This is a genomic window from Prevotella ihumii (assembly GCF_900155655.1).
GTDB lineage: Bacteria > Bacteroidota > Bacteroidia > Bacteroidales > Bacteroidaceae > Prevotella > Prevotella ihumii.
The window spans coordinates 3,036,991-3,094,661 of the sequence record NZ_LT706987.1; the positions used below are offsets into that span (position 1 = coordinate 3,036,991).

Genomic DNA, 57,671 nt, shown 5'->3' on the forward strand with positions numbered 1-57,671 from the left:
ATTCTTAAGTATTTGGAGACCTATATGTTGGATGTACACAAACAGTACACCCCAGGCGAAGCTATGGAGAAGGCACTGCGTTATGCCTTCGCCGTATGGATACGCATTGGCAGGTATGTGCAGGACGGACGCTTCAACATAGACAACAACCTTATGGAACAGGCCATCAGACCCATCACGCTTGGAAGAAAGAACTACCTGTTCTGTGGTAACAATGAGGGAGCGGAGAACAACGCCATCTTCTATACCTTCATGGCGTGTTGCAGGGAAGCAGACATAGAGCCATACAAATGGATGAAGGAAGTTCTTTCAAGGTCCCTGCTAGATATGACGGAGGAGGAACTCACGAAAATGCTACCTTCAAACTTCAAATAACAAATAACCCTTATATGCTGCCAGACATATAAGGGTTATTTATTGGTGTGAAAGGCGGCTAATATTGGATGCTTACCCATTTTCCCAAGTTGGACGAACAGCCTTATCAAAGCCTAATCCACATAGAGTACCAAAATAGGGGATATAAGAAGGCGTTTTTAGAACTCCTTCTGTTAAATAATATGATTGATCTTGGATAGTATTAGAAGTGATACCCTTATAAATACTCCCTCCAATATCTATTGTTGTAAGTACCGCTGCAGCCCGTCCAAAAATGTTAGAATACCTTGTAAACACAGGGAGCTTCTTACTTAAAGTTTGATTGACAAGCCGAGAAGTATTTGCGTTTCTCCATATTTTACCTGTCTGATCTATTTGAGTCAATCTTCCATTATATAAATATTGAGTAAACATGGAATTATACATTTTAGAAAGATCCTTTGTCCTTTTATATGCTGCAATATCGGCAAAACCTGCTATGGGGGTTGAAAAATCATTAACTATCATATTGTCAGCTATTGGTAACTTCTTAGGCCCAAAATCCCTTGTTAACGTTCCACCTGTTGTATATGCCTTTGTTCTTGTCTCGTCCATAGCGACAAACCATTCCCCACTTTCGCTATCTTTGTGGTATTGTGCACCCCTTTCTGAGGCTACTTTCTTAGCAGTATCTTCATCATATAATCCAGTAGGATCTATAAGCCTAATCGGATTATCATGGCAATAGGTATAAGAACATATATTAGCATACTTCTCTGCCAACGGATCCACCCCATACCATAAACTTGTCATAGGATTCAAGTACCTTGCACCATAATAGTACAAGCCGGTTTCCTCATCAAACTGTTTGCCGTTGAACTTATAGGGTAGTTCTTCACTGCTACTGTGCTCGTCAGCTAATAGTTCGCCGTATGGCAAGTAAGCATCATATTGCGTGATGTTAGCTTTATCATCTGTGATGTAAGACGTTGAGCCGAGGTGGTCACTGTGATAGAAGAAGGTTTCTTCACGTGTAGTATCATTTGGAATATAGCCATATCCAGCCTGCGGGTCATCAGGGTTGCTCGGGTCATTCCATGAGATTGAGGCACCGGGGTTGGTATTCGGTGTGGTGTTGGGGTGTGGAGTCTGAACCCAACCCTGTGGCACATCGTGGTTACCGAGTGTGTCAATGATAGAGTTATATCCTCGTTTTGTATTCTCCGGATCACCATACGCACCCTTCATTGTAGGTACACCTGGGGCAATGCCCTGCTGTTTATAGTATGCCTCTTTCTGCTTCTGAATCTGATTCATACGCTCTGCATAGTCTTGCTGACCAGCGGTGACATAACTGCCGTTTCTTCCGTAAACGTTATTAAACAGACCCGTTCCTATCCTTGAAGCAACTCGTTTGTCACCAATAAAGTAATGCTTCGTAAAATGATTCTTGTTAATACTGATTATCGAAGTAGGATAAAGCACCTCATGCAGCCGTTCGAAGTCGTAGGTGTAAGAGATGTAACCCTTGTCAGATATCGACCTCCTAAGTTTCGCCGTAAGCTTCGTCAGGAGGTTACCTGCCGCATCATAAGTGTTCCTACCTTCGTGGTCAGGCAGTTGACACTTGCCTCATCGAAGTTCGATTGGAAGAAGGGGAAGGCTGAAAAGAGTACCTCGGTGTTATCAGTTCTGAATATAAATAGGTATTCTAGTTATATGATACATCACATCTTTATTGTATATATGATATTATGATTTAGTTCATATTGGACAAGCCCCAATGACTTATTCCAAACAATAGACTTTACTTCAAGATGAGGCTGATCACCTAAATTATTATTCATGTTGTTTGAATTAATCACAAGGCAACTATCTAATTTACATCCATGTATCTGATATTGAGAAAATTGGACATTTTCATATGAAGTGCTTTTTTCACCAAATATTATGCTATAACGTAGAGGATCTGTATTTTTATTTCTTCGAATATAAAATCCTACGACAAATGATGTACCGGAATGTCTTAATTTCATCTCAACATATGCATTCCCATGAAATTCATGGGAGCCATCATACCATCTAACACCTTCTGGGTCAAATACAAAGGTATTCCTTGGGTTTGAAACTCGCATTGAAATTAATGTTAACGTATCCACCCCCTTGTTTGATGTGAACACAAGTGTATCTGTATCATGGTAATGGTCAATCCATGATAAGTCATCTTTAGTTAGTTGAACCTTGTGTACATAAGGTAAACCACACGATGTTAACAGAACAAGAAAAGAAAATACAAATAGTTTATTCGTCACGATCCTTATAAAAATAGTTGTAGAAATCATCAATCGTATGAGTTGCACCAGTCCCAAGTTGAATGTAATTTATAGCACCTGGTATATCTACATTAGTATTTGACTGGAAATTATGTAACATATCCCCACCATAATAAACGTCTTTTCCAAAAATAGTAAATAATTTCGTTCCTAATGCGATATTATTGGTAATATGACTAGGATTCCCTAATAAATCATCACTTGTTACAGCTGCTGGATTGAATGTAATTGCATCAAAACCAGTTGCCATACTTGCTGCTGCCGCCTCTCCACCACCAAGAGAATGACCAACAAATGTAAAATCTACATTATTGCCATACTTTTCTTTCAATATACTTGATAATATCTCTGCGTTTGCAACTGCCATTTTGTACTGATTTGGGCTTCCTCCATAGTATTGGTCTATGTCGTCAACAACATCACTCCAATCGTCTGTACCAGCAAAAGCATAAACAAATTCTACATGTCCATGATTCGTTCTTTTATATAATTGAGCTTTATAACCATTATCAGATTCACTATTTAACAATACATCATTAATGTTTTTCGTAATTTTATCCACTCCCTTTACAATTTTCCACCCGGAAGCTCGTAGGTCTTTCCGAGTTGTAGTAGCATCATCGCCCCCATAAACATGTTTGGATATAAGAGCAGCTTCAGCAGTTGATGGACGTTTGCCTCTCTGATCTATTAATCTTATGGGATTATCCAACGTATAGACATATCCTCCCGTCGTTGCATATTTCTCAGCTAACGGATCTACCCCATACCAAATACTCGACATAGGGTTCATATACCTTGCACCATAATAGTACAAGCCTGTTTCCTCATCAAACTGCTTACCATTGAACTTATACGGTAAGTCTTCACTCGATGAGTGCTCGTCTACAAGGAGTTCACCGTATGGTAGGTAAGCATCATACTGGGTGATGTTGGCCTTATCATCTGTGATGTAAGATGTTGAGCCGAGGTGGTCACTGTGATAGAAGAAGGTTTCCTCTTTCGTAGTGTCGTTTGGAATATAGCCATATCCAGCCTGCGGGTCATCAGGGTTGCTCGGGTCGTTCCAGCTTACAGGTGGACCGGGGTTGGTATTCGGTGTGGTGTTGGGGCGTGGAGTCTGAATCCAACCCTGTGGCACATCATGGTTGCCGAGTTCTGTGAGGACGGCATTATAACCAACACCCGTGTTCTCCGGGTCACCATACGCACCCTTCTCTGTAGGTACACCAGGGGCAATGCCCTGCTGCTTATAGTACGCCTCTTTCTGTGTCTGTATCTGATTCATACGTTCAGCATAGTCCTGCTGACCAGCGGTTACATATGAGCCGTTGCGTCCATAGACGTTATTGAACAGACCTGTTCCTATCCTTGAAGCAACTCGTTTGTCGCCAATAAAGTAATGCTTCGTAAAGCGGTTCTTGTTGATGCTGATTATCGAAGCAGGATAGAGCGTGAAGTTATCCGTCTCATGGAAGGTGATGCCTTGCGGAGCACCGTTGATATACACACCTTCCATCGTACCATAACTCTTCATAATGCGTTCGCCGGCAGCGTTATACGTATAGCGTGAGGTTTTGCCATTATCAGAGAGTACCATCAGGCGGTTGTCCTCGTCCCAGTACATTTCACGGGTAGCGTTGGTCGAATCGTTCGTTACCAGCGTTGGATTACCGTTGGCATCATAGGTGTAATGGTCGTGACCAATCTGCGTTGGAGCCGTCGGGTGGTTACTGTCCTCATACTTATAAGCGAAGTTATAAGACTTAGCAGTTGTCGTTGAGTCCACCTTCTGCACCTTCGTCAGCGGCTCGCTCATCCGTCCGAACGACATCACCATATCATACGATGCACGCTTAGCCTTACCGCTGGCATGAACAAGACGGTTCAACTCATCATACTCATACGTATGCGAACTCCTTCCTCCTAACTTCGCCTCGTTGAGTTTCGTCAGCGACGTTGGGTTGGCAGCATTCGTAATACCAAGGATATTATCCACAGCATCATAGCGATACTTGTTCTCCATCACAGTCTGACCGTCCGCTGTAAGGTTCATCACCTGCAGACGCTCACGCTGCTTGTCGTAGGTATAGGTAGTCTCCATACCATTACCAAGCTTCGTATAGACCGTATGACCCTCCTTATCGTAACCTATCCTATCAACAATAACGCTCTGACGTCCCTGTTTATTGCTCGTCATACGCTCAACCTGTCCAGCAGCATTGTAGTGATAAGTCACCACTTCACCGTCAGGATAAGTCATCGTCTGCACACGGTTCCAACTATCATACGTAGCACCATAGACATAAGTCCTGATATCTGCCACGCTCGCCATGACTGTACGGATAGTCTTCGTCACCTCACCCTGTCCGCCATAGTAATAGGCTTCACCGCCACTCGCATCCTCTACGAGGGCAAGACGACCGGCACGGTTATACTTATCGCCAGCCTTACCATAGGTATAAGTAACACGGTTGAAGAGATTTTCTGGATAAAGTACCTCATGGAGTCGCTCGAAGTCGTAGGTGTAAGAGATGTAACCCTTGTCAGATATCGACTTTCTAAGCTCTGCCGTGAGCTTCGTCAGGAGGTTGCCTGCCGCATCATAGGTCATATCCGTCTCACCAGCATCAGGATGATTCACCATCAGTTTCCGACCAAGCAAGTCGTATGCATACTTCGTCTCCCTACCGTTAGGATGCTGAACCGTCAGCACCTGTCCGACAGGGTCATAGTTGTACTTCACCGTGATATCCTCACCACGAGCATGCTGCACTGTCTCACGGTTGCGTCCCTTGGCATCGGTATAGCTCTCCGCATGTCGTCCCAGTGCATCCGTGACTGTTGTCTGGAGCATCGGCTCACCGTCATGACTGCCGATAGAGTAAGCCGTACGTGTCACACTGCCGTCAGCAAGCGTCACACTCGTGGTACGGTCGTGTGTATCATACTCCGTCTTTGCCTGCAAATCACCTGTAGCATGATTGTAAGTGGCGATGTTACCATGACTCTCCGTCATTGGGTAATAAGCCGCAACATTACGTCCGAAGGCATCGATGACAGCCCTTCCACTGACGATAGAGACTTTCTGATTGCTGCCACCAGACCACACCACACCCGTCTGTTTCGTCTGGACGGCACGCATCAGCGAGTCGGCAAAGGTATAGGTATCTATGTTGCCTTCCTTAGAATAATGGATGGTATGTGCCTTGCGTTCTGCGGGGAAGTATTCAAAGCGGATAGTAAACGGCTGACCGCTCTCTATCTCATACGGAGCACGGACAGTCTGCTGTCTGCCCAGTGCATCGTAGGTGTATTCCATCTTCTGCCCGTTAAGGTCGGTCGTTACAGATGGAGCATTCCAAAGACCATCATAAGCCGTACTGGAGCTATAGCCGTATGCATCCTTGACATTTGTCACAAGACTATGATAGCGGTCGTCATACGTATAAGCATAGAACATACGCTGATGATTATAGTTCTCAGGCTTCGTCATGCGTGTGATGTTACCATAGCCATCGTAAGTCATGTTATAGACAGAAGGCTTGTCACCGTTATGAAGCATGATCTCCGTTATCTCACCGTTGCCATCCACCTTCGTTGAGCGTTCACGGTAAGTCTTACCGCCACTGCTGACAGTGATATGGCTCGGAACACTGACAATATACTTGTCGGCTATCTCATGATAGTTGATGTTTGCCTCTAAACTATAATCAGTTGTTGTCTCCTTATATCCCTGTAGGTTACCATAGTCATCGTAAATATTATTGACCGCAACCGCCAGACTGTCCCCACTATTTACATCAAAGTTACTCTGAACAAGCGTCTTTAGAGCAGGGAAGACAACAGCATCTGTCGTATTATTACCAACGGCGAGTGTCTTCAGGTCGTAGTCATAGACAGCACCCTGCAGTTTCTTTCCCTCAGCGGTATAGAGATATTCACTCGTAACAAGTCCATGAGTATAGTAATCCCTGTTCTTGCCATAGGTCTGTACGGAGTAACGATAAAGTCTATCACCATTCTCCGTGTCTATCTGATTGGTACGTACCTGCTTGAAACCATAGAAGTCACGCTCACGGCGGTCACGATAGCCACCGCTATATTCAAAGGTGTTCCTGCTTCGTATTGCTCCGTTCTCCTTGTATCCACCTGTCGTCTCAACCGATGACATCACCCAGCGACGTCCCGGCAAGTCGTAACTTGGAGTTGTCTGCTCATAGTTGATATTGATATGTCCACCGAAAGGAAGCGTCACAGAGCGCAGAATGTTCGTTCTGCCCGTAAGGTTGCGGTAGACAATAAGCTGCTTTCCTCCGTCAGCGACGACGATATCGGGATGTCCGTTACTGTCGATGTCCCTCATTGCGGCCTCGGTACAGCTGATGCCGTCGGACAAAGAGCCTACTCCCTTGAACGTAAGCCTGAATTTCAGTATGCCATCCAAGGGCATCGCATAAAGCATCGGCTGTAGTAGAGATATTGGCAATATTGTATCTAAAGTTTTCATTAGAACATTGTAGAGTTCTCTGTTTCAGGGGGTATTATGGCTTATAGGTCGTGTAAACCAACCAATTCCGAATAGCTTTGACATTATAAGCTTTATCATAGAAAATCGTTATTACGGGAACCTGCTTTATATCTATGTTGAATATTGAAGTTGAATACAAGTTTAAACTTTCTTTTTGTATCAGAATCCTATGCCGTCTAAATCTCCCTCCTGTATATATTGAATCAGATAACTGAGTTACTGACATGAGCAGTTCTTTATCTCCGCCGTAATCAGATGTGAAAACATTGTCGTGATCGCGATAATACTTTAAGACTTCTCTATAGTATAGTCCTTTTTTTTCGATAATTGTTGTTGTGTCATTATTAACATCAAGCATAAAATATATAACATTGTCTATCGGCAACAAAATATGCTGACTTTTCGATTTACAACAACCCAATATGCTGATACTTGTAAGTATCATACCGATTTTAATAATGTTTTTTGTAATATTTAGAAGCATCATTGAAAATGGATTTTAATTTTTTGTTTTGTCCGATTAACTCTGAAACCGTTTTATAGTACAACTTAGACCCTGGTAATTTCGGAGATCTTCTTATTAAATCATGATGTTCATCATTACCAGACAAATTCTTCCATATTTTTTCAGCAACCTTGTAATTATCGGTTTTCATATATGTATCCAGCACACCTGAATATCTAGACAGATGTACAGAAAACTCATGGGTAACGGTCTCTGTTAGTTCATCCGACGAATAGGATAAATCAAATATTATTGTAAATTGAGGCTTACCATCTTGATCTTTAGACATTTGCGTTTGGGCTGCAATCCAAGATCCATCATTGTCAAGAAATTTGGCTGTGCGAATTTGTTGATCAGTGAATGCCTCTTCATCCAAAACAAGATCAAATTTCGCGTATTTCCCATTTCCTTTCACCCCAAAAATAGTCTTACCTTTTTCCGTGAAGTCGGCCAGCACCTTCTTTCCATACGTTGTCTTTGCAAAAGCCTTCATCGCCTTACTAAAATTTTTCGGACTTCTATAATAACTTACAGGCTTTTTACTATCATTAACATACAACTTTGGAATTACTTTATTGCCATCAGGATCGACAAGATTAATTGGATTCTCTAATGTGTATATATATCCACCAGCAGTGACATATTTCTCCGCCAGCGGATCCACCCCATACCAAATACTTGCCACAGGATTCATGTACCTTGCACCATAGTAGTACAGACCAGTCTCTTCATCGAACTGTTTGCCGTTGAACTTATACGGCAGGTCTTCGGAGCTGCTATGCTCGTCAACTAACAGCTCACCATAAGGCAGGTAGGCATCATACTGAGTGATATTGGCTTTATCGTCTGTGATGTAAGACGTTGAGCCGAGGTGGTCACTGTGATAGAAGAAGGTTTCTTCTTTTGTAGTGTCATTAGGGATGTAGCCGTAACCAGCCTGTGGGTCATCAGGGTTGCTCGGGTCATTCCAGCTTACAGGTGGACCGGGGTTGGTATTCGGTGTGGTGTTGGGGCGTGGAGTCTGAATCCAACCCTGTGGCACATCATGGTTGCCGAGTTCTGTGAGGACGGCATTATAACCAACACCCGTGTTCTCCGGGTCACCATACGCACCCTTCTCTGTAGGTACACCAGGGGCAATGCCCTGCTGCTTATAGTACGCCTCTTTCTGTGTCTGTATCTGATTCATACGTTCAGCATAGTCCTGCTGACCAGCGGTTACATATGAGCCGTTGCGTCCATAGACGTTATTGAACAGACCTGTTCCTATCCTTGAAGCAACTCGTTTGTCGCCAATAAAGTAATGCTTCGTAAAGCGGTTCTTGTTGATGCTGATTATCGAAGCAGGATAGAGCGTGAAGTTATCCGTCTCATGGAAGGTGATGCCTTGCGGAGCACCGTTGATATACACACCTTCCATCGTACCATAACTCTTCATAATGCGTTCGCCGGCAGCGTTATACGTATAGCGTGAGGTTTTGCCATTATCAGAGAGTACCATCAGGCGGTTGTCCTCGTCCCAGTACATTTCACGGGTAGCGTTGGTCGAATCGTTCGTTACCAGCGTTGGATTACCGTTGGCATCATAGGTGTAATGGTCGTGACCAATCTGCGTTGGAGCCGTCGGGTGGTTACTGTCCTCATACTTATAAGCGAAGTTATAAGACTTAGCAGTTGTCGTTGAGTCCACCTTCTGCACCTTCGTCAGCGGCTCGCTCATCCGTCCGAACGACATCACCATATCATACGATGCACGCTTAGCCTTACCGCTGGCATGAACAAGACGGTTCAACTCATCATACTCATACGTATGCGAACTCCTTCCTCCTAACTTCGCCTCGTTGAGTTTCGTCAGCGACGTTGGGTTGGCAGCATTCGTAATACCAAGGATATTATCCACAGCATCATAGCGATACTTGTTCTCCATCACAGTCTGACCGTCCGCTGTAAGGTTCATCACCTGCAGACGCTCACGCTGCTTGTCGTAGGTATAGGTAGTCTCCATGCCATTACCAAGCTTCGTATAGACCGTATGACCCTCCTTATCGTAACCTATCCTATCAACAATAACGCTCTGACGTCCCTGTTTATTGCTCGTCATACGCTCAACCTGTCCAGCAGCATTGTAGTGATAAGTCACCACTTCACCGTCAGGATAAGTCATCGTCTGCACACGGTTCCAACTATCATACGTAGCACCATAGACATAAGTCCTGATATCTGCCACGCTCGCCATGACTGTACGGATAGTCTTCGTCACCTCACCCTGTCCGCCATAGTAATAGGCTTCACCGCCACTCGCATCCTCTACGAGGGCAAGACGACCGGCACGGTTATACTTATCGCCAGCCTTACCATAGGTATAAGTAACACGGTTGAAGAGATTTTCTGGATAAAGTACCTCATGGAGTCGCTCGAAGTCGTAGGTGTAAGAGATGTAACCCTTGTCAGATATCGACTTTCTAAGCTCTGCCGTGAGCTTCGTCAGGAGGTTGCCTGCCGCATCATAGGTCATATCCGTCTCACCAGCATCAGGATGATTCACCATCAGTTTCCGACCAAGCAAGTCGTATGCATACTTCGTCTCCCTACCGTTAGGATGCTGAACCGTCAGCACCTGTCCGACAGGGTCATAGTTGTACTTCACCGTGATATCCTCACCACGAGCATGCTGCACTGTCTCACGGTTGCGTCCCTTGGCATCGGTATAGCTCTCCGCATGTCGTCCCAGTGCATCCGTGACTGTTGTCTGGAGCATCGGCTCACCGTCATGACTGCCGATAGAGTAAGCCGTACGTGTCACACTGCCGTCAGCAAGCGTCACACTCGTGGTACGGTCGTGTGTATCATACTCCGTCTTTGCCTGCAAATCACCTGTAGCATGATTGTAAGTGGCGATGTTACCATGACTCTCCGTCATTGGGTAATAAGCCGCAACATTACGTCCGAAGGCATCGATGACAGCCCTTCCACTGACGATAGAGACTTTCTGATTGCTGCCACCAGACCACACCACACCCGTCTGTTTCGTCTGGACGGCACGCATCAGCGAGTCGGCAAAGGTATAGGTATCTATGTTGCCTTCCTTAGAATAATGGATGGTATGTGCCTTGCGTTCTGCGGGGAAGTATTCAAAGCGGATAGTAAACGGCTGACCGCTCTCTATCTCATACGGAGCACGGACAGTCTGCTGTCTGCCCAGTGCATCGTAGGTGTATTCCATCTTCTGCCCGTTAAGGTCGGTCGTTACAGATGGAGCATTCCAAAGACCATCATAAGCCGTACTGGAGCTATAGCCGTATGCATCCTTGACATTTGTCACAAGACTATGATAGCGGTCGTCATACGTATAAGCATAGAACATACGCTGATGATTATAGTTCTCAGGCTTCGTCATGCGTGTGATGTTACCATAGCCATCGTAAGTCATGTTATAGACAGAAGGCTTGTCACCGTTATGAAGCATGATCTCCGTTATCTCACCGTTGCCATCCACCTTCGTTGAGCGTTCACGGTAAGTCTTACCGCCACTGCTGACAGTGATATGGCTCGGAACACTGACAATATACTTGTCGGCTATCTCATGATAGTTGATGTTTGCCTCTAAACTATAATCAGTTGTTGTCTCCTTATATCCCTGTAGGTTACCATAGTCATCGTAAATATTATTGACCGCAACCGCCAGACTGTCCCCACTATTTACATCAAAGTTACTCTGAACAAGCGTCTTTAGAGCAGGGAAGACAACAGCATCTGTCGTATTATTACCAACGGCGAGTGTCTTCAGGTCGTAGTCATAGACAGCACCCTGCAGTTTCTTTCCATCAGCGGTATAGAGATACTCGCTCGTAACAAGTCCATGCGCATAGTAATCCCTGTTCTTACCATAAGTCTGTACGGAGTAACGATAGAGTCTGTCACCGTTCTCAGTGTCTATCTGATTGGTACGTACCTGCTTGAAACCATAGAAGTCACGCTCACGGCGGTCACGATAGCCACCACTATATTCAAAGGTGTTCCTGCTTCGTATTGCTCCGTTCTCTTTGTATCCACCCGTCGTCTCAACCGATGACATCACCCAGCGGCGTCCTGGCAAATCGTAACTTGGAGTTGTCTGCTCATACCCGATATTGATATGTCCGCCGAAAGGAAGTGTCACAGAGCGCAGCAGGTTCGTTCTGCCCGTAAGGTTGCGATAAACAACAAGCTGCTTTGCCCCATCAGATATGATAAGATCAGGTAGTCCGTCACCGTCAATATCTCTCAAGGCTGCGCTTGTAAAACTAACGCCACTTGACCAAGATTTGGTAACCTTAGCTGTAAACCTTAGTTTTAAAAACAAAATATGTATTGGGATGGAGACAGCAAAATTACCATATTGAGAAACGGACGTTGCCAATGACTCATTGAAACTACCTTGTTGCTCTTCGGAATAAGGAATAAATCCCGACCCAGTATTCAACATTATAGTGAACTTTTCACCACTACGAGTTACCATATCAGGTAAACCGTCGCCATTAACATCTATAAAAGACACATTGTACTTTGTTGTTGTCTTCGTTCCATTGACGCCAAAGGATATATCGGCATTACCAAGTACCTCGATGGATGTACCAAGTCCTGCACCCCATGTGCTATTTTCAGAAGACTCCAATGACGTAACACCGCTATTCTCTTCATTTGTAAAGTCATATCCAAGACCAAACTTCACTTTATCACCAAAGAGCATATCAGGAAGTCCGTCACCATTAAGGTCAGTCCAATCACTTTCTGTATGAGAGGTTCCAGAAGTAAAGTTCCCACTTGCACTCACAGACACACTGGAGATAGCATTACCATTGGATGAATTATGTCCATCACTACCGCCTGATGTTTCATCGTCTTGTGGTTTAGGGTTGATACTGATAGCTAAAGCACTCTTTGACGAAGCCCGTTTTGATAGACTAGCATCTGCTCCTATAGTAGAAGAACTTGCTTTAAATTTTGGTCGATTGACATTTAACTTCATGCGACCTTTCCCAAGTGTACCAGTTGCATTGGTATATTGAGTAACAATATTGCCATCTACCTCCTCTAACCAATCAGGATAACCATTACCATTGATATCCATTAGAGCCACCTTGCTATAAGAAGTCTGTGTATTCTTACTGCCACTGAGTCCTGCATAAGAAACTCCACCGCTTACACCATAGCCATTACTCTTTGACTCACTCATAAGTACAGGTGCAGACAATTCGCCCGCATTTTTAGCATAATGAACACTGTCAATTATAATAGCATCCTCGCCGATACGAGAACTACAGATTGTATCTAAAGAGATAAAGACATGCTCAGATCCACCAACATACATCCTCTTGTTTGCATCATATCCCATAACAAAGAAGCGCTGTTCGTTGACAGGAGTAAGACTCTTTGCAAGTTGATTGCCATCGTGTGTAGATTTATAATGCTCGGCTATATCCTTATATTTATCCCTGTCAATGGTCAGTGCTGATACTTCTATTGGCTGGGTGGCATAGGCTTTATTGCCATTATAGGCGAATTGTCCCCATCCTCGGTAGAGCCTTCCATAATCAACAGAGTTATACCCAGAAAAAACACAAGCCTCTAACGTATCCACAAGAACACGCTGTTCAGCAGTAACAACTGTAGATGTGGCACTTTGGTAAGAAAGACTATCGCGTAAGAAACTAACTTTGGCATGAGTAGATTTAGATAATTCGTTACTTACTGCAAAAGTAGCAGTCACCTTACTTGTATTTAATCGTTTGATAAGTGTTGTGTCTGTAACTATGATGGTATCTACCTTGAGCGTATTGGAAGTATTCAGACGACAGGTGTGGCGCAATACGGGAAGCCCGTTTTGATCATGTAAAGTGAGGTAAACTGTAGCAGTATCTGTGTCATTCTTTTTATCTTCACGCACAACGGATAGTGTTGGGACAATGAAAAGTTTAGGACGGTATTGCCTATTCAATACAGTAACACCCTGTTTCAACACTTTACTCTCTGCTATACTTACAGGCTTGTTGAACATCCTACGAGATGCTACAAAACGTACGTTTTCTTGGTCATCTTCATAATTATAGTTACCCGTCCATTGTACCTTTGTCCAATCAACTGGGGATGTGGTTGTGATTTCAAAGAAGAATGAAACAGAATCTTTCTCATTTATGTTATCAGTATAGTCATAGGAGCCATTGACAATACTATCAGCAGGAAGTTTAAGTCGTTTTACAATTGTTTCACCATTATGATCCAATCGTGTAACGATAAGTGTAACATCATCAGAAGTCTTCCCTTTCATATAAGGGGCGTGGAGCGTAACCTTACCAGTACGATTAAATATAGCTACATTGTTTTCACCCTCTATATAATCAGCCTTGCTATTATATGTTTTTAAGTCTTCTGACAGATACCGATCCTTGCCAACAGGTAAAGAGACATAAGTAATTATAGGATTCCAAAGAACCTTATCATCCTCACCATTATATCGGGACTGAAGACGGAAGAAAATTCTGTCTCCTACTTTTACATCACAATTAAGATTGTTGGTTTTGCTACCAGCTTGTAATAAAGAGTCGCGGACCATGAAGCCATCACTCTCATGTTGAATGCTGTAGATGATGCCATCACCTTGATTGCTAAGTTTTTTTATAGTACTTTGTATGTTGATCTTGCCAGCAAAAGGTGCGCACCACATCCGGACGGCATCATTCAGGGGATATTCTTTTTCCAAAGAGTCACGGATAACCTTATAGTCTGGAATAAAATGCTTATCAATAGGTGCTCCTTCGCCAATAATAGGATTAGCAGTCACATTACTTGCAGGACTAAATACAGGTTTACCGTCTACAATATGATTGAAATAGACCTGACCATTGACAGCTATGTCTGTAAGTCCATCACTGTTGAAATCATAAAGATAGGTGGTAGTCTTATCTTGGTCTTTTGAATGTGTATAAGAAATTCCAGCAGAGGCTTTAAGTTTACTTGAAATACCAAATTCAACAGCTGCATCAGCATTAAAAGAGTGAGTGGTACTATTTCCATCAGAGAAAGAGTTTACCCCTGATACCAATATAGTTTTTCCAAAGAGTAAATTCTTTCCATCTGCGCTCATGTTCTTACGATAGAAAAGTTGGTTACCTCGTTTGAAGAGTTTATCGGGTAGTCCGTCACCATCAATATCTACAAAAGCAACTTTACCTGAATTTGAACTCTTACTATTAGAGAAAGATGGACCAACATTTACTGTTCCAGCAGCGAAGCCAATACCTACCATTGTTCCCCAACCCGTAGTGTGGCTTTTTGAAGCTCCACCACCAAGAATACTAAGATTGTCATCACACCCACGAACCGAATGACTGAGGAATGCTTCGTAATCTTCTCCTTCGGCCTTCCATATCTCTGCCTTAGAAGAGAAAAGCCCATTTTTGAGGTCATTGTAATAGTCAAAGGATTGTGTAGCAACCTTACCATCCCTACTATCGTTCTGATCAATGCTCTTTAGCAGCATTTTGCCAAACTGTCCTTCTTCATAGTTTAAGCTATAGCTGCGGAGCTGCTGACCATTATTCTTCACTGTGACCTTACGGAGTAGCCCTTTGTCCTTTTGCATAATGCCAAGTCTTCCGCTACTCGTCACATCTTTTCGGTCTGTGGCTATAGAGTCAATATTGAATTCAATGCTATACAGTCCTTCCGTCTCTCCGAATCCTGTCCATGTATAACGTTCAGGATAAAGGTTATTGCCAGATTTCATGTAATGGAAAGCGGCAAAGTTTCCGTGAACATCGGTAACACGGTCAAGTGCCCATTTGATACGGTTCCCTTTGGTGTCGGTAAGAGAAGTAGCATCACTGACATGACCACCATGACCACCATAACTGTAGACTGTACCATCCTTACCAGTCACTTCCCAGTAATAGTTCTTCGGGCTGTTACCCTTTCGGATAATCCTACTGAACCCGCCTTCAGTCATTGGATAGAACTGCTTGTCAGTCTGACGTGACAAAGAGTCGGTCCTACGATAGAGTCGGTCATTGAGTTGCTGTCCCATGAGGAGATAGCTCTCACTTTCTGACTTATCATCGAAACGTGGTACACCCCATCGGGTCTCTACGTCAATGCTCTGTACAGGAAGGCTCCATCCATAGCCTACAAAGCTACTGCCTCCCTCACTGCTGTACTGTAAGCCGGCACTTACACCAATATCATTACGCCCTGAAGGAACTTCGAAAGGATAGGACAGTGTTGCCGTACCATTCTGATTAGCTGATGGGGCTTCTATCTGCTGAATACCTGCTGCTGGGTCAGCAGCCTTCAGCTCACTGATACCTGTAGGGACATAATTCTGTGTTTCGGGACTCTCTGGAACCTTGATGATACCGTTGATGACATCCGTAAAGTGTGATGTCTCTGCCATTGCCACCTCACGTTTAGTATCAATACCTTTTGACTGGAGCATTGTCCAGCGTTGGTGCAGTTCATCATAGTAATAGGTGTGAATATCATCTACAGTATAGCCTTTCGGAATCAACGTGCTGTCGTAAGGTACTGAGATACTTGCCAGATGATGGACGAAGTGATTACCATGAGGTAAGAAACGATAACCTGACACCGTATCGGTTCTTGCCATTAAGGTGTCACAGCCACCTGTAACATTCACCATACCCGTAGGCAAGGTTGGTAGTTCACCTTTTCTAAGTGGTGTAATACTAAGAACTTTACCCTTTGCCATAGCCTCACGTGGAACGGCAAGTTGGGCACGCCCAACATTGAGCGTATCGCTGTCAGAGTTGGCAAAGAACTTGCTGACAGTACGTTTGCCTAAGTCTGCAAAAAGTCTTGCAGATTTCCTGTTCGGCTTGTGAGTATCTACACGATTCCCCTTTTCTTTTCTTGCGATTTCTTCGGAGATTCTCTTCACAGGTGAGTTCTGTACACTGTCCTTAACTTGTTTTCGTAAGGAAGTAGCCTTTCGGAAAATGCTATCTTTTTGTACAGAAGAGATTGTATCAGTACATGTAGAATCACTGATTACCGTTTCTTTAGCAGAACGACTACTTCCACCATTACAGGAGTTTAGTATGATTCCTGAAAGCAACAGGAACGGAAGGAGGAGTGAATATGTAGAATACTTCATTATTCTTGCTATTTTGTTTCAGACCTAAAGGTCTTCAATATATATATACTTGCGTTGGAAAATTTTATAAAATAAAAATGAGATTTACTTCCTCACCAGTTTAAATGTCTTTTCTTTGCTACCACTTTGCAGTGTCAATAAGTAGACACCTGTCTGTGGAAGATAGACTTTGGTTGAAAAATATGTATCAGGCATATTAGTCTGACGACTGACAAGAGCTCCACCCGTCGTATAGAGCGCCATATCCAATGGAGCTACTTCGCTCAGTTCCACCTGCACACTGACATATCCATTCACCGTTGGATTAGGACTTACACTTACATTTGCAAAGATGTCACTACTTCCGTCAGAAGGATTCATGGAAGGAATCTCTGTGATACCTGTCTTCGAAATCTGAAACTCATTCTCAGCCTTGTTGCCCACATGGTCTGTCGTCGTAAGAAGGTATTTCCCTTCTATGAGTCCATCGGCAGACTGTATGCTGTCGCTTGTAGTACGATTGAAAACAGACATGTGTTCTCTCTGTAGAGTCATCTTGTAAGGGGCAATACCGCCTGTTACTCTGACAGAAAGTGTTCCTGTGCTACCGCTCTTCTCCGTTGGCTGCACTACTTCTATCGTTGTAAACATATCTTTGGCAGCTCGTAGCGTGAAGACATCACGTCTTCCTAACGGTATATTCTTAAAGACAATACTATCACCAACTGTCGTATTTGCCTTATGATAGCTTAGAGTTTTGACAGGAAAGCTACCCGTTCCTGTAGGGTCAACGGCAAGATAGTAACTCTCACCTTCTGCAAGAGGCTGTATCTGGCGTAGCTGCTTGCTATCAGCTACAATATCAACATTAGGCTTATCAATCCGTGTTGCTGTATCCATCCATCTTCTACCGAGCCACTTGCCGTAAGCCTTACTCTGACGGAAAAAAAGTTTACCATTGTTGTCACCCCAAAGAATACTCTCACCATCTTCAAGAGGCTTGCTCATACTGATTGTAAGAAAACCGTCTTCCTCACAGCTCTTGGCTCTTGTCTTATGTAAGGCAGAAGCCTTGTCTGAGATAAGACCAGCTATACGGTGACTATAGGCCTTGTTGGTATAACCATTCCAAATAACCTCACTTCTTGAATTAAGGTAACTGCTGCGAAGGCTTACGTCATATTTTAAAGCAAGATAGCTTTCCACACGGCAACGTTCTGTATCAGAAAGGCGGCGATCGAAGACGGTATACTCAACAGTTCTACCATCAAGGTCCTTTACAGGTAGTTTGGTGTTTCTATTCCGACCGATATGCAGAGTCTGACCATTGCCAATATTGGAAGAGGTCGTATAGCTGTAAAGTCGCATTTCAGGCAGCGAGTCCTTGGCATAATTCATGAAAGTACCATTGCCAAGGTTTGCAGCACGCTCAGTTGTCTGCATACGAGTAATAGCTTTTCCGCTTCCAAGAGACCATATTGCCTGCTCCTTTTCGCCATATACCTTACTTACGCCTATATAGGTAAGTCCAGCACCAGCAGAGACACAGACAGAGGTAGAATCGTGTGACCATACCATTGGCTTATCTACACCACCAGGGGTCTGAGCAGTAGCAGAAAGAGTGAATAGAAAGAAGAAAACTGCTGTGAGGTATTTATGTTTCATTTAAAGACCGTTTTAATATGATTGTAGTTATGCTGCTTATTTAGCTTTGCCAATAGGAAGACTGTAACCAATGGTAAGGCTGACAGTCTGAAGATTATTCATACGCTCCTGATAGCCATAGTCATTGGCACTGGTGCGGAGCATATCATTAAATTCGAAACCGTATTCCAGTCCTGCCTCAAGACCGTTCTTTATATCAACATAGCCAATTTTTATAGTAGGAATGAATACTACTCGTGCTTTGACAGATTCTCTCAGATGATCCTGGGTACGTTCAGCCTGCTGTCGGTATACCTCTCCAATGCGGTCATTGGTGAAGTCGATATTACGGCTGCCAAACGGAATAGCGGCACTAATTCCTGCTCCCATATAGAACTTTGGGAAAGCATAGAAACGAAGCAGGACTTGTGGAGTAATGAAATTATAATGAAATCGTGTAGTCTCGGTTACATTTTCAGGTATCTTATGCTCTGTCAGCTTGCTGAGAATACGGGTGTAATCAATGCCCAGCTCAGCACCTAATCTACGATATTGCCATGTGCCAAAGATTCCAATACGAGGATTTACACCACCACGTTCACTCATTGTGAAAGTAGGGCGTATATCATAGTTTTCAATAATACTGCTTAATCCTGAAATGCTGAAATAACCAACTCCAGCTCTGAGTCCTATCCGAAAAAGGTGATAGTGAGGAAAAGAATAAGTTATCAAAGATGGTGTATCTTTCGGAATTTCCTCTACTATGGTGGGCTGGCTATTCATAGAGTTGTCAAGAACATGTTCACCTGTTTCCAGATTTGTTGGCTCATTGTCTGGTTCGCTCATCTCATGTTTTCTAATGGCTGTTTTATCGTTTACAGATGAAACGTCAGTTGATAACGATGGAGAAAGGATAGGCTGCTCTGACGAGGAATGTTTGCCATTAGCGGTTTTCCTTGTCATGCTTGATTTTTTAATTCTCCTTGTATTGATACTTGTAACGTTTCGGGACACATTCCCCAGCTTATTATATACACAATATGAACGTCCCGAATCTTTCTGCACATTTGTCTTGTCTAAAGAAGAAGAGACATGCGGTGTAGTAGATTGTGATAATGCCTTGTCTGCTGTCTTTTGTTCTATACGCTGCTCAGACTCTGGTTCGTCATTAACACAGCGTTCTATACCAAAAAGAGTAGCTATGCCAAGAAAGATTCCTGCCAGAATATAACGTTTTTTTCTGTTGCTCTTGTCCCTCATAGATAAGCTCATAAGGGCTAAAGTTTAAAAAGATAGCTGATACTTAGCTCTATGTTCTGTCCATGGGTTGAATGTTCTGCCCAGTTATAGTCATTACGTTCTGTCTTAATGGTAGAGTTCAATCCGTGAAAGTAACGTAAATCTAAAGCCCAGTGGTTGCCAATTTCATATCCAAAACCACCGCCAACGGCAATATCTGGCTGCCCTGTTAACTTCTCTTTCATTAGACGTTCCGTCTCATCGACAGTGGCAAAATGATAGTTTGCAAACTTACTTTCTTCTTGATTACTCTCGTAAGATATGCCCTTGCCATTAAGGTTAGCTCCCGCGCGTCCTCCAATTGAAATATTGAAGCCTTTGCGCCAAGGATAAATCTTCAACAGAGCAGATACGCCAATGTAATTATAACGAGGTGTAACTTTATAGTTTAACTCCTTATTATCATTATAGACAAGCTGTGAAGCCTTCTGCCAATAGCTAAATCCACCTTCAACACCTATGATGGAACCATCGACATGATACTGAGCAAATACACCAACTGTTGGCGTAAGCTGCCACTTGTCTTTGAAACTGTAATTGGAATAATAGTCTTCAGGAACAAGAATCTTATCCAGACCAGTAGTGACAGACATGCCGCCACCCAAACGGATGCCTAACTTGAAGGTGGAATCCTGCGCAGATAAATGCCCGCATGAGAGACATAGTGCTAATACGGTGACTGACTTGATGATGTTCATATTGCTAACTGTTTGATAATTTTTGCAAAAATACGAAAAACAGTGAAAATCAACCGCAACTGTCGTAAATTTAACATTTTTGTAGGCTTAATTCCCTGTAAAAGGAATGAATAGTATGAAAAACTGTGGACGAGAGGTAAAATCCATTGAGTTTGTTGGATATTTCATTTTTAGTTACTATCTTTGCCGTATCTATTGGTCTTTGAAGCATTGCAGAATAAAGAAAGGAAAAGAAACTCGCTCGTTTCTTAATCGTTCACCTTAATTATATCATATATTCTGCTTTCTATTAGTAATCAGCCAATTACATTCATACCCACTACTTTCATTTTGGAGTAGCACAAAAATTGTGTACCTTTGCTCCGAGGTTAATTGATGATATTTCACAATACAAAGTTAATTAATCTTGGGGAGACAGAGGTCTCCCTTTTTTATTTTTTAAGCATTGCTTGTTGATTTTCCACTCATGGGGGCTGCTCGCCCCAAATCCCTCGGTGTTTTCTGGTATAGATTATTAAGCTAAACCTACACCTGAAATTGCAGTTCTATGTTGAACTTGCGTACCCTCTGTTTGTTTCATTTTAACATTTCAATCTGTGAAATAGAATTGTTTTGTATTTCGTATTTATAGTTTCAAAACACGTATTGTTGATTTGTGCGTTCCCAAAGTTTAAGTTTGGGAGCCTCAAACATATATGTATTGCATTGTCATAGTTCAACTTTGGTGGGCTCATAGTTCAACTTTAGGTTGCTAAAATACCACGAAACACCGCATATTTTGTTGGTTTTGTCGTTTTTATAGTTTTATGTTTCCAAAGTTTCGGGTGCATTGTTTTGCACATATTACTTATTATGTGTGTTAATGTTCTGTTTATTAAGTGTTTACGATTGCACACAAATTTAGCCCAATCTTGTGTGCAATATGTCTTTATGTTCTAAATCTGTGAAATATGGCATGATGAATTAACATTTCCGTTCTATAAATCAGAAAATATGAAGAGAATAACCGACAATAAATATAAGGTTGGTGGGGCACAATTGTGCTAAATGATGTTTTGTGCGTAAAGATGCGCCAAAAAGTTTTAGTAAAAACGTCGTTTTAGAAGTGCAGAATTAGCGTTGGTGATGCAACTGTAAAGGTTGTTTTGCGATTTCTTTACAGCATTATTTGACAAATTCCTTAATTCCGCAGTATTTTTTCTTGTGAGAAAACTTTATATGTTGAGATGTCTTTTTGGGGCTCTATATGTTGATATGAGGTACTTCGGTGTTTTTTGGTCTTTTCTAAGCATAAAATCCCCCACCCAAACCAATGGGGAAGTATGAAAAGCCACAAAGAAATGATGTTTATTCAATGAAGACCTCAGCGTAGTAGGTTTTATTTGTATATAGGTTCAGAACGTTCTGCCTTCCAGTGCGCACCCATTTTGCTGGTACGCTGACAAAATGGAGGATAAAGGCTTTCAGCCTGCTTGTCTTTTTCAATGGCTTGACCTTATCGCTGATATGACGGACGAGATAGAAGTTCTTCAGCATGGCGGTAACCATCATGAAAACCATGTTCTCAGCCATAAAGGAAAATGGAAGATGTGACCAGCCGAAGTCATTGTTCTGTATGTCGAAGTTCTTTTCGCTTGCTCCACGCTCATTATAAAATGTAATGATGTCTTTCTCGGTAGATATCCAGTTATTGGTGAGGATACAGCGGTATGTGTATATTACTCCGAACATATCTGTCTGCTCCCTGCCATCCTTGTCTTTCAAAGGACTACGCTGTACGACAAGCCTGTATGACTTTCCTTCTATTAAGTTGTCTATGCTGACGGAGGTGACATCGCATCTCTCATAATCAACCTCAACACTCTTCCATTCTTTCAGCTGGCGGAAGTCCTCGTGTCGGCTGCCGCAGTTGGATGCACGTATATAGAACGTGTTGCAGCGCTGCTCTACGGTTTGGATAATTTCCTTTGAGAACGATCCGCAATCAGCACGGAAACGCTCTATTACCACACCAAGTTCTGAGGTTACACGGTCCATAATGGAGCGTGTCTTCTTAATGGAATCTCACATTGGTGTTTCCGTCACGATTCTCACCTCCGACTATGATTCCCCCAATGGAAGCCCAACCAGGGAAATAGCCAAAGTCCTGCTTGTAAGAATATTTTGCATCGAACTTGTGGGCTGGAATAAACTGGTGATCAAAGTCTAAGTCTACATGACTGCCCACCTTTATAAGCCCCATTCTCTGTATCATCCGTAATAGTAAGGTGTTCAGCTTCTCTGCCGTGTTGAAACTATACGACTTGCCGGAGGTCTCGCTCTTGTAGACAATGTTCTCTTCAGCAAGCTCCTTTAGTCCGCGCCCCACAGTGTCGGCACCGGGTAACAGCGTATCAGGTCTCTGCTTGAACTGCCCAATAAGCGCATTGATGTCCTCAAGGCATTCTCCACCACAAAGGTAACTGAAGAAGAGAGAGCCGAAAATACTTCCATAACAGAATGCTTTGCCGCTACTTCCACGTTTGCCCAATACAGATTCGGTAAGTTTTTCAAAGCCCAACTTTGAGAAAACGTCCATAATATGATAAATTCCACCGAAAGAAGTGATATTCTCGTTTTTAATTGCTACCTTTGCCATATTAGTTTTTTGCTTACTTGTTATGTTTACAGCACCAAGATAGGTGAAATTTCTGACATATCCAAGTGTTTTGAGAACTTTGTTTCTCAGGCACTTGGAGTTCTCACAAGAATTTATGCTACGGAATTAAGGTATTTATCGGAATATGGAAAAGATTAATCGAATAAAAGCTGTGCTCGCAGAAACCGGGCACACGGGAAAGTGGTTGGCTTCTCAATTAGGGAAGGATCCAACGACAGTCTCAAAATGGTGTATAAATAAGATTCAACCAGATCTTCAAGTGTTGTCAACGACAGCTTCACTATTGGATGTCAATATCAGAGATTTATTGGTTGACTCTAAAAAATAAGAGGAGAGTGACGATGCAGACAGAGAAAACCTACAACTTGACCTTTACAGCTGGCACACTTCTCTTGAATGAGACTTATGCCGTGGCCGAGGCCTATCTGGAGAGTGGATGCGACTGGGGAAAGACCCAAACCATTACTTTCGAGCAAAATCTAATGGCCAAAGATAAGGTCAGTACCAACCGACGCTTCTTTTCGCTGGTGAAACAACGTATCTCGGTGCTGAATGAAGAGGAGCTTGATTTGTTGGCCAACAGCACTGTGCTTATTCGCCGACAGATGTTGCTGCTGGCCATTTGCAAGGCACATGCACTAATCTTTGATTTCATCTCCGTGAATGTGCGCGACTGTTTCTTCGCTATGCAAGAACGAGTGACGCACGCTAATTTCAATGAGTTTTTTAATGAAAAGAAATATGTGCATCCCGAGCTGGAAGCAATCACCGATCTCACGGTTGCAAAGATTCGTCAAGTGGTTTTTCGCATCTTAGAGCAAGCCGAGCTCATAGAGTCTATCGATACGGGGCTGATTCAGCGACCTTACCTCTCAGAAAAAGTCGAACGGGTCATCGTCAAAGACAATCCCAAATGGTTGGCTGCTTTTCTCTATTCAAATAACGAAATCAATAATGCCTGCAGTTTGTATGAATAATATAGATATGGATACCCTCTTCGAAGGGGTTTATCAGAAGCTCATTTCACCCGACTTCGGCAAGAATTTGGGCGGAGAATTACCGTTGTTCATTCAGCCTATCCCCAATGCGGGACAGACTGAACTGAATGCACAAACAGAACGCTTGACCACGCGCCTTTCCAAGAAAGGGAAAACAGCCCTCACCATCGACCTTTATCAGCTCTGCATGACGCTGTTGGAGGAAGAAGGTGCGTTAGAAACCATTCTGGAAGAAGAACCTAACATCGCATCCGAAGATATTGTCTCTACGATTGACAGCATTTTAGATATGAAATCGGTGGTAATCCCTCGTATCAGTGAACGTATTCAGACTGAGAACCCCAACTATGTGTTCATCACAGGCGTAGGACGTGCTTATCCTTTCGTGCGTTCGCATGGCATCTTAAACAATATTGACGAACTGGCCAAGGGGAACAAGCTCATTCTCTTCTTCCCTGGCGAGTACAACAACTTACAACTCTCTCTCTTCGGAATCATTTCGGATGAGAACTACTATAGAGGCCACAACCTCGATGACTGCTTAAGCTTGATGAGCGTAAGCGAATAAATAAGCTCAAAATCTAACAAAGCTAATTTATAGAACCAGCCTAAAAGTTACACTTGATAAAATCTAAAACAATGATACAGGAACAAATTTACAAGAAGGATATTAACCGCGTAATCGACGGCGTAATCAAGGCCGACAGCGTGGCCAAACTCAAAGACGAAATCACAGAGTATGTCATTACAGGTGAACAGCTTAAACTGCTGCCTTGCTTGTTTAATACGTTAGTGCCACCCCGGCAGCCCAACTGTGTATGGATTTCCGGCGATTTCGGTAGTGGTAAGTCTCACTTGCTGAAAATTCTCTCTTATGTTCTTGAAAACAAATACGAGATTGAGGGCCGTCTCTGTGGCGACCTCTTTGCAGAAAAAGCGGCCGACGATTTTGAGCTGGAGGGACAGATTCAGAAGGCCTGCAAAGTGCCTACTGAGTGTGCTTTGTTTAATATCCAGGAGTTGTTCGATGGCTTCGGAAAGAATGCCAGCGATCCAGTGCTCACCATCTTCCTGAAGGTGTTCAACAAGAAGTTTGGTTATGACGATAAGAAACCTGAAATTGCAGAAATCGAACGCTATTTCGATAATAAGGGCCAATACCAACATCTCAAAGCAATGTACCAGCAACGCTTCGGAAAGGCGTGGGAAGACGACCGCAAGTCCATCCTACTCAACCTCCATAAGTTGGCAGAGGTAGTGGCCGAACTCGAAAGTACCGACAAGGATACCGCCGAGAAGAACCTTCGTGCGCAGATTCAGGGTTTCAAGATGGATATTGATGGTTTCGTGGCCATTGTGAAGGAGTATTTGGCCAAACAGCCGGCCGGTAGCCGTTTCATCTTCTTTGTCGACGAGGTGGGTCAGTTCATCGGCAAGGACGTACATCGTATGCTCTCCCTCCAGACCATAGCCGAAGGTTTGACTGACAAAACCAAGGGCCGTGCCTTCTTGGTAGTGACTTCGCAGATGGATATGGATGCCACGGTGGGTGACCTGAATGCGCAGCAGAGCTATGACTTCTCGCGTATTCAAGGCCGTTTCACCACCCGTATCAACCTGACCAGCGCCAATGCCGATGAGGTGATTCAGCGTCGTCTGCTCGAAAAGAAGGACGAGCCTAACCGTCAGCTCTGCCTCGAATACGACAAGCAGAAGAACATCATCCGCAGCCTCTTCAACTTTGGCGACCAGAGCCAGTTTAAGAATAACTATAAGAGCGATGAGCAATTTGCCATCTCTTTCCCCTTCGTGGATTATCAATTCGACCTCCTGCAGGCTTCCATCATCGAGCTGAGCAAAAACAATGCCTTCAGTGGTAAGCAGCAGTCGGTAGGTGAACGAAGCATGCTCACCATCACCCAAGCCGTGGCCCAGCAATACAAGGACAAGGATTTGAGTCAGATTGTGCAATTCTGCGACATGTACGAAGGCTTGCGCGGTGTGCTACAAACTAAAATTACCAACGATATTCAGCAGGCAGAGCGCACTTTGGGCAACGAACTCGCCTTGAAGGTGCTCAAAACGCTCTTCTTAGTGAAATATGTCAAGGGATTCCCCTCTACGCTCGACAATATCACTCGTGTGATGCTGCCCACGCTCGACACCGACTTCCCTGCTTATCGCAGCCACATCCACGAAGCTTTGAATAAGCTCGTGCGCCAGTCGTACATCGAAAAAGGGGCTAACGAAGAGTACCACTATCAGACCAACGAAGAAAAAGATATTGAGACTGAAATCAAGAATGAAGAACTTCGTCCGGAAGCCACCAATGAGGAGTTGAAGAAAATCTTCCGCGATGAGATATTCCCTGATTCCAAGATTAAACTCTCTGCCTATAAGATATTCCCCTATGGTCGAATGGTTGATGAGGTGCAGGATGGCCGTGACGCAGAGATGTTTATCCATTTCCTCACGCCGCTCAACAACCTCAGCGAGACTGACCGCAATAATCTGTGCATGTACTCCATGCGTCACCCCAATCAACTCATTGTAGTGTTGGGTGAAGATAAGGACCTGCAAGACGACCTCGTGATGTTCAAGAAGGCCGACAAATGTCTCACTCGTTTGCTCTCCAGCAATGATGAAGGCTATCGTCAGCAGATTATCTCGGATAAGCGTCGTGTCAACAGCCGTCGTCGCGAAGCTATCGTAGATCGCCTCACACAACTTACCAAGTCTGCCAAATTATTTATTGGTGGCAACGAACTCACCGACATCCATTCGCAAGACATCAAAAATCGTCTAACCGATGCTATGAAGTGCCTTGTAGAGCAGGTCTATACCAACTTGAAGATGCTCACCATCGAGTACGATGATGCCATGCTCAAGAGCATTATCAATAGCACCACCACAGGGTCAGTCTTTGGTGGAATGCAGGAGGATGCTTGCAGCATGGAAATCTTCAACGAAATCAGTAAGCAAAAACGCATAGCTGTTCGTACGAAGATTAAAGATTTGGTAGAATATTTCAAGGGCAATACCTATGGTTGGTACGAGACGGCTATTCTTTGCATCATTGCGAAGCTCTATAAGCTGGACAAGATTTCGTTCCGCTGCAATGGACAACCCGTGGCCGATCGCGACCTCTATAATGCCTTGACCAACTCGATGCAGCAAGCCACCACCCTGGTAGATATTGAAGAGGCCATCACCCCTGCACAGGTCAATCAGTTGAAAGGCTTTTATAAAGAGTTTTTCAACGATGAGAGTTGCACCGCTCAGAGTGCCAAGGATGTACATACAGCCTTCATTGAGCGTCTAAAACGTGATATGGAGGAGTATCGTTTGCTCTCCGATCGCCATCGTTTTGAGTTCGTCAAAGGTTTGGATGAAGTCATGGATTCGCTTTGCGAACTTTCAGCCCTCATTTACCCGGGCCTTTATCAGAACAAGAAGAAGCTGGAGGATACACTGGACGACAAACTTGACATTGCCGATGCCATTCGCAACTTTACCAAGAGTCCACAGTTCAACATCTTCAAGCAGGTGGAAGTATGGACTACCGGCAACCAAGCTAACCTCTCGTATGTAGCCCGTGAACAGCGTGAGGCGCTGACGGCCATCTACCAGAGCAAGGAGCCTTGGAAGTTGATGACAAGAGCCAATGAAGTGATTCAGACCATTAAAACTGAAATCGAGGAATTGCAGGCCGCAGCTCGCAATGAAGCGATAGCAGCCATCAATAGCAAGCTGGCTTCCATCAAGGCAATTCCTGCCTACACGAAGATACCCGATACGTTGCGTACGCAGGTGGAGAGTTTCTTTACCCTTTTGACAGACATAGCCCAAACAGACCGCTTCATCGGTAACCTCAAAGCCATGAAGTCGGACATCGATAGGGCTTACGACAATAGCGTGAAGTCTATCAACGCTTGGGTGGAAGAGCAAGCTACCAAGCCCGCACAACCTGCGGCTGCAGGAGGCGGACAATCGACACCTGCGACTCCTGCCCACACCATCAAGGCGGTAGTAGGTAGAGCGAAAGCCATGAATGTGGACTTCGATAAGCCCGTGCTGGAGACCGAGGAAGATGTGGAACAATATCTGGCTGCCCTTCGCACCAAGATGCTGTCCTTTATCCGTGATAACAAGAACATTATGTTGAACTAACTTGCGCCTAACGCTTATGGCAACAAATACCGCTGCACTCAAAACTTTTGCGCAGCAAACCCGCATCAAACTTCGTTCGCTCATTGCTACGAAGATGGAATATATCCTGACTCAGGACACGGCTGAACTCCGTGGCTTTGAGTCGCAGATTCAGAAACTGAAAGACGAGATCGCCGCCAAGGGGCGTGACCTTGTGGTAGAAGAAGTGGCTTATACGTGGTTCAACCGCGTGATGGCACTCCGTTTTATGGATGCTAATGAATATACCTCGCCCCGAGTGGTGACACCGGGCACTGGGCAGATGCGTCCGGAGATCTTGCAAAATGCTATGGCAGGCAGCGTGGATGAGGATCTTCACCTGCGTCCCGAGGACTTGTCATTACCGGAGGCCAAGCTCTATCGCAAGTTATTGGTGGCTTCGTGCAATGCTTATGGCGCGTCGATGCCTTTCCTCTTTGAGCATATCAGCGACTATACGGAACTGCTCCTGCCGGATGATCTGCTGTCGGAGCAGAGCTTCGTGACGGACATTCGTCGCGGCATGACGGACGAGGATTGTCAGAATGTGGAGGTGATGGGTTGGCTCTATCAGTTCTATATCACCGACCGCAAGGCAGATGCTGAGACCAAGAAATCGAAGAAAGGTGGACTGAAGAGCGATGAGCAGGCAGCTGCCACCCAGCTCTTCACGCCTCACTGGGTGGTGCGCTACATGGTGGAGAACTCGTTGGGCCGCATCTGGATGACACTCCATCCCGAGAGCCGCTTGGTGGATGAGATGCCTTACTATATCCCTACGCCCGAAGGGCAGACAGACGTGATCCCCGAGGACATCCACTCCGTGAAGGACATCCGCCTGATCGACCCCTGCGTGGGTAGTGGCCATATTGCGGTCTATGCTTTCGACCTCTTCACGAAGATGTACGAGGAGGAGGGTTATCAGACGCATGAAATTCCTGCAGAGATTCTTACGCACAATATCTATGGCATCGACATCGACCGTCGTTGCTACCAGTTGGCGTGCTTTGCACTGACCATGAAGGCACGTGCTTACCATAGTCGCTACCTTCGTCGTCCGGTGCAGCCCAATGTGATGGCGCTCCAAACGATTGACCACGATACGATTGCTTCTACCGGTGACTGGAGCAGCAAATCAACCCTGTGGCAGATGGAGTATGTAGATACCATTGGTTCGCTGCTTCAGATTTCGCCGGAGGAGTGTGCCGCGATTCAGGTGGAAGAAGGACTGTTTGTCGAACGCCAACGGATGTTGAAAAAACAGGCGGAGTACCTGAGCGGGAAGTATCATTGCGTGGTGACGAACCCGCCGTATTTGGGGAAAGGAATGGGAGATGAGTTGAAAGGCTATGTTTCTGAGCATTTTCCCAATTCCAAAGGTGATGTTATGGCGACATTTATGGAACGATGCTTAGAACTTGTTTCTAAAGCAGGGAAAGTCGGAATGATAAATATGTTATCATGGATGTTTTTATCTTCCTATGATGAATTCCGTAAAGATTTATTAATCTCATGCTATATAGATTCATTATTGTTATTAGGAGCTCATGCATTTGATGAAATTAGTGGAGAGATAGTGCAATGCACAACTTTTATATTAGCTAATCATTCTTCAAATAGTGGGAGTGTTTTTTTTAGATTAATCGGTGGTAAATGTTCTGCTGATAAAGAATCAACATTTCTCAAGGCTAAAAAAGATCAAACAGACAATATTTATTATTCCAATATCTCAAAGGAAAAATTCGAAGATATTCCAGGTTACCGTTTGGGATTTTGGTTGAATAAAAAACTTGTTTCTATATGGAAAAATCAAGTTCTGAATGATGACAATTTGGTAATTAGACAGGGCTTAGCTAGTGGATCAAACGAGCGATTTATTAGGCTTTGGCATGAAATCAATAGTAATACTATGGGATTTGAATTTAATTCAATAAACGAAGCTATAGAATCTTCTAAGAAATGGTTTCCATACAATAAAGGTGGAGATGCTCCCAAATGGTTTGGAAATAATTACTATGTGCTTTCCTTTGATGAGAACTCTTATAATGCTCTGTCTCAAATGGGCAACAGGCTACCATCTAGGCATTTGTATTTTAAGGAAGGTTTAGCTTTTCCTCGTTTGGGCAACGGACATTTTAATTCTCGATTTACGCCTAAAGGTTTCATTTTTGATTGTAATGCTCCGATGGGATTTGCAGAAACAGATCTTTTATATAAATTAGCTTATTTGAACTCCAAAGCTATTGACCTGTTTCTTTCCGTTCTTTGTCCAACTCTTACATTTCAAGTTGGAGATGTTAGATTATCTCCATATACAAAGGATAAGAATAATGAAGTTGAAAAACATGCAGTAGATTGTATCTCCATCTCTAAGCAAGACTGGGACTCTCACGAAACCTCATGGGATTTTCAACAGAATGAACTCCTCTCTCTAATAGGCCAATCTGATGAAGACCTCAAGCACCTTGCATCGCTGCAAGCCGCTTGCACTAACGTAAACGTCTTGTTGAGTGACCTCGTAGATAAGTATCATACCAAGTGGACAGCCTTGTTTATGCAGCTCCACACCAATGAAGAAGAACTCAACCGTCAGTTCATCGATATCTACGATCTGCAAGACGAGCTCACCCCTGATGTTCCCTTGAATGAAATCACCATCCTGCAAAAAGGCGAGATTGACATCGAAGACGGAGAGATCGTGTGGAACGATGCCGTTATCATCAAGCAACTCATCAGCTACCTCGTAGGCTGCTTTATGGGTCGCTACAGCGTAGATCGCCCCGGCCTCATCATCGCCTCGCAGCACCAAGACCTGACGAGCCTTGGCCTTAAAGTGGAAGGCATCGATAATGGAGCCGAAGGCCGCCTGCTCATCGACGACGACGGCATTGTGCCCATCCTCGAAGGCGAATATTTCAACGATGATATGACCGTACGTATCGAGGGAGCCATCAAGACCCTCTTTGGAGAAGCCCACTTCCAAGAGAACCTGAAGTACCTCGAACAGACCTTAGGCAAGAGCCTCCGCGACTACCTCTTTAAGGACTTCTTTGCTAACCATATCGATGGTAAGATGTATCAGAAGCGTCCCATCTACTGGCTCTTCTCCTCGAAGATGGGTGACAAGAACAAGAAGGGTTACTTCAAGGCCCTGGTGTATATGCATCGCATCGAGAGCGACACCCTCTCCAAGCTCCATGCCGACTATGTGACGCCCTACATTGACAAGATCGAGCAGCAGAAGCGGGAAGCCGAGGATCAAGCCGTGCGTGACGACCTCAGTCAGGCCCAGCGCAACAAAGCCACGAAGCAAGCCGACGAATATGCCGCCGCCCTGCGCGAAGTCCGCGAGTTCGCCACCATCCTTGCCCAGATGTCCACTCAGCGCCTCACCATCGACCTCGATGATGGCGTGCGAGTGAACTATCCCAAGTACTATCCGCTGGTGGAACCCATCAAAGGACTGGATAAATCAGAAGATTAAAGTTATGATCGAAGTAAGAGACATACAGGATTTTAGCGACTATCTTGACACACTGCTCAGCCAGACAGAGTGTGACGATATCGAGTTTAAGAGTGCGGCAGGAGGTTTCCCGGATAGTTTTTGGGATACCTACTCTGCTTTTGCCAATACGGATGGCGGAACCATTGTATTCGGTGTAAAAGAAAAGGACGGAAAGTTTTCTTTGAATGGACTAACAGACGCTCAGATAGATAAGTACAAAAAGGACTTCTGGACCAATATGAACAACCGTTCCACCATTAGTTGTAATCTGATGAAGGAAGCGGATGTGGCGACACCCGAATATAAAGGTTATAAATTCATGCTATTCTTTGTACCCAGGGCAAGCAATGAGCAACGCCCAATATTTCGCACTACAAATCCTTATAATGGAACCTTCAAACGCAACTATGAGGGTGACTATAAATGTACGGAGCGAGAGGTGAAGCGCATGTTTGCAGATGCAGATGAGCAACATCCTGTGGATTGTCGTATTCTGAAAAACTATACATTGAATGATATAGACAAGGAAGCTTTGAATAAGTACAGACAGCTATTTAAGCTCTCTTCACCTGATCATCCTTGGTTGTCCTACGATGATGTGGAGTTGCTGCGCATGTTAGGCGGTTATCGCAAAGATCGTCAGACAGGCGAAGAAGGTTTTACCTTGGCAGGACTGCTCATGTTCGGCAAAAACCAGGCAATAACAGATCCCGAGTGTGCTCCTCATTTCTTTCCTGACTATCAGGAACATCTGACCGAGGATGAAGATGTAAGATGGACCAACCGCATTTGGCCAGATGGCACATGGGAAGCCAATCTATTTAACTTCTATCAAAGAGTACTTCCAAGATTACAATCCGTGTTGCCCAAACCGTTCAAGTTAGAAGATAATATTCGCAGGGAAGAAACGCCAGCTCATGTAGCTGTTCGTGAAGCCCTTATCAACCTTTGTATTCATGCAGATTATACTGAAAACGCTTCACTTGTGGTCAGACATAATGCCAATGGCTTTATATTCTCCAATCCAGGTACGATGCTTGTTTCCAAAGATCAGTATTATACGGGTGGAGAAAGTGTATGCCGTAACAAGTCTCTTCAGAAAATGTTCGCTATGCTGGGTGTAGCCGAGAAGGCGGGCAGTGGTACGGATAAGATTATGAAGGGATGGAAAGAATCCAACTGGCGAGCACCCAAAATAGACATCAAACAGGAACCTGACAAGGTGGTTCTGACGATGCCTATGGAATCTCTTCTTTCAGAGAATGCAAAGGCAAAACTGGAGCATAAGTTTGGAATCGCAGCCAATTCATTCGATCACAATGTGTTGTCTGTATTGGCTTTGGCAAGTGATGAGGGATTTGTGACCAATGAAAGATTGCGCTATTCGCTCAGCCTTCATAAAGCACAAATTTCAGAATTATTAAAACTCATGTGCCATAATCAGCTCCTTGAATCTCAAGGTTATGGACGAGGTATGAGGTATTATCTACCCGAAGGGGAGTTGAATGTCTTTCGGACAGAGGCTAATATAGCAACTTCCGATACTAATATGGCAACTTCCAATGCTAATATAGCAACCTCCAATGCTAATATAGCAACCTCGGACGGTAATATAGCAACCTCTGATTCCAATATGGCAACCTCTTCACCTAACAAGCAGTATAAGAAAAGACTTTCTGCAGATGAAATGCGAGCAGCAGTGGTGGAAATTGCCAGAGAATGGGTGACATTGGATGAGATCGCCTATAGGTTAGGTAGAAATAAAGCTTATGTGAGAAGTTTTGTCATTCCAAATCTTCTTACGGATAAAACGATAGAAATGCTATATCCAGGTACACCTAATCATCCAAGCCAAAAGTACAAAAAGAAAGAATAAATGCTATGGCAGAATCAAATAAAGACAAAATACAGAAAGTGCTCAGTGAGCAGTTCAACAAGTATCGTTACATCTTCTGGTACGATACCGAAGGCGCGATGGAAGAGCTGGTCACGGGTTTAGTTGTGGAGGGCGTGAAAGTACTCACGCTCTCACACAACGCCTTCTCGCTGAAACATCGCATCGTAAATGGCGACCAGCCCGCACGTGGTTTCCTAATTTACAGCCAAGAGGCAGAGCCTACGAAGGAGAACAACTGGCTGCTTGACCTGCAAATGGAGGGCCTGAAGTTTAGTGCCGATATGGCTTCGCTCTACGCTACGGAGTGCAACATCCCCATGGAACTCAAAGAGCGCATCATCGATGAGCACTTAGAGTTCTTCAAGGTGGCACGCCATCGTGAGAAGTTGGCCGAGCAAGTGAGCGCAGGCATGAGTGGGGCTGACATTATCGGACGAATGCTGGCCGTAGCGGCTCATACGCCCATTGCGACCTATGACCTGCTGACCTATATGTTGGCGGATGAGTGCATCCACGAGAAGAGCGACCTGCAATACCGATTGGAGAAGTACAACTTGCTGGCTACCTATTGGGAGATGGCCGAGAAGGCCTTTGGCTACGACAAGGCCCGCCAAGTGAAGGATCTCGTCATCGTGCTGTTCCAAGACGAGCTGGCCAGCATCCTGGGCCAAAGCAAGCTGACCAACGAGGCTCATATCTTTATGCGCGACTGGCGCGACAGCCGTCAGTACGGCGAGATGTACAAACTTTGGGCTACCCAGCTGGAAACGGAGTTGGGCATCATGCAGCAGATTCAAGGGGAACCTATCGAACGGCTGGTGCGCATCGAAACCTTCCCATGTGTGGATAAGGTCATCGCCAAGTATATCCACAAGGAAGTGAAGCATGGCACCATCACGACTGAGAAGCTGGAAGCAATTGTAGAAGAACGTCGTAACAAGATATTCTTCAGTGTAGCCGCTCATACGATTAATGGTTTCTTGGAGGCTCGACGTTTGCTGGAAGCTATCGAAAAGCTGGCGACAGGGCTAAGCATCATTTCTGCCGAAGAAGGGTTTAAACTCTACACCAGTGATCTGTATGTGATTGACCAACACTACCGTCATTTCTTCCGTGAGGCGAAATTGGCTGAGAGTACGAACTTGATTGGTGACATCAAGCCCAAGGTGCAGCAGGTCTATACCAATACCTTTCTTTCGGCTTTGGCTGCCAAGTGGCAACCGGTGGTGGATGCCATGGAACGTTGGTCTATCTCTGGCGTTTATTCTCAGCGCACCTTCTTCACTACCTATGTGGCACCCTTCACGCAGAAGGGCAAACGATTGTTTGTCATCATCAGCGATGCGTTGCGCTACGAAACGATGGTGGAACTGGAAGGCCGCATAGCGCAGGAAAACCGTATGGAGACCAACTTGAAGCCGGCGATGCTTTGCGTGCAACCCTCTTATACCCAACTGGGCATGGCAGCGCTTTTGCCACATCGTGTACTGTCGTACGAGAAAGAATCGGCAGAAGTCTTTGCAGATGGTGTGAGCACACAAGGAACGACCAATCGTACCAAGGTGTTGCAGGCCAGCGTACCTAAAAGTATCGCCATCAAAGCAGAGGACTTCTTGGAGGTGTGTTGCAAGGATTGGGTAAAGGATTACGATCTCGTCTATATCTACAGCAATACCATTGACAAGGTTGGCGATGCATTGGCCACGGAAACGAATGTGTTCAAAGCTACTGAAGACGAGATGGATAAGATTGTTCGACTGGTGAAGGTCATCAGTTCAAGCAATGGTACTAACATCCTCATCACAGCCGACCATGGCTATATCTACCAAAACGAAGAGCTCGACGAAACGGACTTTACCGATTTCAAGGCCCAAGGAGGTACTTGCTACATCGAAAATCGCCGTTTCGTGATTGGCCATGGTCTTTGGGATGGAAATGGGGCCAAGAGCTGGAAGAGCGAAGAAGTAGGACTCAAAGCTGGTGTAGATATTCAAATCTGTAAGGGATTGAGCCGTATTCGCAAGCAAGGTTCAGGCTCACGTTTCGTGCATGGTGGCAGCATGCCGCAGGAAGTGGCCGTACCAGTACTGCATGTCAACGTGAAGAAGAAAACGGACGTGAAGCAGGTGGATGTGGATATTCTTGGCAAGCAGACGCGCATCACGCAGATGAGCCAGTCGGTGAAGTTCTACCAAACGGAAGAGACAACGGAGAAGACAAAAGGCATCACTCTCCGGTTAGGCTTCTATTCGGCTGAAAGTGAAATCATCTCCGACCAGGTGATGCTGACTTTTGATAGTGCCAACACCGATTCCATGCAGCGTGAACAGAAGCATACGTTCAAGTTTAAGAACATCATCTCGAAACTGAACGGACAGACGGTGACGCTTCGCATGGAGAAACAGGTGGAGAACTCTGACCAGTTTGCACCCTACAGAGAAGAAGAATACAAGGTAAGTGTGATGTTTGAAGCGGAATGGTAATATGAATGAATTAGACGCAAAACTCAACGAATACTATGGTGGTAAAGTCGTTCGCAAGGATCTCACCAAAAGTATCAAGGAAGGTGCCAATGTGCCAAGCTATGTGTTGGAGTACCTGCTGGGCATGTATTGCGCCACCGACAATGAAGACGATATTGAGCAAGGGGTAAGCATGGTGAAACAGGTGCTGGCCAATAACTTTGTACGTCCGGATGAAGCGGAGAAGATTAAGTCGAAAATCCGTAAGAAGGGTCGCTACAAGATTATTGACAAGGTATCGGCCAAACTCAATGAGCATACCGACTGCTATGAGGGAAACATCTTCAATATCAACATAAGTAAGGTGCTGATAGACGATGCTTACATCAAGAAATATGAGAAGTTGCTATGTGGCGGCATTTGGTGCATCATCGATATGGAGTACCTCTACGATGAAAACAGCAAAGGAAGCCCCTTTACCATCGCTTCGCTCAAACCGATACAGATGCCAGCCACGGATATGGACGACTACGTGGACGGCCGCAAGCACTTCACACTCACGGAATGGATTGAAGTAATCTGCCGGAGTGTGGGCATGGAGCCATCGAACCTCGACGAAAAGACACGCTGGCACTTGGTAGCTCGTATGATTCCGTTTGTAGAGAACAACTATAATCTCTGCGAATTGGGACCACGAGGTACAGGTAAGTCGTATGTCTATGATGAGCTATCGCCTTATTCGATTCTCATCTCAGGTGGACAGACCACGGTGGCCAATTTGTTCTACAACATGGGCCGTCATCAAGTGGGTTTGGTAGGCACTTGGGATGTCGTGGCCTTCGATGAAGTGGCAGGCATTCACATGAACGACAAAGACGGCATTCAGATTATGAAGGGTTACATGGCCAACGGTTCGTTCAGCCGTGGTAAGGAAAGTATCAATGCCAATGCTTCGATGGTGTTTGTGGGCAACATCAATGGCAGCATCGAAAACATGGTCAGAGTCAGTCATCTGCTTTCTCCTTTTCCCAAGGAGATGATTGATACGGCCTTCTTCGACCGTTTTCATCACTATCTGCCCGGTTGGGAAATTCCCAAGATGCGTCCGGAATTTTTCACGGATGCCTATGGTTTCATCTCCGACTATTTTTCTGAATGCCTGCGTGAGCTACGCAAGCAAAACTTCGGTGGAGCTATCCAGAAATATTTCTGCTTAGGCAAGGATTTGAACCAGCGTGATACGATCGCAGTAAAGCGCACCGTGAGTGGTCTGCTGAAATTGCTCTTTCCGGATGGTAGCTATCAGAAAGAGGATGTACGCCAATGTTTGGAGTATGCCTTAGTGGGGCGTCGTCGCATCAAGGAACAGCTAAAAAAAATAGGCGGACTGGAGTTTTACGATGTACACTTCAGCTATATTGACTTGGAAGATGGTGAGGAGCATTTTGTGAGTACGCCAGAGAATGGAGGATCGGCCTTGATTCCGGAAGGTGAGTTGCAACCCGGAGCACTCTACAGTATTGCTCATCAGCCGGGTGACGGCCAGATAGGTCTTGTACGCTTGGATCTGCAGGTGATGCCGGGCAATGGCAAGTTCACCCATACAGGCTTTGGTAGTGGCAGCGCCATCAGCGATGAACTGAAGGAGGCGGTGAACTACTGCCGTAGCAACTTATCGCGCATCACACAATCGGCTCAATTCGGAGAGAACGAGATGCACCTCAAAGCGACCGACATTAATGGAATCGGCACGTTGCAAGGCCTTGAACTTGCTGTCCTCGTATCACTCATATCGGGCTTGACAAACCGTCCTGTGCAACCTCAGATGTGTGTACTTGGCTCCATGTCCATTGGTGGTACCATCATTCCCACCACTGACCTCGCCGGTGCTTTGCAAATAGCCTCCGATGCCGGTGCCAAACGCATTCTCACCCCTGTGGCTGATATGATTCAGTATGGCAAAGTGCCGGCTGACCTCATCGCTCAGTTTAGTTTAGAAGTATATTCAACTCCCGTAGATGCTGCGTTTAAGGCTCTCGGGATAAAATAAAGAAAAACGTATGTATAAAGCAAACGTCTATAATATTATGATTGGTTGCCCCTCTGACATATCTAAAGAAGAGGTTAACACTATTTTCGATGTTATACATAGCTGGAATGCAGACAATTCTCATTCAATGGGAATTGTTCTGCTCCCTACGCATTGATCAAAGAATTCTTATCCAATGATGGGTAAAGACCCCAAAAGATTATCAATGAGCAAATGATAGATAATAGCGACATTATCATCTGTTTATTTGCAGGTAAACTTGATACTCCAACATCAACACATAAAAGCGGTACTGTAGAAGAACTACAATCACATATCGAAGAAGGTAAGCCAGCAATGGTGTTCTTCAAAAAGAACTTCTGCCCAGGAACGCCCGAAGAATATAACCGTATATTCAACTTTAGTAAGACTCTTGAAACTAAAGGATTATGGCTGGTTCTATAAATTAGCTTTGTTAGATTTTGAGCTTCACTACTGTCCACGAAATTCCTTTAACATTAAAAAAAAGTATTGCTGTCCGGTAAAACTTCGTGAATTCAACAAGCAAGTGCAAATTTACTTAATTAGTTCGTAAAAGCACTCATGTGGTGTTCTAAATTCTACGTAGTCGACCCTCAAAAAGGCGACATCGCATTTTTCATATAGCCCTGCGGGAAGAATTGGTGTTGAAAATTTAAGTTCAGCCTCCCACAGCACCACATCATCACTCTTTCAATTAGGCACAAAAGAAGCCTCATGGCTCTTTTGAAGTTAAATGCGGCAGCTGCAAGCATAACATTGATGGAGTCTCCGAAGAGACCCTTGTAGAAGTTCCTCCCCAACCGGTGGTCTGCCTTGCAGTGGCCAATGACAGGCTCTATTCCTGCCCGCTTGCGGAAGAGTTTGTGCTTTTTGTTCTTGGCGTACCGTGAGTCTGTTTTCTTGGGCGTGTCCGGAATTATGATTTGTGTCTGCCCGCTCATGCTTTGTCCTCGGTATCCCCTGTCGCAGGCAAGTGTTTTTATTTTCCTGTCATACAGCCGCCTAACCTGCTCCATTGCCTTGTCTATCGTATGGCCGTCATACTCATTGCGGAATGACAGCGCACCGATGATGAGTCCGTCCCATAGTCTGACGATGGAGACCTTGTTGCCGAACTCGTACTTCTTGCCCTCTTTTCCCTTGCTGATACAAAGCACGTCTGGCTCGTGAAGCGAGTAGATCTTATGGCCGTCCAACCGCTCGCCGTTGACAAGCCTCATGCAGATGTCAATCCGCTCCTGGTAGGCATTTCTATCGGGCAGCAGGCGAAGCAGCTCCCTGAGCAACCTGCCCGCAATGGTGCGCATCCGCTTGTCGGCCTTCCTGACTTTGGCCTTGCTGTTCTTCCTACCCCTGAAACGCTGAACGAGCTTCAGTTCCTTTATCTCCTTGGCATAGCTCTGNACAAGGAATGTTGGTGCAGAATGGCTCTGTAAGCAGACCATTGATAAGCTGGGACTGGAAGAGTTCCTGCNCGTAAGTTCAATTAAGAAATGCAACTTTTGGCAATAAACAAAAGGAGCGAAAAAGATATTTTTTCAGAGAAAAGAGGGGGTGTTCCCCTCCCTCTCCGATGGAAAGTTTTAGTATCTTTGTAGCCCCTTCCAAAAGTTACAGAAGATGACACAACTCACCAAAGAACAAAGGTACACAATTTCAGTGATGCACAAGCAAGGTTTTCAGCAAAAAGAGATAGCTGAGACTATAAACAAGGACAAATCAGTCGTAAGTCGTGAACTTAGCCGCAATCGCAACAAGCATGGAGCGTATAGTTACTCTTATCCCAAGTTTAACGGGCATAATTATTTTTCATAAATTTTCAGTGTGTTTTGAGGGTTTCAGGTTTGCTAAGTACTTAATAATCAGCCGTAGCGTTTTCTGAATACGGGCTAAATCTGATTTGTAGGACACCAGCATATCAATTTTTTTTTGTTACTTTGCACCTATGCACGCAAANACAAGATTCTACGATGATAGGTGTTAAACTTGGGTTAATTCGGTTACGGGATCGATTGTAGAAAACGTAGACAACACCATCAGAAGGATTGAAGTCATTGCGGCGTACCAATTGGGACAGGCGAAGAATACCCTGACGCATGTCCACAGGAGTGCAACAAACCCGAAAAACATTTGTTTCATTGAGTACAAACATAAGTTTTTCGGGCAAAGGTAGTAAAGCAAGAATGTTACACAAAGGCGGCTAATGTCGGATGCTTACGATGCTTACGAAATAAATTAGCAGACCCTAATGAGAAACCACCTTTGCTCAACGAGCAAAGGTGGTTTCTTTTTGCTATGAATAGTGTGTTTCTTATCTTACAATCTTTTTACCATTAATGATATAAAGTAAGCATCCAATATTAGCCGCCTTTGTGTAACATTCTTGCTTTACTACCTTTGCCCGAAAAACTTATGTTTGTACTCAACGAAACAAATGTTTTTCGGGTTTGTTGCACTCCTGTGGACATGCGTCAGGGTATTCTTCGCCTGTCCCAATTGGTACGCAGCAATGACTTCNGAAAGAGAAGCGATCAGATTGTAAACTTCTCGTCCTGGCCCTGTGTATCAATAAGGAGGGCTTCATACGCTATTCTTCTATCCTGGAAGGCAATACGGCTGACCCTAAATCACTGCCTGATATGATAGATACGCTGGCAGACAGGAATCCTGTACAAAAAGAAAAATCGCTTATTGTGATGGATGCAGGTATTGCAACCGGAGAGAATCTAAATCTCATTAAGGCAAAGGGTTACAACTATCTCTGCGTATCCCGCACCAAGCTGAAAGATTACACGCTCAGTGAGGACCATAAGAGCGTGATGGTAAAAGACGCCCGAAAGCAAACGATAACGCTCAACAAGGTACACACCGAAGGTGAGGACTACTATCTTGAGATAACCTATCCATCTAAGGCTATGACCGAATCGTCAATGAACAAACTTTGGCGTGAAAGGTTTGAGACAGAGCTGAAGAAGATAAATGATGGTATTGCAAAGAAAGGTGGAACGAAACTCTACGAGAAGGTTGTAGAGCGTACGGGACGAGCCATACAGAAATATCCTTCTATCGCAAGATANACCCTGGCTGATATGGAGATGGAATACATCGCGCAACATCTCGCACAGCCTTGCAAAGGGGATGTACTGGGAATGTCCGAAGTAAGCAATTATGGCGTTTAGATTAGGGCCGTATGAAATGCGGCTGGTATACTTCTTTGAGGCTCTGCACTTGTTCATGTGCCCGCATTTGCAGCGTTTGCCGAGCAGCACGTGCTCCGTAGTGGTGGGTTGTATGGAGGGAATGTCAACAACCTGCGACTTGCCAATCACCTCGGCCTCCACATCAGCGNTTGGACACGTACATTCGCTCATCCTACTCAATATTGGTTTTGAACCTTCTCTCACAGCCTTGCAGGTGAGAAGAATTGCTTTTGCACTTACAGAGCGTTTTAAGAACAGAGGAACTAATTCTTTATTTGGCAAGCATTTGGAGGGGCTTACTGAANCTCCCGTATGGTTTTATCCTTCTGGTTTACGAGACGGTTGAGACGGCTTATTTCGGTATCCTGGTCGGATACCTTCTTCTCCAACGAAGCAAATCTGTTTTCTATCGTCTGGAGTACATCTGCCTTGTCTGTCACTTGCTCATTCACGCTACAAATATACTACGTAAATTCATTTCCTGCAAGAGTATTAGAAAACTTAAACAGTTGAGATACAGACTGTTAAATGTAATATGGCGACTTTTAACAAAGCCTACCCCAAGGCGTGTAGGGGACTATGTTGAGTCTCCGAAAATAGATACAAAACACTGATACATAGGCGAATAAGCGTACTTTTGCTACCATCAAAAGGTATTTCCCGTCCTCTCGGGCAGCCGTTCGTTTACTATTTGGAGCGGTTAGTTTTAACACTTCGGATTACTCTCTGATGGATTTACCATAGGGGTACTGAGTAGTTACATGATTTGGCAACAGTGCTAAATTCTGCAAATTGCATACGTTTGCTTACCAAACAACTCTTTTGTCTGCAAAAATACAATATTTCTTTAAAATAGAATGCGAGAACCACGTTAAAAAATTATATATTGGAATAAAAGTGAGAATAATTCATTATCTTTGCAGAAAAATAAATTATTATGGATATTAATCGCTTGAAAATAGTACTTGTTGAAAAGAAAAGAACAAGCAAATGGTTGGCAGAACAGTTAGGAGTGAATCCTTCTACTGTATCAAAGTGGTGTACGAATACATCGCAACCTCCATTAGAATCTATAATTAGTATATCGAAATTATTAAACGTTGACATTAAAGAATTAATAAATAATTATGAGTAGCAAAAGTAACGACCAAGGACGTGCTTACGAATACATTTGCTTGCTTTCTTTGCAGAATGCAATAAGTGCTATTCGTAAATCACAAATAATTCATAATAGCAGCTATGAAGCTGCTGAACACGCATGGAACACATTAAGTGTTGCAGAAAAAGCATTATATACATTGAGTGCGAAGTCAACTATTGATACAATATTTGCATTAGAACCAAATATTATAGAAGTTGATGACGATACCCTAAATTTATATATCCAAAGCGATGAACATGGTGAAGAAGCTGATGTTCGTGATATTATAATTAAACGTAAAGATATTATTTGGGAGATTGGACTAAGCATAAAGCACAATCACATGGCTGTAAAGCATAGTCGTTTAGCAAAAACTTTGGATTTTGGTCAAAAATGGTATGGAGTTAACTGTTCCGAAGAATATTGGAACGCTGTAAAGCCAACATTTGATTTTCTTGAAGTAGAAAAATCAAATGGAACTTACTTTAGAGATTTGAAATCTAAGGAAGATGATGTATATGTGCCATTATTGAAAGCTTTTATGCAAGAAGTAAAGACGCAAGTTGCGAACAATGCTGACATTCCTCGTAAACTGGTTGAATATTTACTCAGCAAATATGACTTTTACAAGGTTATTAGTATAGACAATAAAAGAGTTACCACAATACAGTCATTCAACATGTATGGAACTTTAAACCAACCGAGCAAGAAGCTGAATCCGTCTTTAGAAGTTCCTGCAATGGAATTACCTACGACTTTACTTTATATGGATTTCAAGCCTAAAAGTAAAACGACTGTAATAATGAGTTTCGATAACGGATGGCAGTTCTCATTCAGAATACATAACGCCAAAGATACGGTAGAACCATCTTTGAAGTTTGATGTTCAGATTGTAGGAATGCCTCCTGCTGTAAATATAACTTTTAACTGTAAGTGGTAAATATGAATTTGATTAGTCTTTTTTCTGGCGCTGGTGGTCTTGACAAAGGATTCCATAATGCAGGATTTCATACTGTTGTTGCCAATGAATTCGACAAAAAAATATGTCCAACATTTAAAGCTAATTTTCCCGATACGAAATTGATTGAGGGAGATATTAGGAATATACCGTCAGATGCTTTTCCCGTCCATGTGACAGGTATAATTGGCGGACCGCCATGCCAGTCATGGAGTGAGGCTGGTTCATTAAAGGGCATTGAAGATGCCCGTGGTCAGTTGTTCTATGAGTATATCAGAATATTGCGTGATACCCAACCTTTGTTTTTTGTAGCAGAGAATGTGTCTGGTATGCTTGCCAAACGACATGCGACTGCTGTTAGTGGATTTATGGAGTTGTTTGATGAAGCAGGGTATGATGTTAATTTGAAAATGCTTAACGCTAATGACTATGATGTACCTGAAGACCGAGACCGTGTTTTCTACATTGGCTTTCGCAAGGATTTGCACATAGATGATTATGAATACCCTAAGCCACAAGAGCATAAACCTACTTTACGTGAGGCTATTTGGGATTTGCAAGACACTGCAATACCTGCAAGAGAAAAGAACCATACAAATGGAAATGCTTGCGTGGTGCCAAACAATGAATATTTTACGGGTGCTTTCTCACCAATATTCATGTCACGTAATCGTGTAAGGTCATGGGACGAGCCAGGGTTTACAGTTCAAGCGAGTGGAAGACAATGCCAACTTCATCCGCAGGCACCTAAAATGATAAAGGTAGAAAAGAACTTGCAAAAATTTGTTGAAGGGAAAGAATATCTATATAGAAGAATGACTGTCAGAGAGGTCGCTCGTGTTCAAAGTTTCCCTGATGATTTTAAGTTCATATATGATGAAGTGAATTATGGATACAAGATGATAGGTAACGCCGTCCCAGTCAATCTTGCGTACCATGTGGCATTAAGCATTATCGAAACTTTAAAACAACATAATATCAATATAGATAATTGATGAATGTAATATCACTATTTGCAGGATGTGGAGGTCTTGACCTTGGGTTTGAAAGGGCTGGTTTCAATGTGATTTGGGCAAATGAATGTGATTCTTCTATATTTGAAACATATAGAAAAAATCACCCAAATACCATGTTGAATACTGCCGATGTGCGCTTACTCAAAGACCAAGACATTCCTTCTTGCGATGGTGTTATTGGAGGTCCACCATGCCAGGCATGGAGTGAAGGTGGCAAGCAACTTGGATTTGAAGACCCAAGAGGTCAGTTGTTTTTGGAGTATATCAGGATCGTAAACTTGAAAAAGCCAAAGTTCTTTGTCATTGAAAATGTGCAGGGAATACTTGAAGACAAACACAAGCAATCGTTGAAATTTATAATTGAAAGTTTACGATCTATTGGTTATTCAATAAGTTATCAACTCTTAAACGCTGCAGACTTCAGAATTCCACAGGATAGATTAAGGGTTTTCTTCGTGGGAATACGAAATGACCTACAAAATACATTTGCTTTCCCGAATGCAATGTCTGGCAAAAAAGTGACTTTAAGAGAAGCTATTGGAGATATTATTGAGAAGCCAAGATTTTTCAATGAAGGAAAAGTCATGTCGGAACATCCAACAAGAAAGAATCATGATGTCTACACAGGAAGTTATGATGCAAAGTATATGGCACGCAATCGTGTTCGTTCTTGGAATGAGCAATCTTTTACGATTCAAGCACAGGCAAGAAATGAGCCTCAACATCCACAGGCTCCAAAGATGCCTTATGTTAGTTCAAATGTTAGAATTTTTGCAAAAGGACGCGAGCATCTTTATCGTCGTTTGAGCGTTCGGGAATGCGCAAGAATACAAACTTTTCCTGATAGTTTTGTGTTCATATATGATGACATAAAAGACGGATATAAAATGGTGGGTAATGCAGTACCGCCACGATTAGCCTATGCACTCGCTGTTCAAGTAAGAAAAGCTATGTGCTAATAATTTTCAAAATGTAAACTTGTAAAAAATGGAAGCAAATCGACAGAAACTTTCCGAATGGAATGCAATTAAAAATCTTATTCCAATAATAAACAATAAATTGGGAATTAATATCTCTATGTATGATAAACAATATGAGGCAGAGATGCCTGATTTCATTTTCCATGATGAAAAAGGGTACTCCATAGGTGTTGAAGTCGTGGAATGCCATCCTTCTGTAAATATAAACAAGAAACGTAATGCGGTAGAGAGAAATACGTTCAAAAACAAAGTCTGTAACATAGTGCAAAAAAATATCTTCTTGGAAAGTATGACCAAAGAAAAGAAGTTAAACATTTTCATTGATAGATATAATTTTACAAATAAGGGAGATTTGGATGGAGATAAAGTAAAATTAACACCAGAAGCATTTGCTGAAGAAGTCGAAATCTATTTAAGAAATATGTTTAATGGATTTATATATCCTACTAAGCATATTAAAAGAATTAAAGTTTGGGAGACACGTGGTAGAAACATAGTTCAATTCAATTCTATAGCTCGAAGGGATTCTGTACCTTGGCAAGATTTAGAAAAATGTATAGAATCTAAAAACAGCAAATACTCTATCTATCAAAAGAAAAACAAATGTGATGAATATTGGCTTTGCATTTATCTTCCTTTTGAAGAGAATAAGCATCCTTATGAGGTGAGTAATGAGTTGCTTTCAGAAAATGCAAAACAAAAGGTTATGTCAAGTCCATTTAAATGTATTGTTGTAACATCGGTAATGCCTATAGATTTAGCGATACTAAAGGATTGATAAAAATTAGATAAAAACGTAGAAAGCATTGGAATTAAATTGTTACTAACTTCAAATTGTTCGACTTGGGAGGAACAATTTCCCAACTAACATATTTCTTTTGGGGAGTTACCCAAAAGGTTTTGAGTAACTCAAAACATACCTTGCTGTGTCTTTATGGACACCATGTTTTGGCAAGAGTAAATCTAATACCATTGAAAACACTGCGGAGGTTCGCCCAGTGGATGGAGGCGCAAAGCCTCCAAGGAACGGCTCATTTTCTTTATGCTAAAGGATGAAAACGAAAAAAATCCCGAAGAATGAGTTTTCCTTGAATGCCATTCCTCGGGATGAACAAAAATGTATTCCTGCATGTCATACGTTTTATATGTCATACGATAAAAATGTAAAACGTATGGCATCAATGCATATATGCTTACACACTTCTTTGCATGGATACTTCTTTATCAAATTGCAACTGCACTTCCATACGACAATGAATCAGTACGTCAATAAGTCAATACGGCAGCGAATCATCGAAGCGTCTAAAAAAGCGACCATTCTCAACTAAAGGAATTAGTCCCTCCATATAGTTGCAAGACAATGTTTGTTTTCTCTTTTGCTCCGTACAATCTCTTGATGATGGCATCACGAAGTTGTGCCGCACCATTAGAGTTTAGACGGAAGCAAATGGCAACAACCATAGGGAATCCATACAACGTTTGCCAAATACCCTTGGAAAGTTCTTCCCTTCGTTGGACTTCCGACATAGACAACATACCCTCTTTATATAGTCGACCCTCAAAAAGGCGACATCGCATTTTTCATATAGCCCTGCGGGAAGAATTGGTGTTGAAAATTTAATTCTTGTCTTCCACAGCACCACATAATCACTCTTTCAATTAGGCACAAAAGAAGCCTCATGGCTCTTTTGAAGTTAAATGCGGCAGCTGCAAGCATAACATTGATGGAGTCTCCGAAGAGACCCTTGTAGAAGTTCCTCCCCAACCGGTGGTCTGCCTTGCAGTGGCCAATGACAGGCTCTATTCCTGCCCGCTTGCGGAAGAGTTTGTGCTTTTTGTTCTTGGCGTACCGTGAGTCTGTTTTCTTGGGCGTGTCCGGAATTATGATTTGTGTCTGCCCACTCATGCTTTGTCCTCGGTATCCCCTGTCGCAGGCAAGTGTTTTTATTTTCCTGTCATACAGCCGCCTAACCTGCTCCATTGCCTTGTCTATCGTATGGCCGTCATACTCATTGCGGAATGACAGCGCACCGATGATGAGTCCGTCCCATAGTCTGACGATGGAGACCTTGTTGCCGAACTCGTACTTCTTGCCCTCTTTTCCCTTGCTGATACAAAGCACGTCTGGCTCGTGAAGCGAGTAGATCTTATGGCCGTCCAACCGCTCGCCGTTGACAAGCCTCATGCAGATGTCAATCCGCTTCTGGTAGGCATTTCTATCGGGCAGCAGGCGAAGCAGCTCCCTGAGCAATCTGCCCGCAATGGTGCGCATCCGCTTGTCGGCCTTCCTGACTTTGGCCTTGCTGTTCTTCCTGCCCCTGAAGCGCTGAACGAGCTTCAGTTCCTTTATCTCCTTGGCATAGCTCTGGCGGACCTTGAGGTTTTCCTTCTCCGCCACGCCGTGGCAAAAGTCTATCACCTTGTTCAGGAGTTTCGAGTCCGTGGGGAAGGTCACGTTCTTCTCCTGCACCGTCGTGTCGATGAATGCGGTATGCTCCGCATCGGGCTTGCGTCCACGTCCATCCTTGCCGTCTTTCCCCTGCATCTCCTCTTTTCTGTGATCGCCGATTAAAAGATTGATGCGGATGCTTTCCTTGAGTATCAGCTCCATACCAGATTCACCGATGCGACGGCGGAACTCGACAAGCTCGGTGGGAACGCAGGGAGCGTCGGTGCGGAATGCCTCCATCCCGCAAAAATACTGGAAGTAGGCGTTCTCCGAGAACTGCTCCACGACGCTCTCGTCTGAAACGTCACGAAGGTGTTTCAAGATCAGCAGACCGACCATCAGACGGATGGGCTTGGCCATACGGCCAGTGTCCTTGCTGTAAAGAGGGGCAAAAGACTGCTCAAACAGATCCCAATCGATCAGATTGGCTAACTTGTACAGGGAATTCTTGGGAGAGAGCATTGTCTCAAGATCCCAGAATAATGATGCCTGACGGACTTTGGATGGAGATTTATACATCGTTGAATTGCAAGATTTTACTATACAAAGATACAAAACTTTGTAGAAATATGCAAGTTTGAGAACGATTATTTTATTGATAACCAGATGGTTAAATACTTTTCAAGGGGAGACTATATATAGCTCGTATCACAGCATTGAGTTTCGGGGCAGTGATATAAAGCATATCAATCAACTCACTCTCATTCATCCACAAGTCCTCCAAGTTGGACGGAATGGAAAGCCTTCCATTGCCATCCACGGTGATTACAGTCCGTTTCATGCCATTCCTCCCATTACAGGCAAATGCCCCTTGATTCGACTTTCAAAGACAGATATGTCATGGTCAAGTTTTGTGCTTGTCACCTTGGCGTATATCTGTGTTGTGGTGATATTCGTGTGACCAAGAATCTTGCTCACGCTCTCTATCGGCATACCATACTCCAAGGCTAAAACTGCCCAACTATGACGTGAGACATGAAATGATACATGCTTCTTTATACCACACATTGCAGCAACTTTCTTGATGCGCTTGTTAATGCTGTCAAGATTACCGATATTGAACAAGTGGTTGTCTTTTCTGAAAGACTTGTATCTCTCAACAATCTGCATGGGAATATCCATCAGCTTGATTTGGAACGGTACGCCTGTCTTCTGACGCTTGGACACTATCCAAGGAGCACCGTTTACCATGCTGATGTTATCTTCCGTCAAGTTCTTGATGTCGATGAAAGCTATACCTGTCCAACTGCCAAAGATAAAAAGGTCTCTCGCAAATGCCATGTTGGGGTCTTCCAACTTTATCTCAGTCATGGCGGTAAGCTCGTCCAAGGTCAAGAACTCTCGTTCCTTGTGGTCTGGATCAACGTGGTACATGGCAAACGGATTTCTCTGTATCTTGCCGTTGTAGTGTGCCGCCGTGACGATATGTTTCAGAGGTATGGAGTAAATCCAAATGGAGGACTGCGCAAGCCCTACCACATTTTTCAAGTAAAGGCAATAGTCACGGATAAACTCCTCGGTAAGCTCATTCATGGACATATCGCTGCGCTTGTACTGATACTTGATGAACTCGGCAACGTACTTTCTCACCACAAGATACTTGTTGTAAGTGTTCTTGGCTCTGTCCTTGCCTACACGTTTGGCAAAGGCAGCGTTCTCCTTGTCGAAAGCTCTGAGCAAGGTCTCGTATTCGGTGCCTATGCCTTGATAGGCGTTTCTCACCATTTCAGCAGTAACGAACGCCTCACGGTCGGAAAGTCGCTGGTAATGCTTGGCGATTTGAGCCTTGATGTTGTCAAGCGCAAAGTTCACCTCCTTGGCTTCCTTGCTCTTGCCAATGGCTCTGTTGCCCTTGGCATCCCAGATAGCCTTGGTCACGCTCTGCTTGCAACTGAACTGTGCGATTGTTCCGTTGATTGTCACTCGCCCCATGATTGGGACAATTCCATTTTTCTCCTTGCTTCCATTTACATAGAAGACTGTCTTGAAAGTGCATCTCATAATTCTTACTTTTTTGTTCGGTGCAAAATTAAACTATGAGAGTTGCATGGCAAAACCAAAACTTACGCAGAATGGAGAAGATTGAACCGCCACCGTTAAAAATGCTTATTAGGGCGTTTCCATTGGGTAATGATTTGAAAGCGTTTCTACTTCTCTAATCTGCTTTTTCCTCATTTCCTTGTCACTGCCAACTAAAGCCAACGACTGCCACAACCACTTGAAACTCAAACCAAATGCTCTATTTTGCTATTTTTTGCCTTTTTAGGCGTTCTTTTTGTTCAAAATGTAAGTTCGTTCAGTCGTGTAGCTCGCTACACTCCTTCACGCTCTTGCATTTTGACCTCAAGAATAAGCTCAAAATCTAACAAAGCTAATTTATAGCACCAGCCTATAAAGTGTAGTTTGCCAATAGGGCTAAGCAATGCCGTGAGGGCAATTCCCTCTTTCACCTTATTATATTATAAGGATTGGAGAATGAACGAAAAAAAAGTAGTATCTTTGCACGCAAATACAAAAATATGAGCAGGAGAAAGAAACCATTACCTATTTTAGAGAATGTAGAGATAGAGGCAGTAGCAGCTGAAGGCAAATGTGTGGCACACGTCAACGATATGGTGGTATTCGTACCCTTTGTTGTTCCTGGCGATGTGGTCGACCTTCAGGTGCGCAAGAAGCGCAACAGCTATTGCGAAGCCACGGTTGTCCGCTTTGTAACTTATAGCCCTAAGCGCATCAAACCAGCGTGCGAACACTTCGGCATCTGCGGTGGTTGCAAGTGGCAAAACCTACCTTACGAGGAACAACTCAAGGCTAAACAGCAACAAGTGGTTGACCAATTGACACGAATTGGTAAGATAGCCTTGCCCGAAATTACACCTATTATGGGTTCGCAACAGATATTCGAGTACCGCAACAAGCTGGAATTTGGCTGTTCTAATAAGCGTTGGTACACCAAAGAAGAACTTGAGGATCTCCCTGAAGGTGTAGGACTGGGCGAGGGCGCAATAGGTTTCCACATCACAGGAGCGTTCGACAAGATTTATCCTATCCAAAAGTGTGTCTTGATGGACGACTATTGCAACAAGGTGAGAAATGCTATTTATAGCTATGCGGTAGACAACGGACTCACATTCTACGACATTCGTGCGCAGCACGGCTTACTCCGCGACCTTATGATACGCAATTCTAATACGGGCGAGTGGATGCTTCTTGTGCAATTCCATTACGATGAGGAGGGCGACCATCAGCGTGCAATGGGCTTGATGCAATACATTGCCGACCAATTCCCCGAGATTACAGCCTTGCTCTATGTAGACAATCAGAAGGGTAACGACACTTACAACGACCTCGACCTCACTGTTTTCAAGGGTAACGACCATATTTTTGAACTGATGGAAGACCTTCGCTACAAGGTAGGTCCAAAGAGTTTCTACCAAACCAATACCGAACAGGCTTACCATCTGTACGATGTGGCTCGAAAATTTGCAGGTCTTACAGGTGAAGAACTCGTTTACGACCTTTACACAGGTACAGGTACGATAGCCAATTTCGTTGCCAAGAAGGCACGCAAAGTTGTTGGTATAGAGTATGTTCCTGAAGCTATTGAGGACGCAAAAGTAAATTCGGAGGTGAACAACATTACCAACACATTGTTCTATGCAGGCGATATGAAAGATATTCTTACCGATGATTTCGTACGCCAACACGGTCGCCCCGATGTTATCATTACCGACCCTCCACGTGCGGGAATGCACACCGATGTTATCAATGTCATACTCAATGCCCACCCTAAGCGCATTGTTTACGTCAGCTGCAACCCTGCCACACAGGCGCGCGACCTTGCTTTGCTCGATACAGCCTATAAGGTGGCAGCCGTTCAGCCTGTGGACATGTTCCCTCATACGCCACACGTTGAGAATGTAGTGTTGTTGGAAGAAAGAGTTTAAACCCAAATAAAGCATTTGTGGAAGTGTATTTTCATTATTTTACGCTCGTACAAATGCGCTAAAAAGATAGACCGATTAACCCAAATGCTTATTGGGGATTATCAAAAAAGAAAGGGTAAAAAGGCGAAGCACTGATGCTTACCTTTTTACCCTTTATGTTTTATCTTATTTGCGTGCCTTTTATTCAGCCAAAAGCTTTTCTATTTCAGCTTGAATGTTTTCTATTTTCTCTGTTGGTTCAAAACGTGCAACTACCATACCCTTCTTGTTGATAAGGAATTTTGTGAAGTTCCACTTGATGTCCGACTTAGCTTTGTAGTCTGGATCAGCTTCTGAGAGTATCTTGTCGAGAATAGGTGTGAGCTTGTGGCTTTCGTCCCAACCAGCAAAACCCTTCTGTTCTTTCAAGAAGGTGTAGAGTGGGTCGGCATCTTCACCATTCACCTTAATCTTCTTAAAGCGTGGGAACTCTGTACCATATTCCAACTTGCAGAACTCGTGAATGCTTTCGTCAGTACCAGGAGCTTGGTTGCCAAACTGATTGCAAGGGAAGTCTAATACCTCAAAACCCTGTGCGTGATACTTCTTGTATGTAGCTTCAAGCTCATCGTATGTAGGTGTGAAACCACACTTGGTAGCTGTGTTTACAATCAATAATACTTCGTTGCTAAACTCTTTCAAAGACACATCACCGCCTTTTCTATCTTTGACAGTGAAATCATAAACTGTTTTCATTTTCTTTTCTATTTTAATAATCTTCTACAATTTGTAGTAATTGCAAATATACGATTTATATTTTGAATTGCCCTAAACAAATATCTTAAAAGTCCTAAAATCTATTATAGATTTGATTTGCATCGTACTTAGAACTTTCAGTTTTTACTTTTAAGGACGGTTCTATAAATTAGCTTTGTTACATTTTGAACCGAAAAGAAGCCAAAATAAGGTGCAAAGACGAAGAAAAGCATACATCTAAACGCTTTAAAAAGCCTTTGCGGTCTAACGACCGATTTGGGTTAGAGTTTCACCTTCTTTTGTTTTCCTACGCTTTCGTTACTCATTCTGTCTAATGCTGTAACTACGTAGATGTACTTTGTGTTTCCTTCTTTATAATTGAGTTTGAGTGCGTTTGCTGTTGTTATGGCTACTATTCGTGCAGGATTGTCGGTGTCTATAGGTTCATCGGCTTCAAATTTGTACACCACATACTTCACTGCTTCGTCGTCCCACGTTTTGCTTTTTGGAGCTTTCCACATGAGGTAATATCCTTTCTCTCTCCATCTTGCCTTTACCTTTCTTGGTTTTTTAGGTGCTTTGTCATCAATAAAGGGCATTAGGGGTTGTAGGGCTGGTGTGCGCCAGTAGTTGGTTCGTAGCATTGTAGCATAATTCCCAGGGTTGTCCACTACCGATGCAGCGTACCACAGCACTGTTCCTTGTACGCTTTCGGCCTGTTGGTGCAGTCTGTGCTTTGCTGGCAACTGGTGCGAACGTGGATTTTGTGGGTCTGCATTCTTTACCGTGCGCAATACGTCCTCGCCTATATAAAGCGGTCTGTTGGCAGCGTATCTGTTCCACCACTGTATCAATTCTTTGTAGTCGGCAGCCTTATTGCCTATCTCCCAATATATCTGTGGCACGCAATAGTCTATCCAACCATTGTTCACCCACTTGAGTACATCTGCATAGAGGTCGTCATAGTTTTGCAAGCCATTGGTCTTACTGCCTATGTTAGGTGCGTTTTTCTGATTGCGATAGATGCCAAAAGGCGACACGCCAAACTTTACCCAAGGTTTTGTTTCGTGAATGGTTTCGGACAATTGTTTGATAAATCGGTCAACATTATCACGTCTCCAGTCTTGAATTTTTCCAAATCCTCCGCCGTAGTTGCTAAACTCTTTCACATCGGGAATGGTCTGTCCTTGGGCTGGATAGGGATAAAAGTAGTCGTCTATGTGCAGTCCGTCTACATCATATCGTGTAAGAATATCTTTGACGATGGTGCAGATGTAGTCTCTGTTTTCGGGTATTCCTGGGTTAAGTATCATCAGTCCATCGTACGAAAACACCTTTTGTGGTTCTTTCACAGCGATATGCGATATTGCCAATTGGTTGGTAGTTTTTGTTTTGGCTCTGTATGGATTTATCCAAGCGTGCAGTTCCATTCCTCTTTTGTGACATTGGTCTATCATCCATTGCAGTGGATCCCAATAAGGCGTAGGGGCTGTGCCTTGGCGTCCTGTAAGAAACTTGCTCCAAGGTTCGTATTTGCTGGGGTAGAGTGCATCACATTCGGCTCTTACTTGGAAGATGATGGCATTTACGCCCATCTTTTGTAGTTCGTCAAGCTGATATGTGAGTGTGTTCTGCATCTTTTCGGTTCCAAGATTTTGAAACTGTCCGTTCACACATTGTATCCACGCGCCTCTAAACTCACGTTTCTTAGTAGGGTAGGCAGCTGCGATGGCATTGCATACGCTCCATACAAGGATTAATGTGAGTAGTGTTTTCTTGATGAATTGCATATTTTTTCTTCTTTATCTTGGTTTGTCTTCCTTTTTGTTCTTTTTATTTTGCTACGTTTTTGAAGTATTGTTTATGAAATCTGCGTTCTGCTTTCAGTGCCTCATTGAGCTTTGTAGCAGGTATGAGTTTCATCATTTTGTTGTGGTATTGTTGTTCTATTTGTTTTTTCTGTATGCGCAAATTATCGGTTTGAATGATGATGTTGCGTGCTTTGGCATCGTTTGCAGGTTTTGTTTTTTGCAGTTGTCGTATGCGTTGATGAATGTTTCGTTGTTTGTTTTGCATCTCTTCGAATAGTGGGAAGAAGCGTGCTGCCTCCTTATCGGTGAGATGTGCCGTTGCAATGATATGGTGTTTCAGTTCAGCCTTGAATTTTTCTGGGTCGAACTTACATTGTGCGCTAATTGTGACAGCACAGATAGCTATGGTTAAGATAAGTGTTATTTTCTTCATTGTCTTTCTGTTCTAATTTGTTTTTAGCCTTTATGCCCCTTAGTTTTCAGCAAGATATGCGTACATCTCGTCCTCGTCTATCATCATATATTCGGCTGCGTCCTCTATTTCTTGTTGTTTTTCTTTTTGTAGTAGCTCTTTCTTTGCTTTCTGCTGTTTAGCTATTTTGTTGCCTTGTGCTGTGTTATCCTTGCCATTTATTAGGTTGAGGGTAATTGTGGCACAAGCTATAAGCCCTACCACCGATGCTGCTACGAGTAGCGGACGCATACGTCTAATAGGTTTTATGGTAACCTTGGGCTGTTGTGCCTCTGCCTTTTCCTCCTCGGCAATGCGTGCGAATATTTGCTCCGATATGTTATCGAAGTAATGTTCGTCCACCTTGAAAGGTCTTTGGTTGCCGTATTGCGTTTTGAGCTGTTCTTCTAAGTCCATAGTAGCCTTAATCTATTGGGTTGTTTCTCTTGTTTGTATATATGATGTATCAACAATGCTAAGGTTTAATTGGTTTGGTGTTTTATTGATATTTTTTGATGTATTCTGTTATTTTCTGTACTGCAATGTGGTACGATGCTTTGAGTGCTCCCTCGCTTGTTCCCAATATTTGGTGCATTTCGCTGTACTTTTTTTCGTCATAATAGCGCATTATGAATACAGCTCGTTGTACTTCTGGTAGTGTAGCGATAGCCTCTTGCAGTAGGGCTTGGCCTCTATCTCCGTCAAAATATTCGTCCGACATTAGTCGTTGTGCCACTCCGCTTTGTTCTTCGTCTATATTTGCTTTGTTAGTGGTCTTGTTCCGTCTCAGAAAGTCTAACGACTCGTTTATGGCTATGCGGTATAGCCACGTTGATATTTTAGATTTTCCTTGAAATTCGGCAATGTTTTTCCACGCTTTTAGGAAGGTGTTTTGCAACACATCGTCAGCGTCATCGTGTGTGAGCACGAAACTTCTAATTTTCCAATATAGCGGTTTACTATATTCGTTTACCAATAGTGCAAATGCCTTTTGGCGTTGGTTTGGGTTTGCAAGCTGTTCTAATAGCTTTTCTTCATCTATTTGCCCCACAAGTTATGGATATGGATAGCTGAATAAAAAAATCTTATCTTATAAATATTTTTCTCACAACGTTGCCCACCTTTACTATATAGCAGCCCCTTGGTAGGCCAAGGTTGTAGCGTTTGTCCTGTCCTTCTACCTTGATGCTCATTACTCTAACGCCTGTAACGTTGTAGATGTACAGCATTTCATCGTTAGCCCCTTCGATGTGCAACACAGAGCCCGAAACCGAGATGGTTACAGCGTTAAAATCTTGGTCGATAAGTTCCAATGATGTTTTTGCCATTACTTCGTGAGGCATCACAAAGCTAATGGTAGCCAAAGCTAAGAGGAGTGTAAATATTTTCTTTTTCATACCGCTATATTCTTTTATTGTTCATTGTCGTTGTGGGGGGAGATTTGGGCTTTCGCCTTATCCATTTCCACTATCTATTTGTATGCAAAGATACAATTTTTATTTCATCAGGTGATATATATGATTATATTTAGAGCGTTTTTTTAATATAATTTAAAGCTTTCCGCCCTCCCTTTTCTCTACTATTTATACACATCTCTCGTTAACAAAGCTATTGCCAAAAGAAGCTCTCTTTTGAAATAGATATTAATGTGAGCAAAGCCCCTACACTTTGCCGTGTATAGAAAATTTGAAATTCCCATAACGGAACTAATTTTTAAGTTATTCAAGATGAGTATAAACAATTGCTTTTTTCGGTCTGTGTGTTGTGTTGAGAACGCCTTATTATTTCTTCCGAAATACACAATACATCATCTTTATGGGCTGGTTATAAATAGAACAATCTGCCGAACGATAAAATGTCTGTTCCCGTATTTGTAAGCTGTTGGTTATAAGTGTGTTATGTTTTTGATGTAAAACATATATGTTTGACAATGCAAAAGCTATATGTTTTGCCCTATCAAAGTTGAACTTTGACCGTGTCAAACCTATATGTTTTGCTTTCCGAAAGTTGTGCTTTTACAACGTGGTAATAAATAGGCGAATGTTCTATTTGGGCTGGTTCTATAAATTAGCTTTGTTAGATTTTGAGCTTATTTTTGAGGTCAAAATGCAAGAGCGTGAAGGAGTGTAGCGAGCTACACGACTGAACGAACTTACATTTTGAACCAGAAAGGAGCCAAAAGATAACAAAACGTATTTCATAAAAATTTAATGACGATATGCGGTGGTAATTTATAGAACCAGCCTTTGACGATTAACGTTTCTTTTGCTCCGTATTTCATCTCTTTTTTGTAACTTTGCAGCATTATGTTGAAGAAGATTTTTAAATATATTCGCTGGATAGTCGCAATGCTATTTATTTCGTCTATCTTGGCAGTTGTGGCTTATCGGTTTATCCCCGTTTACTTCACACCGCTGATGTTTTCGCGCTGTTTTGATCAGATAGACAAGGGCGAAGATGTGAAACTTTACCATACGTGGATACCGCTTGCGGAGATGCCAAAGTCGATGCCCGTAGCTGTGATAGCGAGCGAAGACCAACGCTTTTTGCAGCATCACGGCTTTGATTATCAAGCCATTGAGGCTGCGGCACTTGACCATTTGGAAGGCGGCAAAAAGTTGCGTGGAGGTAGCACCATTTCGCAGCAAACTGCCAAGAATGTGTTTCTATGGCAAGGGCGTTCGTGGGTGCGCAAAGGCTTAGAGGCTTATT

General features: G+C 43.5%; 34 protein-coding genes and 5 pseudogenes (1 of these 39 running past the window's edge). 19 read left to right on the forward strand and 20 right to left on the reverse strand.

Annotated features, from left to right (window positions below):
• Nucleotides 1–375, forward strand: a 375-nt coding sequence (locus CZ367_RS13225; RefSeq protein ID WP_144006042.1) for an IS66 family transposase, incomplete at its 5' end; no start/stop codon positions are given.
• Nucleotides 376–447: 72 nt separating this feature from the next.
• Here CZ367_RS13225 and CZ367_RS16675 read toward each other — a convergent pair.
• The 8 genes and pseudogenes from CZ367_RS16675 to CZ367_RS14555 form a co-directional block, all read right to left on the reverse strand.
• Nucleotides 448–1,839: pseudogene (locus CZ367_RS16675) on the reverse strand (RHS repeat-associated core domain-containing protein); the annotation flags it as partial.
• A 242-nt stretch (nt 1,840–2,081) separates the two neighbouring features.
• Complete coding sequence (locus CZ367_RS13235) at nt 2,082–2,534, reverse strand: hypothetical protein (protein ID WP_144006000.1); 453 nt, start codon at nt 2,532–2,534, stop codon at nt 2,082–2,084.
• Between the two features lie 121 nt (nt 2,535–2,655).
• On the reverse strand, nt 2,656–7,197 hold the full coding sequence (locus CZ367_RS13240) for a Tle-like phospholipase domain-containing protein (protein ID WP_394334151.1): 4,542 nt from the start codon (nt 7,195–7,197) through the stop codon (nt 2,656–2,658).
• A gap of 473 nt (nt 7,198–7,670) precedes the next feature.
• Nucleotides 7,671–16,871: a SpvB/TcaC N-terminal domain-containing protein gene (locus CZ367_RS13250; RefSeq protein WP_084793526.1), complete on the reverse strand. Its 9,201-nt coding sequence runs from the start codon at nt 16,869–16,871 to the stop codon at nt 7,671–7,673.
• An 84-nt stretch (nt 16,872–16,955) separates the two neighbouring features.
• Nucleotides 16,956–18,515, reverse strand: coding sequence for a T9SS type A sorting domain-containing protein (locus CZ367_RS13255; RefSeq protein WP_077197240.1), 1,560 nt, complete (start codon nt 18,513–18,515; stop codon nt 16,956–16,958).
• A 36-nt stretch (nt 18,516–18,551) separates the two neighbouring features.
• Nucleotides 18,552–19,754 (reverse strand): PorT family protein, encoded by a 1,203-nt coding sequence (locus tag CZ367_RS13260; RefSeq protein ID WP_077197241.1) that lies wholly within the window; start codon nt 19,752–19,754, stop codon nt 18,552–18,554.
• A gap of 17 nt (nt 19,755–19,771) precedes the next feature.
• The gene (locus CZ367_RS13265; protein ID WP_077197242.1) at nt 19,772–20,491 is read right to left on the reverse strand and encodes a porin family protein; all 720 of its coding nucleotides are present in this window, start codon (nt 20,489–20,491) and stop codon (nt 19,772–19,774) included.
• 1,347 nt (nt 20,492–21,838) lie between these two features.
• Nucleotides 21,839–23,129 (reverse strand): annotated as a pseudogene (locus CZ367_RS14555) (IS1380 family transposase).
• 145 nt (nt 23,130–23,274) lie between these two features.
• Here CZ367_RS14555 and CZ367_RS13285 point away from each other — a divergent pair.
• The 9 genes from CZ367_RS13285 to CZ367_RS13325 all read left to right on the forward strand — a co-directional run bounded on the left by CZ367_RS13285 (nt 23,275) and on the right by CZ367_RS13325 (nt 38,694).
• Nucleotides 23,275–23,478 carry a helix-turn-helix transcriptional regulator gene (locus tag CZ367_RS13285; RefSeq protein ID WP_077197243.1) on the forward strand — a complete coding sequence of 68 codons (204 nt, stop codon included), beginning with the start codon at nt 23,275–23,277 and terminating at the stop codon, nt 23,476–23,478.
• 13 nt (nt 23,479–23,491) lie between these two features.
• Nucleotides 23,492–24,127 carry a DUF1819 family protein gene (locus CZ367_RS13290; protein ID WP_077197244.1) on the forward strand — a complete coding sequence of 212 codons (636 nt, stop codon included), beginning with the start codon at nt 23,492–23,494 and terminating at the stop codon, nt 24,125–24,127.
• Nucleotides 24,120–24,716, forward strand: a complete 597-nt coding sequence (locus CZ367_RS13295) for a DUF1788 domain-containing protein (protein WP_161942335.1) — start codon at nt 24,120–24,122, stop codon at nt 24,714–24,716. Before CZ367_RS13290 ends, CZ367_RS13295 begins: the two co-directional genes overlap by 8 nt.
• Nucleotides 24,717–24,787: 71 nt before the next feature.
• Complete coding sequence (gene brxC / locus CZ367_RS13300) at nt 24,788–28,318, forward strand: BREX system P-loop protein BrxC (RefSeq protein ID WP_077197246.1); 3,531 nt, start codon at nt 24,788–24,790, stop codon at nt 28,316–28,318.
• Between the two features lie 16 nt (nt 28,319–28,334).
• Nucleotides 28,335–31,820, forward strand: a complete 3,486-nt coding sequence (pglX, locus tag CZ367_RS13305) for a BREX-1 system adenine-specific DNA-methyltransferase PglX (RefSeq protein ID WP_077197247.1) — start codon at nt 28,335–28,337, stop codon at nt 31,818–31,820.
• Between the two features lie 4 nt (nt 31,821–31,824).
• Nucleotides 31,825–33,717, forward strand: coding sequence for an RNA-binding domain-containing protein (locus tag CZ367_RS13310; RefSeq protein ID WP_077197248.1), 1,893 nt, complete (start codon nt 31,825–31,827; stop codon nt 33,715–33,717).
• Nucleotides 33,718–33,722: 5 nt separating this feature from the next.
• Nucleotides 33,723–36,221: a BREX-1 system phosphatase PglZ type A gene (gene pglZ / locus CZ367_RS13315; RefSeq protein ID WP_077197249.1), complete on the forward strand. Its 2,499-nt coding sequence runs from the start codon at nt 33,723–33,725 to the stop codon at nt 36,219–36,221.
• Between the two features lies 1 nt (nt 36,222).
• Entirely contained in the window at nt 36,223–38,250 is a 2,028-nt protein-coding gene (brxL, locus tag CZ367_RS13320) for a protease Lon-related BREX system protein BrxL (RefSeq protein ID WP_077197250.1), read from the forward strand.
• Between the two features lie 213 nt (nt 38,251–38,463).
• Entirely contained in the window at nt 38,464–38,694 is a 231-nt protein-coding gene (locus CZ367_RS13325; RefSeq protein ID WP_077197251.1) for a hypothetical protein, read from the forward strand.
• 170 nt (nt 38,695–38,864) lie between these two features.
• Here the strand turns inward: CZ367_RS13325 and CZ367_RS13330 are convergent.
• Nucleotides 38,865–39,680: pseudogene (locus CZ367_RS13330) on the reverse strand (transposase); the annotation flags it as partial.
• Nucleotides 39,681–39,891: 211 nt separating this feature from the next.
• On the opposite strand from CZ367_RS13330, the pseudogene CZ367_RS13335 reads away from it, so the two are divergent.
• Nucleotides 39,892–40,053: pseudogene (locus tag CZ367_RS13335) on the forward strand (helix-turn-helix domain-containing protein); the annotation flags it as partial.
• A gap of 136 nt (nt 40,054–40,189) precedes the next feature.
• On the opposite strand, the gene tnpB reads toward CZ367_RS13335, so the two are convergent.
• Entirely contained in the window at nt 40,190–40,423 is a 234-nt protein-coding gene (tnpB, locus tag CZ367_RS13340) for an IS66 family insertion sequence element accessory protein TnpB (RefSeq protein WP_237581752.1), read from the reverse strand.
• A gap of 367 nt (nt 40,424–40,790) precedes the next feature.
• On the opposite strand from tnpB, the pseudogene CZ367_RS13350 reads away from it, so the two are divergent.
• The 6 genes and pseudogenes from CZ367_RS13350 to CZ367_RS13375 form a co-directional block, all read left to right on the forward strand.
• Nucleotides 40,791–41,345 (forward strand): annotated as a pseudogene (locus tag CZ367_RS13350) (transposase); the annotation flags it as partial.
• Nucleotides 41,346–42,408: 1,063 nt separating this feature from the next.
• Nucleotides 42,409–42,606, forward strand: coding sequence for a helix-turn-helix transcriptional regulator (locus CZ367_RS13355; protein ID WP_077197253.1), 198 nt, complete (start codon nt 42,409–42,411; stop codon nt 42,604–42,606).
• The gene (locus tag CZ367_RS13360; RefSeq protein WP_077197254.1) at nt 42,599–43,552 is read left to right on the forward strand and encodes a HaeIII family restriction endonuclease; all 954 of its coding nucleotides are present in this window, start codon (nt 42,599–42,601) and stop codon (nt 43,550–43,552) included. Before CZ367_RS13355 ends, CZ367_RS13360 begins: the two co-directional genes overlap by 8 nt.
• Nucleotides 43,553–43,554: 2 nt before the next feature.
• A complete protein-coding gene (locus CZ367_RS13365; protein WP_077197255.1) occupies nt 43,555–44,565 on the forward strand; it encodes a DNA cytosine methyltransferase in 1,011 nt (336 codons plus the stop codon).
• On the forward strand, nt 44,565–45,545 hold the full coding sequence (locus CZ367_RS13370; protein WP_077197256.1) for a DNA cytosine methyltransferase: 981 nt from the start codon (nt 44,565–44,567) through the stop codon (nt 45,543–45,545). Before CZ367_RS13365 ends, CZ367_RS13370 begins: the two co-directional genes overlap by 1 nt.
• A gap of 28 nt (nt 45,546–45,573) precedes the next feature.
• A complete protein-coding gene (locus CZ367_RS13375) occupies nt 45,574–46,344 on the forward strand; it encodes a hypothetical protein (RefSeq protein ID WP_077197257.1) in 771 nt (256 codons plus the stop codon).
• Between the two features lie 780 nt (nt 46,345–47,124).
• Here CZ367_RS13375 and CZ367_RS13390 read toward each other — a convergent pair.
• From CZ367_RS13390 to CZ367_RS15635, 4 genes are all read right to left on the reverse strand, one after another.
• Entirely contained in the window at nt 47,125–48,534 is a 1,410-nt protein-coding gene (locus CZ367_RS13390) for an IS5 family transposase (RefSeq protein ID WP_077197259.1), read from the reverse strand.
• Nucleotides 48,535–48,625: 91 nt separating this feature from the next.
• A complete protein-coding gene (locus CZ367_RS16000) occupies nt 48,626–48,796 on the reverse strand; it encodes a hypothetical protein (protein ID WP_154669344.1) in 171 nt (56 codons plus the stop codon).
• Nucleotides 48,793–50,016: a site-specific integrase gene (locus tag CZ367_RS13395; RefSeq protein ID WP_084793528.1), complete on the reverse strand. Its 1,224-nt coding sequence runs from the start codon at nt 50,014–50,016 to the stop codon at nt 48,793–48,795. Before CZ367_RS13395 ends, CZ367_RS16000 begins: the two co-directional genes overlap by 4 nt.
• A gap of 311 nt (nt 50,017–50,327) precedes the next feature.
• The gene (locus CZ367_RS15635) at nt 50,328–50,465 is read right to left on the reverse strand and encodes a hypothetical protein (protein WP_154669345.1); all 138 of its coding nucleotides are present in this window, start codon (nt 50,463–50,465) and stop codon (nt 50,328–50,330) included.
• Between the two features lie 69 nt (nt 50,466–50,534).
• On the opposite strand from CZ367_RS15635, the gene rlmD reads away from it, so the two are divergent.
• Nucleotides 50,535–51,962: a 23S rRNA (uracil(1939)-C(5))-methyltransferase RlmD gene (gene rlmD / locus CZ367_RS13400; protein ID WP_077197261.1), complete on the forward strand. Its 1,428-nt coding sequence runs from the start codon at nt 50,535–50,537 to the stop codon at nt 51,960–51,962.
• Nucleotides 51,963–52,142: 180 nt separating this feature from the next.
• Here the strand turns inward: rlmD and CZ367_RS13405 are convergent, their stop codons facing one another.
• From CZ367_RS13405 to CZ367_RS13430, 6 genes are all read right to left on the reverse strand, one after another.
• On the reverse strand, nt 52,143–52,697 hold the full coding sequence (locus CZ367_RS13405; RefSeq protein ID WP_077197262.1) for a glutathione peroxidase: 555 nt from the start codon (nt 52,695–52,697) through the stop codon (nt 52,143–52,145).
• Nucleotides 52,698–52,978: 281 nt separating this feature from the next.
• On the reverse strand, nt 52,979–54,487 hold the full coding sequence (locus CZ367_RS13410) for a glycoside hydrolase family 10-like protein (RefSeq protein WP_084793529.1): 1,509 nt from the start codon (nt 54,485–54,487) through the stop codon (nt 52,979–52,981).
• Between the two features lie 43 nt (nt 54,488–54,530).
• Nucleotides 54,531–54,941: a hypothetical protein gene (locus tag CZ367_RS13415; protein WP_077197263.1), complete on the reverse strand. Its 411-nt coding sequence runs from the start codon at nt 54,939–54,941 to the stop codon at nt 54,531–54,533.
• Nucleotides 54,942–54,980: 39 nt separating this feature from the next.
• Complete coding sequence (locus CZ367_RS13420; protein WP_077197264.1) at nt 54,981–55,376, reverse strand: hypothetical protein; 396 nt, start codon at nt 55,374–55,376, stop codon at nt 54,981–54,983.
• Between the two features lie 82 nt (nt 55,377–55,458).
• Nucleotides 55,459–56,010 carry an RNA polymerase sigma factor gene (locus tag CZ367_RS13425; RefSeq protein WP_077197265.1) on the reverse strand — a complete coding sequence of 184 codons (552 nt, stop codon included), beginning with the start codon at nt 56,008–56,010 and terminating at the stop codon, nt 55,459–55,461.
• Between the two features lie 34 nt (nt 56,011–56,044).
• On the reverse strand, nt 56,045–56,356 hold the full coding sequence (locus CZ367_RS13430) for a T9SS type A sorting domain-containing protein (RefSeq protein ID WP_077197266.1): 312 nt from the start codon (nt 56,354–56,356) through the stop codon (nt 56,045–56,047).
• A gap of 909 nt (nt 56,357–57,265) precedes the next feature.
• Here CZ367_RS13430 and mtgA point away from each other — a divergent pair.
• Nucleotides 57,266–57,671, forward strand: partial view of a monofunctional biosynthetic peptidoglycan transglycosylase gene (mtgA, locus tag CZ367_RS13435; protein WP_077197267.1) — the 5' portion only. The gene runs 278 nt beyond the window's last position; only the first 406 of its 684 coding nucleotides appear in the window; it begins with the start codon at nt 57,266–57,268; its stop codon lies off the right edge, out of view.

Bases quoted from the DNA above. Each gene is read 5' to 3' on its own strand.
- CZ367_RS13240 (WP_394334151.1), bottom strand. From the start codon at position 7,197: ATGAAAACTTTAGATACAATATTGCCAATATCTCTACTACAGCCGATG.
- CZ367_RS13250 (WP_084793526.1), bottom strand. From the start codon at position 16,871: ATGAAGTATTCTACATATTCACTCCTCCTTCCGTTCCTGTTGCTTTCA.
- CZ367_RS13255 (WP_077197240.1), bottom strand. From the start codon at position 18,515: ATGAAACATAAATACCTCACAGCAGTTTTCTTCTTTCTATTCACTCTT.
- CZ367_RS13260 (WP_077197241.1), bottom strand. From the start codon at position 19,754: ATGAGGGACAAGAGCAACAGAAAAAAACGTTATATTCTGGCAGGAATC.
- CZ367_RS13265 (WP_077197242.1), bottom strand. From the start codon at position 20,491: ATGAACATCATCAAGTCAGTCACCGTATTAGCACTATGTCTCTCATGC.
- CZ367_RS13285 (WP_077197243.1), top strand. From the start codon at position 23,275: ATGGAAAAGATTAATCGAATAAAAGCTGTGCTCGCAGAAACCGGGCAC.
- CZ367_RS13290 (WP_077197244.1), top strand. From the start codon at position 23,492: ATGCAGACAGAGAAAACCTACAACTTGACCTTTACAGCTGGCACACTT.
- CZ367_RS13295 (WP_161942335.1), top strand. From the start codon at position 24,120: ATGAATAATATAGATATGGATACCCTCTTCGAAGGGGTTTATCAGAAG.
- brxC (WP_077197246.1), top strand. From the start codon at position 24,788: ATGATACAGGAACAAATTTACAAGAAGGATATTAACCGCGTAATCGAC.
- pglX (WP_077197247.1), top strand. From the start codon at position 28,335: ATGGCAACAAATACCGCTGCACTCAAAACTTTTGCGCAGCAAACCCGC.
- CZ367_RS13310 (WP_077197248.1), top strand. From the start codon at position 31,825: ATGATCGAAGTAAGAGACATACAGGATTTTAGCGACTATCTTGACACA.
- pglZ (WP_077197249.1), top strand. From the start codon at position 33,723: ATGGCAGAATCAAATAAAGACAAAATACAGAAAGTGCTCAGTGAGCAG.
- brxL (WP_077197250.1), top strand. From the start codon at position 36,223: ATGAATGAATTAGACGCAAAACTCAACGAATACTATGGTGGTAAAGTC.
- CZ367_RS13325 (WP_077197251.1), top strand. From the start codon at position 38,464: ATGATAGATAATAGCGACATTATCATCTGTTTATTTGCAGGTAAACTT.
- CZ367_RS13355 (WP_077197253.1), top strand. From the start codon at position 42,409: ATGGATATTAATCGCTTGAAAATAGTACTTGTTGAAAAGAAAAGAACA.
- CZ367_RS13360 (WP_077197254.1), top strand. From the start codon at position 42,599: ATGAGTAGCAAAAGTAACGACCAAGGACGTGCTTACGAATACATTTGC.
- CZ367_RS13365 (WP_077197255.1), top strand. From the start codon at position 43,555: ATGAATTTGATTAGTCTTTTTTCTGGCGCTGGTGGTCTTGACAAAGGA.
- CZ367_RS13370 (WP_077197256.1), top strand. From the start codon at position 44,565: ATGAATGTAATATCACTATTTGCAGGATGTGGAGGTCTTGACCTTGGG.
- CZ367_RS13375 (WP_077197257.1), top strand. From the start codon at position 45,574: ATGGAAGCAAATCGACAGAAACTTTCCGAATGGAATGCAATTAAAAAT.
- CZ367_RS13390 (WP_077197259.1), bottom strand. From the start codon at position 48,534: ATGTATAAATCTCCATCCAAAGTCCGTCAGGCATCATTATTCTGGGAT.
- CZ367_RS16000 (WP_154669344.1), bottom strand. From the start codon at position 48,796: ATGAAACGGACTGTAATCACCGTGGATGGCAATGGAAGGCTTTCCATT.
- CZ367_RS13395 (WP_084793528.1), bottom strand. From the start codon at position 50,016: ATGAGATGCACTTTCAAGACAGTCTTCTATGTAAATGGAAGCAAGGAG.
- rlmD (WP_077197261.1), top strand. From the start codon at position 50,535: ATGAGCAGGAGAAAGAAACCATTACCTATTTTAGAGAATGTAGAGATA.
- CZ367_RS13405 (WP_077197262.1), bottom strand. From the start codon at position 52,697: ATGAAAACAGTTTATGATTTCACTGTCAAAGATAGAAAAGGCGGTGAT.
- CZ367_RS13410 (WP_084793529.1), bottom strand. From the start codon at position 54,487: ATGCAATTCATCAAGAAAACACTACTCACATTAATCCTTGTATGGAGC.
- CZ367_RS13415 (WP_077197263.1), bottom strand. From the start codon at position 54,941: ATGAAGAAAATAACACTTATCTTAACCATAGCTATCTGTGCTGTCACA.
- CZ367_RS13420 (WP_077197264.1), bottom strand. From the start codon at position 55,376: ATGGACTTAGAAGAACAGCTCAAAACGCAATACGGCAACCAAAGACCT.
- CZ367_RS13430 (WP_077197266.1), bottom strand. From the start codon at position 56,356: ATGAAAAAGAAAATATTTACACTCCTCTTAGCTTTGGCTACCATTAGC.